This is a genomic window from Streptomyces sp. NPDC030862 (genome assembly GCF_055571835.1).
Genome location: NZ_JBVIEN010000006.1, coordinates 229,142 through 285,968, shown reverse-complemented (window position 1 = coordinate 285,968; position 56,827 = coordinate 229,142). Strand labels below are relative to the sequence as shown.

Annotated in this window: 50 protein-coding genes and 1 pseudogene (2 of these 51 cut by a window edge); 29 read left to right on the top strand and 22 right to left on the bottom strand. The window is 72.1% G+C overall.

Translation table 11 applies throughout. The features are described 5' to 3' along the window. Positions 1-813: the 3' portion of a heavy metal translocating P-type ATPase gene (locus ACZ42X_RS18485; RefSeq protein WP_468290782.1), read on the top strand. 1,479 nt of this gene lie to the left of the window's left edge; only the last 813 of its 2,292 coding nucleotides appear in the window; its start codon lies beyond the left edge, outside the window; the stop codon is at positions 811-813. A 382-nt stretch (positions 814-1,195) separates the two neighbouring features. Here the strand turns inward: ACZ42X_RS18485 and ACZ42X_RS18480 are convergent, their stop codons facing one another. Both ACZ42X_RS18480 and recD2 read right to left on the bottom strand, forming a co-directional pair. Further along, positions 1,196-2,485, bottom strand: coding sequence for a citrate synthase (locus tag ACZ42X_RS18480; protein WP_468290779.1), 1,290 nt, complete (start codon positions 2,483-2,485; stop codon positions 1,196-1,198). Between the two features lie 133 nt (positions 2,486-2,618). Continuing rightward, complete coding sequence (gene recD2, locus ACZ42X_RS18475; RefSeq protein ID WP_468290776.1) at positions 2,619-4,913, bottom strand: SF1B family DNA helicase RecD2; 2,295 nt, start codon at positions 4,911-4,913, stop codon at positions 2,619-2,621. A gap of 126 nt (positions 4,914-5,039) precedes the next feature. Between recD2 and ACZ42X_RS18470 the strand changes: the two genes are divergently transcribed. Both ACZ42X_RS18470 and ACZ42X_RS18465 read left to right on the top strand, forming a co-directional pair. Next, positions 5,040-5,639: a hypothetical protein gene (locus tag ACZ42X_RS18470; protein WP_468290773.1), complete on the top strand. Its 600-nt coding sequence runs from the start codon at positions 5,040-5,042 to the stop codon at positions 5,637-5,639. Beyond that, the gene (locus ACZ42X_RS18465; RefSeq protein WP_468290771.1) at positions 5,636-5,968 is read left to right on the top strand and encodes a hypothetical protein; all 333 of its coding nucleotides are present in this window, start codon (positions 5,636-5,638) and stop codon (positions 5,966-5,968) included. Before ACZ42X_RS18470 ends, ACZ42X_RS18465 begins: the two co-directional genes overlap by 4 nt. A 483-nt stretch (positions 5,969-6,451) precedes the next feature. Here ACZ42X_RS18465 and ACZ42X_RS18460 read toward each other — a convergent pair whose 3' ends face one another. The 3 genes from ACZ42X_RS18460 to ACZ42X_RS18450 are packed head-to-tail and all read right to left on the bottom strand — an operon-like array spanning position 6,452 to position 9,545. Continuing rightward, the gene (locus tag ACZ42X_RS18460) at positions 6,452-7,231 is read right to left on the bottom strand and encodes a sugar phosphate isomerase/epimerase family protein (protein WP_468291218.1); all 780 of its coding nucleotides are present in this window, start codon (positions 7,229-7,231) and stop codon (positions 6,452-6,454) included. A gap of 20 nt (positions 7,232-7,251) precedes the next feature. Continuing rightward, the gene (locus ACZ42X_RS18455) at positions 7,252-8,397 is read right to left on the bottom strand and encodes a dihydrodipicolinate synthase family protein (protein ID WP_468290768.1); all 1,146 of its coding nucleotides are present in this window, start codon (positions 8,395-8,397) and stop codon (positions 7,252-7,254) included. After that, complete coding sequence (locus ACZ42X_RS18450; protein ID WP_468290765.1) at positions 8,394-9,545, bottom strand: Gfo/Idh/MocA family protein; 1,152 nt, start codon at positions 9,543-9,545, stop codon at positions 8,394-8,396. Before ACZ42X_RS18450 ends, ACZ42X_RS18455 begins: the two co-directional genes overlap by 4 nt. A 135-nt stretch (positions 9,546-9,680) precedes the next feature. Between ACZ42X_RS18450 and ACZ42X_RS18445 the strand changes: the two genes are divergently transcribed. After that, positions 9,681-10,751, top strand: coding sequence for a LacI family DNA-binding transcriptional regulator (locus tag ACZ42X_RS18445; RefSeq protein WP_468290762.1), 1,071 nt, complete (start codon positions 9,681-9,683; stop codon positions 10,749-10,751). A 43-nt stretch (positions 10,752-10,794) separates the two neighbouring features. Continuing rightward, a complete protein-coding gene (locus ACZ42X_RS18440; protein ID WP_468290759.1) occupies positions 10,795-11,571 on the top strand; it encodes a sugar phosphate isomerase/epimerase family protein in 777 nt (258 codons plus the stop codon). Between the two features lie 164 nt (positions 11,572-11,735). Here the strand turns inward: ACZ42X_RS18440 and ACZ42X_RS18435 are convergent. Both ACZ42X_RS18435 and ACZ42X_RS18430 read right to left on the bottom strand, forming a co-directional pair. Beyond that, positions 11,736-11,831, bottom strand: a pseudogene (locus tag ACZ42X_RS18435) (IS5/IS1182 family transposase); the annotation flags it as partial. Between the two features lie 18 nt (positions 11,832-11,849). Beyond that, positions 11,850-12,479 carry a hypothetical protein gene (locus ACZ42X_RS18430; protein ID WP_468290756.1) on the bottom strand — a complete coding sequence of 210 codons (630 nt, stop codon included), beginning with the start codon at positions 12,477-12,479 and terminating at the stop codon, positions 11,850-11,852. A gap of 234 nt (positions 12,480-12,713) precedes the next feature. Here ACZ42X_RS18430 and ACZ42X_RS18425 point away from each other — a divergent pair, with 234 nt between their 5' ends. Together ACZ42X_RS18425 and ACZ42X_RS18420 are read left to right on the top strand one after the other, a co-directional pair. Beyond that, positions 12,714-12,908 carry an NUDIX hydrolase gene (locus tag ACZ42X_RS18425; protein WP_468290753.1) on the top strand — a complete coding sequence of 65 codons (195 nt, stop codon included), beginning with the start codon at positions 12,714-12,716 and terminating at the stop codon, positions 12,906-12,908. A 142-nt stretch (positions 12,909-13,050) separates the two neighbouring features. Next, a complete protein-coding gene (locus tag ACZ42X_RS18420) occupies positions 13,051-14,859 on the top strand; it encodes a glycoside hydrolase family 3 protein (protein ID WP_468290751.1) in 1,809 nt (602 codons plus the stop codon). Positions 14,860-14,909: 50 nt separating this feature from the next. Here ACZ42X_RS18420 and ACZ42X_RS18415 read toward each other — a convergent pair whose 3' ends face one another. The 4 genes from ACZ42X_RS18415 to ACZ42X_RS18400 all read right to left on the bottom strand — a co-directional run bounded on the left by ACZ42X_RS18415 (position 14,910) and on the right by ACZ42X_RS18400 (position 21,969). Next, positions 14,910-16,310, bottom strand: coding sequence for an aminopeptidase (locus tag ACZ42X_RS18415; RefSeq protein WP_468290748.1), 1,401 nt, complete (start codon positions 16,308-16,310; stop codon positions 14,910-14,912). A 79-nt stretch (positions 16,311-16,389) separates the two neighbouring features. After that, positions 16,390-16,797, bottom strand: coding sequence for a hypothetical protein (locus ACZ42X_RS18410; protein WP_468290745.1), 408 nt, complete (start codon positions 16,795-16,797; stop codon positions 16,390-16,392). A gap of 455 nt (positions 16,798-17,252) precedes the next feature. Then, entirely contained in the window at positions 17,253-20,975 is a 3,723-nt protein-coding gene (locus ACZ42X_RS18405; RefSeq protein ID WP_468290743.1) for an ABC transporter ATP-binding protein, read from the bottom strand. Positions 20,976-21,030: 55 nt separating this feature from the next. Beyond that, a complete protein-coding gene (locus tag ACZ42X_RS18400; protein ID WP_468291215.1) occupies positions 21,031-21,969 on the bottom strand; it encodes a serine hydrolase in 939 nt (312 codons plus the stop codon). Positions 21,970-22,123: 154 nt separating this feature from the next. On the opposite strand from ACZ42X_RS18400, the gene ACZ42X_RS18395 reads away from it, so the two are divergent. Beyond that, positions 22,124-22,513 carry a hypothetical protein gene (locus ACZ42X_RS18395; protein WP_468290740.1) on the top strand — a complete coding sequence of 130 codons (390 nt, stop codon included), beginning with the start codon at positions 22,124-22,126 and terminating at the stop codon, positions 22,511-22,513. Here the strand turns inward: ACZ42X_RS18395 and ACZ42X_RS18390 are convergent. Beyond that, on the bottom strand, positions 22,485-24,200 hold the full coding sequence (locus tag ACZ42X_RS18390) for a thiamine pyrophosphate-binding protein (protein WP_468290737.1): 1,716 nt from the start codon (positions 24,198-24,200) through the stop codon (positions 22,485-22,487). The two genes, ACZ42X_RS18395 and ACZ42X_RS18390, sit on opposite strands and share 29 nt — an antisense overlap. A gap of 249 nt (positions 24,201-24,449) precedes the next feature. Then, positions 24,450-25,421: an agmatinase gene (gene speB, locus ACZ42X_RS18385; RefSeq protein WP_468290734.1), complete on the bottom strand. Its 972-nt coding sequence runs from the start codon at positions 25,419-25,421 to the stop codon at positions 24,450-24,452. Between the two features lie 146 nt (positions 25,422-25,567). Here speB and ACZ42X_RS18380 point away from each other — a divergent pair, with 146 nt between their 5' ends. Then, complete coding sequence (locus ACZ42X_RS18380) at positions 25,568-26,977, top strand: helix-turn-helix domain-containing protein (RefSeq protein WP_468290731.1); 1,410 nt, start codon at positions 25,568-25,570, stop codon at positions 26,975-26,977. Between the two features lie 85 nt (positions 26,978-27,062). On the opposite strand, the gene ACZ42X_RS18375 is transcribed toward ACZ42X_RS18380, so the two are convergent. Further along, entirely contained in the window at positions 27,063-27,668 is a 606-nt protein-coding gene (locus tag ACZ42X_RS18375) for a hypothetical protein (protein WP_468290728.1), read from the bottom strand. A 167-nt stretch (positions 27,669-27,835) separates the two neighbouring features. Here ACZ42X_RS18375 and ACZ42X_RS18370 point away from each other — a divergent pair, with 167 nt between their 5' ends. The 3 genes from ACZ42X_RS18370 (at position 27,836) to tesB (ending at position 31,151) form a co-directional block, all read left to right on the top strand. Next, a complete protein-coding gene (locus ACZ42X_RS18370; RefSeq protein WP_468290725.1) occupies positions 27,836-29,020 on the top strand; it encodes a helix-turn-helix domain-containing protein in 1,185 nt (394 codons plus the stop codon). Between the two features lie 104 nt (positions 29,021-29,124). Next, on the top strand, positions 29,125-30,282 hold the full coding sequence (locus tag ACZ42X_RS18365) for an acyl-CoA dehydrogenase family protein (protein ID WP_468290722.1): 1,158 nt from the start codon (positions 29,125-29,127) through the stop codon (positions 30,280-30,282). A 5-nt stretch (positions 30,283-30,287) separates the two neighbouring features. Further along, entirely contained in the window at positions 30,288-31,151 is an 864-nt protein-coding gene (tesB, locus tag ACZ42X_RS18360; RefSeq protein WP_468290719.1) for an acyl-CoA thioesterase II, read from the top strand. A gap of 69 nt (positions 31,152-31,220) precedes the next feature. Here the strand turns inward: tesB and ACZ42X_RS18355 are convergent, their stop codons facing one another. Next, complete coding sequence (locus tag ACZ42X_RS18355; RefSeq protein ID WP_468290716.1) at positions 31,221-31,988, bottom strand: phosphatase; 768 nt, start codon at positions 31,986-31,988, stop codon at positions 31,221-31,223. A 115-nt stretch (positions 31,989-32,103) separates the two neighbouring features. On the opposite strand from ACZ42X_RS18355, the gene ACZ42X_RS18350 reads away from it, so the two are divergent. Then, a complete protein-coding gene (locus ACZ42X_RS18350; RefSeq protein WP_468290713.1) occupies positions 32,104-32,505 on the top strand; it encodes a hypothetical protein in 402 nt (133 codons plus the stop codon). Between the two features lie 101 nt (positions 32,506-32,606). Here ACZ42X_RS18350 and ACZ42X_RS18345 read toward each other — a convergent pair whose 3' ends face one another. From ACZ42X_RS18345 to ACZ42X_RS18330, 4 genes are all read right to left on the bottom strand, one after another. Continuing rightward, entirely contained in the window at positions 32,607-33,821 is a 1,215-nt protein-coding gene (locus ACZ42X_RS18345; protein WP_468290711.1) for a DUF418 domain-containing protein, read from the bottom strand. 130 nt (positions 33,822-33,951) lie between these two features. After that, complete coding sequence (locus ACZ42X_RS18340; RefSeq protein ID WP_468290708.1) at positions 33,952-34,161, bottom strand: helix-turn-helix domain-containing protein; 210 nt, start codon at positions 34,159-34,161, stop codon at positions 33,952-33,954. Next, positions 34,161-34,637: a DUF2975 domain-containing protein gene (locus ACZ42X_RS18335; RefSeq protein ID WP_361423106.1), complete on the bottom strand. Its 477-nt coding sequence runs from the start codon at positions 34,635-34,637 to the stop codon at positions 34,161-34,163. Before ACZ42X_RS18335 ends, ACZ42X_RS18340 begins: the two co-directional genes overlap by 1 nt. 67 nt (positions 34,638-34,704) lie before the next feature. Further along, entirely contained in the window at positions 34,705-35,334 is a 630-nt protein-coding gene (locus ACZ42X_RS18330; protein WP_468290705.1) for an SACE_7040 family transcriptional regulator, read from the bottom strand. A 77-nt stretch (positions 35,335-35,411) separates the two neighbouring features. Here ACZ42X_RS18330 and ACZ42X_RS18325 point away from each other — a divergent pair, with 77 nt between their 5' ends. From ACZ42X_RS18325 to ACZ42X_RS18275, 11 genes are all read left to right on the top strand, one after another. Then, on the top strand, positions 35,412-37,028 hold the full coding sequence (locus ACZ42X_RS18325; protein WP_468291212.1) for a carboxyl transferase domain-containing protein: 1,617 nt from the start codon (positions 35,412-35,414) through the stop codon (positions 37,026-37,028). Positions 37,029-37,035: 7 nt separating this feature from the next. Further along, complete coding sequence (locus ACZ42X_RS18320) at positions 37,036-38,976, top strand: acetyl/propionyl/methylcrotonyl-CoA carboxylase subunit alpha (protein WP_468290702.1); 1,941 nt, start codon at positions 37,036-37,038, stop codon at positions 38,974-38,976. After that, a complete protein-coding gene (locus ACZ42X_RS18315) occupies positions 38,973-39,932 on the top strand; it encodes a hydroxymethylglutaryl-CoA lyase (RefSeq protein WP_468290699.1) in 960 nt (319 codons plus the stop codon). Before ACZ42X_RS18320 ends, ACZ42X_RS18315 begins: the two co-directional genes overlap by 4 nt. Positions 39,933-39,939: 7 nt before the next feature. Then, positions 39,940-41,100 carry an acyl-CoA dehydrogenase family protein gene (locus ACZ42X_RS18310; protein ID WP_468290696.1) on the top strand — a complete coding sequence of 387 codons (1,161 nt, stop codon included), beginning with the start codon at positions 39,940-39,942 and terminating at the stop codon, positions 41,098-41,100. A 66-nt stretch (positions 41,101-41,166) separates the two neighbouring features. Next, positions 41,167-41,598 (top strand): hypothetical protein, encoded by a 432-nt coding sequence (locus ACZ42X_RS18305; protein WP_468290693.1) that lies wholly within the window; start codon positions 41,167-41,169, stop codon positions 41,596-41,598. A gap of 65 nt (positions 41,599-41,663) precedes the next feature. After that, entirely contained in the window at positions 41,664-42,713 is a 1,050-nt protein-coding gene (locus ACZ42X_RS18300) for an ABC transporter substrate-binding protein (protein WP_468290691.1), read from the top strand. 4 nt (positions 42,714-42,717) lie between these two features. Further along, positions 42,718-43,581 carry a siderophore-interacting protein gene (locus tag ACZ42X_RS18295; protein ID WP_468290688.1) on the top strand — a complete coding sequence of 288 codons (864 nt, stop codon included), beginning with the start codon at positions 42,718-42,720 and terminating at the stop codon, positions 43,579-43,581. A 279-nt stretch (positions 43,582-43,860) separates the two neighbouring features. Further along, complete coding sequence (locus ACZ42X_RS18290; RefSeq protein ID WP_468290685.1) at positions 43,861-45,303, top strand: pyridoxal phosphate-dependent decarboxylase family protein; 1,443 nt, start codon at positions 43,861-43,863, stop codon at positions 45,301-45,303. After that, a complete protein-coding gene (locus tag ACZ42X_RS18285) occupies positions 45,287-46,558 on the top strand; it encodes a lysine N(6)-hydroxylase/L-ornithine N(5)-oxygenase family protein (RefSeq protein ID WP_468290682.1) in 1,272 nt (423 codons plus the stop codon). The genes ACZ42X_RS18290 and ACZ42X_RS18285 overlap by 17 nt, the downstream gene beginning before the upstream one ends. Continuing rightward, positions 46,555-47,124, top strand: a complete 570-nt coding sequence (locus ACZ42X_RS18280) for a GNAT family N-acetyltransferase (RefSeq protein ID WP_468290679.1) — start codon at positions 46,555-46,557, stop codon at positions 47,122-47,124. Before ACZ42X_RS18285 ends, ACZ42X_RS18280 begins: the two co-directional genes overlap by 4 nt. Then, entirely contained in the window at positions 47,121-48,935 is a 1,815-nt protein-coding gene (locus tag ACZ42X_RS18275) for an IucA/IucC family protein (protein WP_468290676.1), read from the top strand. The genes ACZ42X_RS18280 and ACZ42X_RS18275 overlap by 4 nt, the downstream gene beginning before the upstream one ends. Before the next feature lie 52 nt (positions 48,936-48,987). Here the strand turns inward: ACZ42X_RS18275 and ACZ42X_RS18270 are convergent, their stop codons facing one another. Beyond that, on the bottom strand, positions 48,988-50,646 hold the full coding sequence (locus tag ACZ42X_RS18270) for a beta-N-acetylhexosaminidase (protein WP_468290673.1): 1,659 nt from the start codon (positions 50,644-50,646) through the stop codon (positions 48,988-48,990). Positions 50,647-50,923: 277 nt separating this feature from the next. Here ACZ42X_RS18270 and ACZ42X_RS18265 point away from each other — a divergent pair, with 277 nt between their 5' ends. Both ACZ42X_RS18265 and glmS read left to right on the top strand, forming a co-directional pair. After that, the gene (locus tag ACZ42X_RS18265; protein WP_355353671.1) at positions 50,924-51,199 is read left to right on the top strand and encodes a hypothetical protein; all 276 of its coding nucleotides are present in this window, start codon (positions 50,924-50,926) and stop codon (positions 51,197-51,199) included. A 52-nt stretch (positions 51,200-51,251) separates the two neighbouring features. Next, entirely contained in the window at positions 51,252-53,069 is a 1,818-nt protein-coding gene (gene glmS / locus ACZ42X_RS18260) for a glutamine--fructose-6-phosphate transaminase (isomerizing) (protein ID WP_468290670.1), read from the top strand. 125 nt (positions 53,070-53,194) lie between these two features. Here glmS and ACZ42X_RS18255 read toward each other — a convergent pair whose 3' ends face one another. Together ACZ42X_RS18255 and ACZ42X_RS18250 are read right to left on the bottom strand one after the other, a co-directional pair. Beyond that, positions 53,195-53,770 carry a GPR1/FUN34/YaaH family transporter gene (locus ACZ42X_RS18255; RefSeq protein ID WP_468290667.1) on the bottom strand — a complete coding sequence of 192 codons (576 nt, stop codon included), beginning with the start codon at positions 53,768-53,770 and terminating at the stop codon, positions 53,195-53,197. A gap of 201 nt (positions 53,771-53,971) precedes the next feature. Next, positions 53,972-54,493: a universal stress protein gene (locus ACZ42X_RS18250; RefSeq protein WP_468290665.1), complete on the bottom strand. Its 522-nt coding sequence runs from the start codon at positions 54,491-54,493 to the stop codon at positions 53,972-53,974. A gap of 365 nt (positions 54,494-54,858) precedes the next feature. On the opposite strand from ACZ42X_RS18250, the gene ACZ42X_RS18245 reads away from it, so the two are divergent. The 3 genes from ACZ42X_RS18245 to orn all read left to right on the top strand — a co-directional run. Continuing rightward, positions 54,859-55,206, top strand: coding sequence for a hypothetical protein (locus ACZ42X_RS18245; RefSeq protein WP_468290662.1), 348 nt, complete (start codon positions 54,859-54,861; stop codon positions 55,204-55,206). Between the two features lie 377 nt (positions 55,207-55,583). Then, complete coding sequence (locus ACZ42X_RS18240) at positions 55,584-56,735, top strand: helix-turn-helix domain-containing protein (RefSeq protein WP_468290659.1); 1,152 nt, start codon at positions 55,584-55,586, stop codon at positions 56,733-56,735. A gap of 68 nt (positions 56,736-56,803) precedes the next feature. Further along, positions 56,804-56,827, top strand: partial view of an oligoribonuclease gene (gene orn / locus ACZ42X_RS18235; protein WP_468290656.1) — the 5' portion only. 588 nt of this gene lie beyond the right edge of the window; the window shows 24 of its 612 coding nt (coding positions 1-24); it begins with the start codon at positions 56,804-56,806; its stop codon lies off the right edge, out of view.

Below are 56,827 nucleotides of genomic sequence, written 5' to 3'. Positions count from 1 at the left end.
GAGCTGCTGCGCCTCGCGGGGGCGCTGGAGCACGCCTCCGAGCACCCGGTCGCCCGCGCGGTAGCGGCGGGCGCCGCCGAGCGGGTGGGCGTACTGCCGTCGCCCGAGAGCTTCGAGAACGTGCCGGGGCTCGGCGTACGGGGTGTCGTCGACGGCCACAAGGTGGTGGTCGGGCGTGCGGCCCTGCTGGACGACGCGGAGATCACGGCGGCCCCGGACGACGGCACCACGCTCGTCCACGTCGCCTGGGACGGCCGGGTGCGCGGCGCCCTCGCCGTCGCCGACGCCGTCAAGGAGACGAGCCCGGAGGCGGTACGGCGGCTGCGCGCGCTGGGCCTCGCCCCGGTCCTGCTCACCGGCGACAACCGGGCCGTCGCCGAGCGGGTCGCGGCCGAGGTCGGCATCGAGGAGGTGTACGCGGAGGTGCTGCCCGAGGAGAAGGCCGACGTCATCAGGCGGCTGCAGGCCGAGGGCCGCTCCGTGGCGATGGTCGGTGACGGCGTCAACGACGCGGCCGCCCTCGCCCAGGCCGACCTGGGCCTGGCGATGGGTACGGGCACGGACGCGGCCATCGAGGCGGGCGACCTCACCCTCGTACGCGGGGACCTGCGGGTCGCGGCGGACGCGATCCGCCTCGCGCGCCGCACCCTCGCCACGATCAAGGGGAACCTCTTCTGGGCCTTCGGCTACAACGTCGCCGCGCTGCCGCTGGCCGCCGCCGGCCTCCTCAATCCCATGATCGCGGGGCTCGCCATGGCGTTTTCGTCCATTTTCGTGGTGACGAACAGCCTTCGTCTGCGATCGTTCACGTGAGTTTGCCTTCACGTGACACACAAGACCTTCACAAAGAGACCTAGATCACAGATATTTGGGGGTAACCATTTGGACGGCTCGCGAGTCTAAATGGGCGATGCCACGAACGTCTTGGGGGACGTTCATGGGATGTCTTGGGGGACGTCCCAGGCAAGCGTTGGCCGGGGCACGTGCACCGGGGAGCTTTGAGCGGCCCTCCCGTACGTACGTACCCCGGCAGATCGCAACCGCGAGCTTCTGTCGAACCCGGCAGACGCCCGGCCGGATCCCGTGGGGGGAATCCGCTCCGGGATAGGGAAGCGCCCCGCTCGTCGACCCGTGGGGGGATCGGCGGCGGGGCGCTTTTCGCTTCCCCCGCGGGGGAAGCGGAAGGCGTCGGGCGTCAGCGGGCCTCGACCGGCACGAAGTCGCGCAGGACCTCGCCCGTGTAGATCTGGCGCGGGCGGCCGATGCGGGAGCCCGGCTCCTTGATCATCTCGTGCCACTGGGCGATCCAGCCCGGCAGCCGGCCCAGGGCGAAGAGGACCGTGAACATCTCGGTCGGGAAGCCCATCGCCCGGTAGATCAGACCCGTGTAGAAGTCGACGTTCGGGTAGAGGTTGCGCGAGACGAAGTACTCGTCGGCGAGCGCGTGCTCCTCCAGCTTCAGCGCGATGTCGAGCAGCTCGTCGGACTTGCCGAGGGCCGAGAGGACATCGTGCGCCGCCGCCTTGATGATCTTCGCGCGGGGGTCGAAGTTCTTGTAGACGCGGTGGCCGAAGCCCATCAGGCGGACGCCGTCCTCCTTGTTCTTCACCTTGCGGATGAAGGAGTCGACGTCGCCGCCGGTGGCCTGGATGCCCTGGAGCATCTCCAGCACCGACTGGTTGGCGCCACCGTGCAGCGGGCCCCACAGGGCCGAGATGCCGGCGGAGATCGAGGCGAACATGTTCGCCTGCGAGGAGCCGACCAGGCGCACGGTGGAGGTCGAACAGTTCTGCTCGTGGTCCGCGTGCAGGATCAGCAGCTTGTCCAGGGCGGAGACCACGACCGGGTCGAGCTCGTACTCCTGCGCCGGGACCGAGAAGGTCATGCGCAGGAAGTTCTCGACGTACGAGAGGTCGTTGCGCGGGTAGACGAAGGGGTGACCGATCGACTTCTTGTACGCGTACGCCGCGATCGTCGGCAGCTTGGCGAGCAGCCGGATCGTGGAGAGGTGGCGCTGCTTCTCGTCGAAGGGGTTGTGGCTGTCCTGGTAGAAGGTGGACAGCGCGCTGACGACGGAGGACAGCATCGCCATCGGGTGGGCGTCGCGCGGGAACCCGTCGAAGAACCGCTTGACGTCCTCGTGCAGCAGCGTGTGCTGCGTGATCTCGTTGCGGAAGGCCGCCAGCTCGTCCACCTTGGGGAGCTCGCCGTTGATCAGCAGGTACGCCACCTCGAGGAAGGTGGAGCGCTCCGCCAGCTGCTCGATGGGGTAGCCGCGGTACCGCAGGATGCCCTCCTCGCCGTCGAGGTAGGTGATCGCGGATTTATAGGCGGCGGTGTTGCCGTAACCACTGTCCAGGGTCACCAGACCGGTCTGGGCTCGGAGCTTCCCGATGTCGAAGCCCTTGTCACCGACGGTGCTCTCGACCACCGGGTAGGTGTACTCACCGTCCGCGTACCGCAGTACTACAGAGTTGTCGCTCACGTCATCCCTCACCGACGTAGTGCCTCTTCTTCGAGGTGCCCTGACTGTCTCTACCATCCCCCACTTGGCTCAGCAGAGTGCACTCGGGGTCGACCATTCGGCCAATTGGCGGCACTCAGTGCCGTCAACCTGCTCATCCTGCCCCCTTCGCCCCGGTTAGGAAAGTCCGGCGATCTCCCGGGGGGCTCTGGGTGATGTTTCCCACCCGTACCTCACCTGTCAGCCGGTACCGCAGTGAGGTAAAGCGCCGACCGGCGGAGACGGTCCGGACGGCCTGGGCGATCGCCTTGCGTGAGCCGACGAGGACGACGAGCTTCTTCGCGCGCGTGACGGCGGTGTAGAGCAGGTTGCGCTGCAGCATCATCCACGCCCCCGTGGTGACCGGGATGACCACGGCCGGGTACTCGCTGCCCTGGGAGCGGTGGATGGTGACGGCGTACGCGTGCGCCAGCTCGTCGAGCTCGTCGAAGTCGTACGGCACCTCCTCGTCCTCGTCCGTCAGTACCGTCAGGCGCTGGTCGTCCACGTTCAGGGAGGTGACCACGCCGACCGTGCCGTTGAAGACGCCGTTCGCGCCCTTTTCGTAATTGTTGCGAATCTGGGTGACTTTGTCGCCGACGCGGAAGACCCGGCCGCCGAACCTCTTCTCGGGCAGATCCGGGCGGGCGGGAGTGATCGCCTGCTGCAGCAGGCCGTTGAGGGTGCCCGCGCCCGCCGGGCCGCGGTGCATGGGCGCGAGGACCTGGACGTCCCGGCGCGGATCAAGGCCGAATTTCATCGGCACGCGGCGGGCGGCGACGTCCACCGCGAGGCGCCCGGCCTCCTCGGTCTCCTCCGCGACGAAAAGGAAGAAGTCCGGCAGTCCCGAAGTGAGGGGCTGCTGACCGGAGTTGATCCGGTGGGCGTTGGTGACCACACCGGACTGCTGGGCCTGCCGGAAGATCCTCGTCAGCCGGACGGCGGGGACCGGGCTGTCCGGGGCCAGCAGGTCGCTGAGCACCTCGCCGGCACCGACGCTCGGCAGCTGGTCCACGTCCCCCACCAGCAGCAGGTGCGCGCCCGGGGCGACCGCCTTGACCAGCTTGTTGGCCAGCAGCAGGTCGAGCATGGAGGCCTCGTCGACGACGACCAGGTCGGCGTCGAGCGGCCGGTCCCGGTCGTACGCCGCGTCACCGCCCGGCTTCAGCTCCAGCAGCCGGTGCACGGTGGAGGCCTCCGCGCCGGTCAGCTCCGACAGCCGCTTGGCCGCGCGGCCGGTCGGCGCGGCGAGGACGACCTTGGCCTTCTTGGCCCGGGCCAGCTCCACGATGGAACGCACGGTGAAGGACTTGCCGCAGCCGGGTCCACCCGTCAGCACGGCCACCTTCTCGGTGAGGGCGAGCCGCACGGCCTGCTCCTGCTCGGGCGCCAGCTCCGCGCCCGTACGGTCCGCGAGCCAGGCGAGCGCCTTGTCCCAGGCGACGTCCCGGAAGGCGGGCATCCGGTCCTCCTCGGTGCGCAGCAGCCGCAGCAGCTGGGCGGCGAGGGAGACCTCGGCGCGGTGGAACGGCACCAGGTAGACGGCGGTCAGCGGCTCCCCCGCGGGCCCCTCCGGCCCCGGCACCCGCTCCCGTACGACCCCGCCCTCCTCCTCGTCCGCGACGAGCTCGGCGAGGCACTCGATGACCAGGCCCGTGTCGACCTGGAGCAGCTTGACCGCGTCCGCGATGAGCTGCTCCTCGGGCAGGAAGCAGTGCCCCTGGTCGCTGGACTGCGACAGCGCGTACCGCAGCCCCGCCTTCACGCGCTCCGGGCTGTCGTGCGGGATGCCGACGGCCTGTGCGATCCGGTCGGCGGTGAGGAACCCGATGCCCCACACGTCGGCGGCCAGCCGGTAGGGCTGGTTCTTCACCACCGAGATCGAGGCGTCCCCGTACTTCTTGTAGATCCGCACCGCGATGGAGGTGGAGACGCCCACCCCCTGGAGGAAGACCATGACCTCCTTGATCGCCTTCTGCTCCTCCCACGCGGCCCCGATGAGCTTGGTCCGCTTGGGCCCGAGCCCCGGCACCTCGATGAGCCGCTTCGGCTCCCGCTCGATGACGTCGAGCGTCTCCACCCCGAAGTGGTCGACGATCCGCTCCGCGATGCGGGGGCCGATGCCCTTGATCAGCCCGGACCCCAGGTACCTCCGGATGCCCTGCACGGTCGCGGGCAGCACGGTCGTGTAGTTCTCCACCGTGAACTGCCTGCCGTACTGCGGATGCGACCCCCAGCGCCCCTCCATCCGCAGCGACTCCCCCGGCTGCGCGCCGAGCAGCGAGCCGACGACGGTGAGCAGCTCCCCACCGCCGCGCCCGGTGTCGACCCGCGCGACGGTGTAGCCGTTCTCCTCGTTGGCGTACGTGATCCGCTCGAGGACCCCTTCGACGACTGCCAGGTTGGACATGCCCCGACGCTACCGGGCAGGTCGGACAGTCCGGCAGGCCTGTGGACAACTCCCGCGGCGCCGGGCCGGTCCGCTGAGCGCCTTCCGCAGAGCGGGAGCGGGAGGTCCGCCGATTATCCTCGTCGCGTGCACCTGTCCCCTGGCCCGTCGAGCGCCCTGCATCCCCTTGTGGCGGCGTTTCCGGCCCGTCTTGCCGGTGATGTACGGAGTGCTCTCGCGGCCGTGCCGGACGCCGCGCTCGGGCCGGCGGACCCCTTCCACGTCGATGTGCGGGGCGAGATGGTTGCCGTCCCCTCGCGGATCTACCACCCGGAACCGGAGGCCGGCCTGGAGCGGTCCCTGACCGGGACCCAGCGCCTGATCCTGCAGTGCCTGTACTCCCGGCACAGCGACGGCCGGGTCCGTCAGCGGCGCCTCGAACAGATCGTGTCGTCAAGCGAGCCGTGGGTCGTGCCGTTCGTGGTGCAGCTGGCCGGCGAGTACGTACTGGAGATCGTCGAGGCGATCGGGCGGGGGCTTCCCGGGCTCGCTGTCCCCGGCTCGGCCCAGCGCCGGCTCTACGGAGAGTTCGTCGCGCGGAACGCGGCCTTCTTCGCGCGGACGGAGAGGCGTGTGGTGAGCTACTGGTCGTGCCACTACCGCTGGAGGTACACGGCGTTCGGGACGTATCCAGGGTGTGCTCTCGTGGAGCAGTTCCGGGCCGCAGCATCGGAGTGGGTGGGATGACGGTAGGAAACGAGAATCTCCTCAAAGTCGTTCGCGGGTTGGTTTCCGCATCCCCTGACATCAGAGAGGAGACCTCGGAGGTGATCTGCGACTGGCTGCACTCCTTCGACCGGCGCGAGGTAGCCGTGATCGCCGGACTGCTGTCATCCGTCGCAGCCTTGGAGAGCGAGCGGGACTGCCTGGAGAGCGAGCTCAACGCGTTGAGCGAACTCACCGCAACCGGTTTCGTTGAAGCTGACCACCTCACTCCCTTGTGGGAGCTGCAGCGCCAAGCGCTGCGGGGGTCGGAGCTGGAGCATCTCGATTATCTGGCCAGCGAGTACCGCTGACTCGATGACGCTCGCGAACCACCAGGAAGTCGAGGTCACGGTCACGGCCGTCGCCTCCGTTGGATCACAGGTCGACGCGAACGGGACTACGGGTTTCATCGACCAGGTCAAGCATCCGTCCTGGTGGTCCACGGGCGTGGCTCCTCCGCGGGTGGGTGATCGACTGCATGCCGTTGTTCTGGACGATTCCAGGCAGCCACCTCGGCTCAGTGCACTGCGGGAGGACATCGAGACAGCCCGCACTTTGCGCGAGCGAGAACGCGGGTGAGAGCCGTGGAACCCGCATCGGACCAGGTGAGCGACACCAAGGGGCCCGGTCCGATGACCGGGCCCCTGTGCGCTCCCCCCACCCCTCAAGGCCTCCCGAATCCCCCCAGATTCCCCCGGAAGCCCTGACGCCATGTACGACTCCCCTCACCGCCGGTTGGTTGCACGGATGCGGGGGGTAATTTTTCCGGAAGCCGGATTCCACAAGCGGGGCCCCTACAGCGCGTGTTCCGCGTACCGGCGGGCCGTCTCCTCCAGGACCTCCAGGCCGTCGCGCGCCCACAGGTCGTCGTTGAAGAGCTCGACCTCGATGGGGCCCGTGTAGCCCGCCGCGTCGACCAGTTCGCGCCAGGCACGGAGGTCGATCGTGCCGTCGCCGAGCTGGCCGCGGCCGGTGAGGACGCCGGCCGGGAGGGGGAGGGTCCAGTCGGCGAGCTGGAAGGAGTGGATGCGGCCCTGGGCGCCCGCGCGGATGACCGCCGCAGGGGCGCGGTCGTCCCACCAGACGTGGTACGTGTCGACGACGACGCCGACCTGCGAGGCGGGGAAGGGCTCGGCCAGGGCGAGGGCCTGGTCCAGGGTGGAGACGGCGCAGCGGTCGGCCGCGTACATGGGGTGCAGCGGCTCGATCGCCAGGCGGACGCCGCGCTCGGCGGCGTACGGGGCGAGTTCGGTGAGGGCGTCCGCGATGAGGGAGCGGGCGCCGGGCAGGTCCTTGCCGCCGGGGGGCAGACCGCCGGAGACGAGGACCAGGGTGTCCGTGCCGAGGGTCGCCGCCTCGTCGATGGCGGCGCGGTTGTCGTCGAGGTCGGTCGCGGTGGTGAAGAAGCCGCCGCGGCACAGGGTGGTGACCGTCAGGCCGGCGTCCCGGACGAGCTTGGCCGTGGCCTCGACCCCGTACGCGCGCACCGGCTCGCGCCAGAGGCCGACGCCGGGGACGCCGAGGCGGACGCAGGCCTCCATCAGCTCGGGGAGCGGGAGTTGCTTGACCGTCATCTGGTTGATGCTGAAGCGGGTCAGGTCCACCGGTCGGCTCCGCACACGGTCAGCAGGCTCCTCATGCGGGATTCCGCCAGCTCGGGGTCGGGGAACAGGCCCAGCCGGTCGGCCAGTTCGTACGCCTTCGCCAGGTGCGGCAGGGAGCGCGCCGACTGGAGGCCGCCGACCATCGTGAAGTGGTCCTGGTGGCCGGCCAGCCACGCCAGCAGCACCACGCCCGTCTTGTAGTAGCGGGTGGGCGTCTGGAAGAGGTGGCGCGCGAGGGGGACGGTCGGGTCGAGGAGGGCGCGGAAGCCCGCCGTGTCACCGGTGTCGAGGCGGCGGACCGCCTCCGCCGCCAGCGGCCCCAGCGGGTCGAAGACGCCCAGCAGCGCGTGGCTGAAGCCCTGATCGTCGCCCGCGATCAGCTCGGGGTAGTGGAAGTCGTCGCCGGTGTAGCAGCGCACGCCCCTCGGGAGGCGGCGGCGCAGGTCGACCTCGCGGCGCGCGTCCAGCAGGGACACCTTGACGCCGTCGACCTTGTCGGGATGCTCGGCGATGACCTTCAGGAAGGTGTCGGTCGCGGCGTCCAGGTCCGCCGAGCCCCAGTAGCCCTCCAGGGCCGGGTCGAACATCGGGCCCAGCCAGTGGAGGATCACGGGCTCGGACGCCTGGCGCAGGAGGGGGGTGTAGACGGCCAGGTAGTCGTCGGGGCTCGTCGCGGCCGCCGCCAGGGCGCGGGACGCCATGAGGACGGGCTGCACGCCGGCGGATTCGACCAGCGCGAGCTGCTCCTCGTACGCGTGCCGTACGGCCGTCAGGTCCGCGGCGCCCGTCAGCTGGTCCGTGCCGGCGCCCGCCGCGATCCGGCCGCCCACCGCCTTGGCCTCCGCCGCCGAGCGGCGGATCAGCTCGGCGGCCCCCGTCCAGTCCAGGCCCATGCCCCGCTGCGCGGTGTCCATGGCCTCGGCGACGCCGAGCCCGTGCGACCACAGGTGGCGGCGGAAGGCGAGCGTGGCGTCCCAGTCCACGGCCGCCGGGGAGTCGGGCGAGACGTCCGCGTACGGGTCGGCCACGACGTGCGCGGCGGAGAAGACCGTACGGGAGGTGAGGGCGGCGCCCGGCGTGAAGGACGCGGCGGAGGTGCGGGGTTCGTACGTGCCGTGCGGGAGGCGGATCGTCACAGCGACAGCTCCGGCACCTCGTAGCGGCGGCCCTCCGCCGAGGACTTCAGGCCCAGCTCGGCGAGCTGCACACCGCGCGCGCCCGCCAGCAGGTCCCAGTGGTACGGCTCGTCGAGCGCGATGTGGCGCAGGAACAGCTCCCACTGGGCCTTGAAGCCGTTGTCGAACTCGGTGTTGTCCGGCACCTCCTGCCACTGGTCGCGGAAGGCCTCCGTCACGGGGATGTCCGGGTTCCAGACGGGCTTGGGGGTCATGGACCGGTGCTGGACGCGGCAGCCGCGCAGCCCGGCGACGGCCGAGCCGTGCGTGCCGTCGACCTGGAACTCGACGAGCTCGTCGCGGTGGACGCGTACCGCCCAGGAGGAGTTGATCTGCGCAACGGCGCCGCCCGCCAGCTGGAAGACGCCGTACGCGGCGTCGTCGGCGGTGGCGGCGTACGGCTTGCCGTCCTCGTCCCAGCGCTGCGGGATGTGGGTGGTGACGTGGGCGGAGACCGAGGTGACGCGGCCGAAGAGCTCGTGGAGCACGTACTCCCAGTGCGGGAACATGTCGACGACGATGCCGCCGCCGTCCTCGGCGCGGTAGTTCCAGGAGGGGCGCTGGGCCTGCTGCCAGTCGCCTTCGAAGACCCAGTAGCCGAACTCTCCCCGTACGGACAGGATCTCGCCGAAGAAGCCGCCGTCGACGAGACGCTTCAGCTTGAGCAGGCCCGGCAGGAAGATCTTGTCCTGGACGACGCCGTGCTTGATGCCGGCGGCCCGGGCGAGCCGGGCCAGTTCCAGGGCGCCGGCGGTGTCGGTGGCGGTGGGCTTCTCGGTGTAGACGTGCTTGCCGGCGGCGATGGCCTTGGTGAGGGCGTCGACGCGGGCGGAGGTGACCTGGGCGTCGAAGTAGACGTCCGTGCGCTCGTCGGCGAGGACCGCGTCGAGGTCGGTGGTCCACTCGGTGAGGCCGTGGCGTTCGGCGAGGGCGCGCAGGGCGTGCTCGCGGCGGCCGACGAGGACGGGCTCGGGCCACAGGACCTCGCCGTCGCCGAGGTCCAGGCCGCCCTGCTCGCGGAGGGCGAGGATCGAGCGCACCAGGTGCTGGCGGTAGCCCATCCGCCCCGTGACGCCGTTCATGGCGATCCGCACTGTCCTGCGTGTCACGAAGGTCCCTCCAAGAGTCGGTAAGCGGCGTAGTAAGGACTGTAGTAAGCGCTTTCTATACGGGGTGACGCTAGCCTGCGGGCAGCGGCGCGTACAAGAGCCACGCCCGACTCTCCTCGGAGGAACGCGATAGCGATGACAGTCACCCTGGCCGATGTCGCGGCGCGCGCCCGGGTGTCCCCGGCGACCGTGTCGCGCGTCCTGAACGGCAACTATCCGGTCGCCGCGGCCACGCGCGAGCGCGTCCTGCGCGCGGTGGAGGAGCTCGACTACGTCCTGAACGGGCCGGCCAGCTCGCTGGCCGCCGCCACCTCCGACCTGGTCGGCATCCTCGTCAACGACATCGCCGACCCCTTCTTCGGGATCATGGCGGGCGCGGCGCAGAGCGCGATCGGCGAGGGCGCGCCGGGGCGGGCCGGAGGCGAGAAGCTCGCCGTCGTCTGCAACACCGGCGGCTCGCCCGAGCGCGAGCTGCGCTATCTGACGCTGCTGCAGCGCCAGCGCGCGGCGGCCGTCGTGCTCACCGGCGGCGCGCTGGAGGACCCGGCGCACACGGCGGCGATGGCGGCGCGGTTCGCCAAGCTGGCGGACGCGGGCACGCGCGTGGTGCTGTGCGGGCGGCCGCCGATGCCGGAGGGGAGCGGCGGTGAGGCCACCGTGGCCGCGCTGACCTTCGACAACCGGGGCGGGGGGCGGCGGCTCACCGAGCACCTGCTGGCCCTCGGCCACCGGCGGATCGGTTACGTCGCCGGGCCCGCCGACCGCACGACGACCCGGCACCGGCTGGAGGGGCACCGCGAGGCGATGGCCGCGGCGGGCGCGGCGGGCGCCGGCCCGGACCACCTCACCGTGCACGGCTCGTACGACCGTCGCTCCGGCTACGACGCGACGCTGGAGCTGCTGCGGCGCGACCGGGAGCTGACGGCGGTCGTCGCCGCCAACGACACCGTGGCGCTGGGCGCCTGCGCCGCGCTGCGGGACCGGGGGCTGCGCATCCCCGAGGACGTCTCGGTGGCGGGCTTCGACGACCTGCCGTTCTCGGTGGACGCGGTGCCGGCGCTCACGACCGTACGGCTTCCGCTGTCGGAGGCGGGCGCCCGGGCGGGCCGCCTCGCGGTCGGCGCCGAGGCCGTGCCCCCGGGCGGCATCGCGACGATCGCGGCGGAGCTGATGGTGCGGGCGTCGACGGGGCGGCCCCGGGGGTAGCGCCTCGGTCATAGAAGGGTGGGAAGCGGGTAGGTTCGCGCCCATGAAGTACGCCTTCTCCACACTCGGTGTCCCCGGGATGCCCGTCGCCGACGTCGTACGCCTCGCCGCCGAGACCGGTTACCACGGTGTCGAGCTGCGCGCCCACCCCGAGGAACCGGTGCATCCGGGGCTGGTGGCGCACGAGCGGCGGGCGGTGGCCGAGGAGTTCGCGCGCGGCGGTGTCGAGATCCTCGCCGTCGCCGGATACGCGCGGGTCGCGGCGCCCGGCGACGACGAGGCCGTGTACGAGGAGCTGCACCGGCTGCTGTACCTGGCGGCCGACCTGGGCGCGCCGTTCGTCCGGGTCTTCCCGGGCGGCGGCGACCAGGACCCTGCGGAGGCGGACGCGACGGCCGCGCGGCGGCTGGGCGCGGCGGCGGAGGTCGCGGCGGAACTGGGCGTACGGGTCCTGCTGGAGACCCACGACTCGCACCGCACGGGCGCGGACGTCGCCCGCGTCGTGGGCGCGGTCGGCCACAAGCACGTCGGCGCGCTGTGGGACGTGATGCACCCCTGGCTCGCGGGCGAGCCCCCGGAGGCGACGCACGCGGTCCTCGCGCCGTACCTCGGCTACGTCCAGGTCAAGGACATCGTCTCCCCCGAGGACACGACCCCGCTGCCGCTGGGCACCGGGGTGCTGCCGCTCGCGGAGTGCCTGGGCCTGACGCGCGGTCAGGGCTGGGCGTGCTGGGAGTACGAGAAGCGCTGGTACGCCGACGCGGCGGAGCTGCCGCCCCTGCTGGCGGCGGGGCGCGAGCGACTGGCGGGGCTGGGGTAGGAGGTGCCCGGGCCGGAGAACCCCTGCTGTGAAAAGGGCCAGGGGGCTCTTGGTCGCCATCTCGGCAAGGCCTCGACGGCACGGCTGCGCCGCGTCTCGGAGCTGATCGGCACGGCTCCGGGTACGAGTGGTTTCCCGCCCGCACAGCGCTATAACCGATCGTTTCAGAATGCGGTTCGGAGGCGGCGGAGGCATATGAGGCTGCAGGTCGGTTCGAGCAGGCCCTGGTGGAGGTCGGCGCGTCGCTCGTAGCGGGTGCGGGCCGTGGCGCACGCCTCCTACGGGCGGGGGCGCGGTGCCAGTTCGGCGTGGGTGACGGTGTAGCCGCCCTTGACGACGGGGGCGTACGGGGCCGGGGCCATACAGGTGCCGACCTCGGCCTCCTCACCGTTCGGCAGCAGGTTCACCCCGTTCCACGAGAAGCCCACCCGATCGGCCTTGCCGCCCTTTCCGCCGTCGTGCACGCTCAGTCCGACGCGCTTGCCGAGCTGGCCGGTCTCCTCGTGGCTGACCTTCGTGATGACGGCCGTGACCGTCGCCGTGTTCGGGCTGGTGACCAGGCAATCCACTTGGCCGTCGAAGATATAGGTGACGTTCTGGTCAGCCGAGTGGTGCGAGATGCGTACCGTCCCCCGCGCGTCGACGGCCAGCCCCCTGGGAAGCCCGGGCCGCGGGGTGCTGTACGGGGCGGCCACCGCGTCGAAGCTGAAGGAGCGTACATCGTTGTCGCTCAGGTACGGCAGTACGAAGTCCCCGCTGCCGACAATCCGCGCCGCGCCCGGCCGGCGGTGGTCCGTGCGCTGCTCGGCGGACGAGGCGATGGACGAGGTGCACAGGGTGAGCCCGGCCACCAGGGCCGCGATGGTAGCGGTGGCGGTGCGCCGAGCAGACAGCGACAGCGAAGCCATGACGATCTCCTTTTCCGCGAGGGGGAGTTGACTGGAGGAACGCGACCCATCCTTCGCTCTTACAGCCGCCCGGTCGTCAACCCAGGGCCGCAAGATCGATGCCGCCTCATCGCCCGCGCGGCCGACCAGACGTCAGCCGAGAGTCGCACAGGGTGGATCACCGCCGGCCGCAGCCGTTCGCGGATCAGTTGTCGCGCTGGCGCCACCCAGGCCCTGGCTCAAGTAGGGCACTACGTGGACCGGGAAGTCCGCGCTCTGTTCGAGGCACAGGGCCTGACCCTCGGCGCGCAGCAGCTCACCCCGACCGAAGGGGACTTCAAGCTGTCCTGGAGGCCCCTGCAGAAGGCCATCGACGCCGCAGCGACCGGTCGTTTCCTCCTGCCGGCCGGGCCACTCGCCCTCATGCTCGCCGCCCGTCAGGGCGTGTGAGCCGCGCGGCCGCGCCGGGGGCTTTGTCGCGCGGTGCGGTCCCGGTTCTTGACCTGGCAGTTACTTTCCGGCTAAGCGTGACTCCTTGGCAGTTTCCTTCACCGCCCCCCACTCCCCCTCCGCACGGCCGGAAGGAGCACCAGTGCACCACCGCGCCACCACCTCCAGACGTACCCTCCTCACCGTCACCGCCGCCGCGGCGGCCGCCGCCGCCACCGGGGTGGCCACCCCCGCGCGGGCCGCCGACGACCGGCGCCTCCAGCAGCTCGTCGCGCGCATGAGCCTGGAGGAGAAGGTCGGCCAGCTCTTCGTCTCGCGCGTGTACGGGCACTCCGCCACCGCGCCGGACCCGGCCGACGTCGACGCGAACCTCAAGGAGATCGGCGTGCGCACCGCCGCCGAGCTCGTCGAGCGGTACCACGTCGGCGGCGTCATCTACTTCACCTGGGCGCACAACACCCGCGACCCGCACCAGATCGCCGACCTGTCCAACGGCATCCAGCGCGCCGGGCTCGCGCAGCCCACGCCCGTACCGCTCCTCATCTCCACCGACCAGGAGCACGGTGTCGTCGCCCGGATAGGGCAACCCGCCACCCTGCTGCCCGGCGCGATGGCGCTCGGCGCGGGCGGGTCCCGCTCCGACGCCCGGCGTGCCGCGCGCGTCGGGGCACGGGAGCTCGCCGCGATGGGCATCCGGCAGAACTACGCGCCCGTCGCCGACGTCAACGTCAACCCCGCCAACCCCGTCATCGGCGTCCGCTCCTTCGGCGCCGACCCCGAGGCCGTGGCCGAGCTGGTCGCCGCCCAGGTGAAGGGGTGTCAGCGGGCCGGGGTCGCGGCCACCTCCAAGCACTTCCCCGGCCACGGCGACACCGAGGTCGACAGCCACTACGGGCTGCCGAGGATCGGCCACACCCGCGAGCAGTGGGAGAAGCTGGACGCGCCGCCGTTCCGGGCGGCCATCGCCGCCGGTATCGACTCGATCATGACGGCGCACATCGTCGTCCCGGCCCTCGACCCGGCAGAGGACCCCGCGACCCTCTCCCACCCCATCCTCACCGGCATCCTGCGCGAGCGCCTCGGCTACGACGGCGTGGTCGTGACCGACTCGCTCGGCATGGAAGGCGTCCGCACCAAGTACGGCGACGCCCGCGTGCCCGTCCTCGCACTGAAGGCGGGCTGCGACCAGCTGCTCAACCCGCCGCACCTGCCCACCGCCTGGAACGCCGTCCTCAAGGCCGTACAGAGCGGCGAGATCAGCGAAGCCCGTATCGACGAATCGATTCTGCGCATCCTGCGCCTCAAGGCGAAGCTGGACCTCTTCCGCGAGCCGTACGTCACCCACGAGGGCGTGGACCGCACCGTCGGCTCTCCCCTCCACCTCGCCACCGCCGACCGGATCGCGGAACGGACGACGACGCTCCTCCTCAACGAGGGCGGCCTGTTGCCGCTCGACCGCCGCGAGCGGCCCCACCTGCTCGTCGTCGGCGCCGACCCGGCGTCCCCCTCCGGCACCACGGGGCCGCCGACCGCCACCCTCGCCGCCGCCCTCACCGAGCTGGGCTTCACGGCGTCGGTCCTCTCCACCGGCACGGCGCCCTCCACCGCGAAGATCGACGAGGCGGTGGCGGCGTCGGCCGGCAAGGACGCGGTCGTCGTGGGCACGTACAACGTCTCGGCCACCAGCAGCCAGCGCACGCTGGTGTCCCGGCTCGCCGCGACCGGTGTCCCGGTCGTCACGGTCGCCCTGCGCAACCCGTACGACATCGCACGCCTCAGCGGCCAGCGCGCCACCCTCGCCGCGTACTCCTGGACCGACGTCGAACTGCGCGCCGCCGCGCGGGTCATCGCCGGCCGGGCGCGGCCCGGGGGGCGGCTGCCGGTGCCGGTGCAGCGCGCCGACGACCCGGCGCAGGTGCTGTACCCGATGGGCTACGGCCTGACGTACTGAACGCGGCGGCCGGGCGGGACCACGCCCCGCCCGGCCGCCACCACCCCGTCCTACGGCCGCAGCGTCTGCTCCCGCACGAGCGTGCGCTTGTCCAGGCCCGGGACCGTGCGGACCGGCGCCGGGGCGATGCCCGCCCACGCCTGGATCCGTGCCGTGGCCTTCACGCGCTCGGCCTCGACCAGCGCGGAGACGCTCGCCCCGTGGTTGGCGCCGGGCGCCGCGAAGACGTAGCTGTCGCGGGCGCCCCGGTCGACCCGGAACCGCTCCGCGCCCCACGGGTCGTTGGCGCCGTACACGAAGAGCATCCCCCGCGCCCGCGTGCGCACCCAGGTGTCGACGTCCCGCATCGCCCACGCCTGGAAGCGGGGCAGCGGTACGTCACGCGGGACGAAGGCGCGGGCGGGCTGGTAGCCGTACCGCGTCAGCCCCTTGAGGTGGTCCATCCGCAGGCTCGGCGAACCGAGCTGGGTCGCGGCCTGGTAGTAGTACGGGACCGCCCACTCCAGGCCCTGGTCGGTGTAGTACGACCAGCCCGAATAGCCGTCGATGGTGTCGTAGACGGTCTGGTCGGAGGCGGTGGCGGCGTCCGGGATGTCGGCGCACTCGGCCTCGGTGTGGTACTGCCAGAAGCCCCAGACGAAGTCGAGGACGACCGCTTCGTACGCCTTGTCGAGGCTGCCGACGGTGGTGAACGTCGCGCCCGTCTCCTCCGCCCACGCGCGGTACTTCGCCTGCAGCGGCTCCCGGCGCACCAGCGCCTCGCGCTGCATGGCGTTGAGCCGGTCGCGGCACTCCTTGGTCCCGACGGTCGCGAAGAACCGGTCGTACGCCGAGTCCTCCTTCTCCACCACGTCGTTGGGCGCGACGTACGCGACGACGCCGTCCATGTCCCGGGGGTAGAAGCGCTCGTAGTACGTCGCCGTCATGCCGCCCTTCGACACGCCGGTGGCCAGCCACTTGCGGTCGTACAGCGGCTTCAGCGCGGCGAAGATCCTGTGCTGGTCGGAGGCCGCCTGCCAGATGTCCAGCTTCGACCAGTCGGCCGGCTCGGGGCGGGACGGGCTGAAGAAGCGGTACTCCATGGCGACCTGGTTGCCGTCGACGATGGCCGCCGGCTCGCTGCGCCAGGGGCGGGTGCCGAGCTCGTACCCGCTCGTGTAGAAGACCGTGGGGCGTGCGGTGTCCTTGTGCAGCACGGTGACGCGCTGCTGGAAGGTCCCGCGGGCCGGGTCACGGTGGTCGACCGGCTGAGTGTAGCCGAGGACGAAGAAGCGGTAGCCGGGGTAGGGCTTCTCCTCCAGCAGGGTCATCCCGGGGATCGCCAGGATGCGGTCCTTGATGTCCCTGTCCTTGTCGGCCGGTACGACGGCGGTGGCCGTGGCCGTACCGGTCGCGCTCACGGTGCCTATGAGCACCACGAGCGACAGCAGCCATCTGAGCGCCTTACGCATGCACCCTCCACTTGGGTCACGGTGGTCGCCCGTGAACCTAGCGGGGCCAACACCGCCGCCACCAGAGGCGGTTACTCGCTTAGCACAGGAACCAGCCGGTGCTCCCGCCCTTGCCGGCGACCGTGCCGGACGCGCGGACGCAGCGGTTGAGGGCGTACACCGTCACGGGGCCGGCCTGCCGGGTGAAGCGTCCCTTGTCGATCGCCGCACGGCCGCCGCGCGCCTGGATGGAGACGAACATGGCGCGGCGCACGCCCGGCTTCTTGGCGACGGTGACTGCGCACGCGTACTGGCGGCTCTTGTAGATCCTCAGCTCTCCGGTGGAGAACGGCACGGTCTTGACGAGCCGTCCGGAGCAGGCCGCGGCGGCTTCGGCGGGGGCGCTGTGCCCGGCGAGGGTGAGGGCGCTCACGGCGACGAGCACCGCGAGGACGTGCGTGAACAGTCGCCTAGTCGCCCCGGCCGCGGCCGTCGCACCACCGAACACCCTTGCACTCCTTCGCCTCGTGAGCGTACATGCGTACGACGCACGAGGACGCCGCTCGGTTGCGCGGTGCCTTTCCCCCACCCCTCCCCTTCCCGTAACCGGGGGCTGGCGCCCCCACACCCCGGTACGCGGCAGCTTCGCGCCGCGGGGCTTGTGCACCAGGCCCTGGTCGGCGAGGGACGTACGCGGGGCGTGCCGACGGGCAGGTCCATGGGGCCAGGGAACGGCCTCAAGCCACCCACCGGGGGTTGCACGCACCGGCGGCGCGAGGGGCCACCGTCGTGAGGGGGTCGGGGGTGGAGCGTGGGGGGCGGTCGGACGTAAAACGACTGAACTCGCGCGAAGCGCGGTGAACGAGAGTCCGACCACCCCCCACCGGAACCCCCGGCACCCGACCCGCACCCACCGGGCAGCAAGCACCGCGCAGCGTCCGCACCCACCGGGCCGAGCCACCCTCACGCCACCAGCGGCGCCTCCCCCACGAACGTCGCCCACAGCCGGGCGTACCGCCCGCCCCTCGCCAGGAGCTCCTCGTGGGTGCCGTCCTCCGCCACGCGGCCGTGGTCCATGACGATCACGCGGTCCGCGCGGGCCGCCGTGGTGAGCCGATGCGCGACCACCAGGGTGGTGCGGCGCCCGGCCAGGCGGTCGGTCGCGGCGTTGACCTGGGCCTCCGTCGCGAGGTCCAGCGCCGCCGTCGCCTCGTCGAGGAGGAGGACGTCCGGGTCGACGAGCTCGGCCCGGGCGAGGGCGATCAGCTGGCGCTGGCCGGCCGAGAGGTTGCGGCCGCGCTCGGCGACCTCGTGGAGGTAGCCGCCGTCGAGCGTGGCGATCATGTCGTGCGCGCCGACGGCCCGCGCCGCCGCCTCGACCTCCGCGTCGCTCGCCCCGGGGCGCCCGTACGCGATGGCGTCGCGGACGGTGCCCGGGAAGAGGTACGCCTCCTGGGGGACGACGCCGAGGCGGTGGCGGTACGCGGTGAGGTCGAGCTCGCGCAGGTCGGCGCCGTCGACGGTGACGCGGCCGGCGGTCGGGTCGTAGAAGCGGGCGACGAGCTTGACGAGCGTCGACTTGCCGGCGCCGGTCTCGCCGACGAAGGCGACGGTCTGACCGGCGGGGATGCGCAGGTCGACCCCCGCCAGCGCCTCCTCCTCGTCCCCGTAGGCGAAGGAGACCTTCTCGAAGGCGATCTCGCCGCGCAGCGCGCTCACGGAACGCGGCCGCGCGGGCGCGGCCGTCGAGGTCGGCTCCCGCAGCAGCTCCTGGATGCGGCCGAGGGAGACCGTCGCCTGCTGGTAGCCGTCGAAGACCTGCGACAGCTGCTGAACGGGCGCGAAGAACAGGTCGATGTAGAGGAGGTACGCGACGAGGGCGCCGGTGGTGAGGGTGCCCGCCTCGACGCGGCCCGCGCCCACGATGAGGACGGCCGCCGCGGCGACGGACGACAGCAGCTGCACGAAGGGGAAGTAGATGGAGATCAGCCACTGGCCCCGGACGCGCGCCTCGCGGTACTCCGAGCTGCGCTCGGCGAAGCGCGCCGCGCCCGTGCGCTCGCGCCGGAAGGCCTGCACGATCCGCAGGCCGGACACCGACTCCTGGAGGTCGCCGTTGACGGCGCTGATCCGCTCGCGCGCCAGCTCGTACGCCTTGACGCTCGACCGGCGGAAGAACACCGTCCCGATGACGAGCACCGGCAGGGTGGCGAAGACGACGAGGGCCAGCTGGAGGTCGATCACGACGAGGGCGACCATGATGCCGAAGAAGGTGACCACGGAGACGAAGGCGGTGACGAGCCCGGTCTGGAGGAACGTCGACAGGGCGTCGACGTCGGTCGTCATGCGGGTCATGATGCGGCCGGTCAGCTCGCGCTCGTAGTAGTCGAGCCCGAGGCGCTGCAGCTGCGCGAAGATCTTCAGCCGCAGCGCGTACAGCACCCGCTCGCCGGTGCGGCCGGTCATGCGGATCTCGCCGGTCTGCGCCACCCACTGCACGACGACGGTCAGCAGCCCGAGGGCCGACGCGGCCCACACCGCGCCGAGGGCGAGCTGCTCGACGCCTTCGTCGATGCCGTGCCGGATGAGGACGGGCAGCAGCAGGCCCGCGCCCGCGTCGAGCGCGACGAGCCCGAGGCTGACGAGGAGCGGCAGCCCGAAGCCGCGCAGCAGCCGGCGCAGCCCGTACGACTCCTCGGGCGTGACCGCCCGCGCCTCGTCGATGTCCGGGGTGTCGGCCGCCGGGGGCAGGGCGTCGACCTGGGCGAGCAGCTCGGGCGTGGCGCCGGGGGTCTCGGAGGCGCCACCGGCGCCGGCCGCGTCGGCGTCGCGCTCCCACAGGGCGGGCGTGATGCCGCGTTCCGCGTCGAACTCGGCGTCGAGCTCCTCGCGGACGGTGTGGTCCTCGGGGACGTCCACGGGCAGGGCGTGGCCGGGCGAGACGCCGCCGAGCTCGTCGGGGTCGGTGAGCAGCCGCCGGTAGAGCGCGGAGCGCTCCTGGAGCTCGTCGTGGGTGCCGATGTCGGAGAGCCGGCCGTCGTCGAGGACGGCGATCCGGTCGGCGAGGTTCAGGGTGGAGCGGCGGTGGGCGATGAGGAGGGTGGTGCGCCCGGCCATGACGGAGCGCAGCGCCTCGTGGATCTCGTGCTCGACGCGCGCGTCGACGGCCGAGGTGGCGTCGTCGAGGAGCAGCAGCCTCGGGTCGGTGAGGATCGCGCGGGCGAGGGCGATGCGCTGGCGCTGGCCGCCGGAGAGGGTGAGCCCGTGCTCGCCGACCTTGGTGTCGTAGCCGTCGGGGAGCTCGCCGATGAAGCCGTCGGCCTGGGCGGCCCGGGCGGCGGCGCGTATCTCGTCGTCGGTCGCGTCGGGCCTGCCGTAGGCGATGTTCGCGCGGACGGTGTCGGAGAAGAGGAAGCTGTCCTCGGGTACGAGGCCGATGGCGTCCCGCAGGGAGGCGAGGGTCAGCTCGCGCACGTCGTGCCCGCCGACCAGGACGGCGCCGTGCGTCACGTCGTAGAAGCGGGGCAGGAGCAGCGAGACGGTGGACTTGCCGCTGCCGGACGAGCCGACGACGGCGACGGTCTCGCCGGGCCGGATCTCCAGCGAGAAGCCGTCCAGGACCGGGCGCCCGTCCTCGTAGGCGAAGGACACGTCGTCGAACTCGACGCTCGCGGCCGCGTCCGCCGGGAGCTCCTTCGTGCCGTCCTTCAGGACGGGCTCGGTGTCGATGAGCTCCAGGACGCGCTCGACGCCTGCGCGGGCCTGCTGGCCGACGGTGAGGACCATGGCGAGCATGCGGACGGGTCCGACGAGCTGGGCGAGGTAGGTGGAGAAGGCGACGAAGGTGCCGAGGGTGATCTGGCCGCGGGTGGCGAGCCAGCCGCCGAGCGCCAGCATGGCGACCTGCCCGAGGGCGGGCACGGCCTGGAGCGCCGGGGTGTAGCGGGCGTTCATCTTGATGGTGCGCAGGCGGCCGGCGAACAGCTTGCGGCTGGCCTCGCGCAGCTTCTGCGTCTCCTGCTCCTCCTGCCCGAAGCCCTTGACCACGCGCACGCCCGACACGGCGCCGTCGACGACGCCCGCGACGTGCCCGGCCTGGGCCTGGGCGTACCAGGTGGCGGGGTGCAGGCGGGTGCGGCTGCGCTTGGCGATGAACCACAGGGCGGGGCCGACGGCGATGGCGACGAGGGTGAGCGGGAGGGAAAGCCACGCCATGATGCCGAGGGAGATCAGGAACAGCAGGATGTTCCCGATGGTCATCGGGAGCATGAAGAGAAGGCCCTGGATGAGCTGGAGGTCGCTGGTGGCGCGGCCGACGACCTGCCCGGTGGACAGCTGGTCCTGACGCCGCCCGTCGAGTCTCATGATCGTGTCGTACATCTCGGTGCGCAGGTCGTGCTGCACGTCGAGGGCGAGGCGCCCGCCGTAGTAGCGGCGGACGTACGTCAGGGCGTAGACGACGACGGCGGCGGCGATGAGGAGCCCGGTCCATACGGCGAGGGACCGGGTTCCCGAACCGATGACGTCGTCGATGACGATCTTGGTGATCAGCGGGACGATGGCCATGACGGCCATGCCCGCGAGGGACGAACCGAGGGCTAGTACGACGTTGCGCCGGTATCGCCAGGCGTAACCGGCCAGCCGCCGTGCCCATCCTCGTTCCGCGGTCGTGTCCGCCGCCGCCACTGGTGCCTCCCGTTGTCTGTTCCGCCGGAAGCACCAACACGCTGAAATGCGATTTTCATCCCGCCGGGTGGGCGGGTCCCGTCTCCGGTACCGGAGGCATGGCCTCCTGGGGGACGGCGGGCAGCTGGAACGTCTTGCCCATCGTCGACGGGGTCGGGTTGAGGTCGCGGTGGACCACCCGCGAGACGGCCTGGATGGTGTTGATGCCGTCGTTCATCGTCTTGTTGTCGTGCGTGAGGACGGTGATCGAGTAGTTGGCGGTGCTGCTGGAGAAGACGCCGATGCTGTGCACGCGCCAGCCGTGCGTGGCGCGCGACAGCCAGCCGTTCTTGACGTGGACGGTCATGCCGGCGGGCGCGCCGGCGGGGGTCCCCCAGCGCTGCGAGGAGACGACGTTCCGCATGAGCTTGCGCATGTACGAGCGGGAGCTCTCGGTCAGGACGGTGTTCCGTACGGAGACCAGGTCGAGCAGCTTGCGCTGGTCACGGGCGGTGATCTGGGTGAGGCCCCAGTAGCCGCCGGAGCCGGGCACGGTCTGGGTCATGCCGGCGGCCCGCAGGAAGGCGTTGATCTTGGTCACGCCGAGCTGCTTCCACAAGGTGCTGGTGGAGGCGTTGTCCGACTTGGTGATCATGGCCGTGGTCAGGTCGACCTCGCGCTGGGTGAGCCCGCGCCCCTGCTTGCCCGCGTCCCACAGCAGGGCGGCGAGGACGGTCGACTTCACGATGCTCGCCGAGTCGAACTTCTGCGTCGGGCGGAGCTCGCAGTGCGTGTTGGTGACGCGGTCGTGCACGACGACGGCCGTCATGGAGGTGCGGCCCTTGAGGGCCGCAGCGATGTCCTGGGACAGCTTGGCGGCCAGTCCGGACTTGCCGGACGTGCACGTCACGGCCGGGGGCGCGGCGCTCGCGGGCGTCGCCGTGGCGACGACGGGCAGCAGCACCCCGAGGGCGAGGGCGGCGCGGAGCGCGCCGCGCCGGGGATGGCGGAATATGGATGTCACGCCTTTCCAGACGCGTGACCGGCCGGAAGGTTGTACGCGATCTACGGCGCGACGCGCGGAAACCGCGTTCCCGCGCACCTCGTGAGGGGTAGTCAGTCCCGGCGGCCATCGAGGGAAATCGAGGGAACGGGACGGGGGGACGGTCATGGCGGGTGGTGAGCGGAGGGCTCCGTACCTCTGCGGCCAGTTGTACGCGACGCTGGAGGCGCTGAGCGTCATCGGCACGGGCGGCGAGGGGATGGCGCGCCCGGAAGAGGTCCGCAGGGCCATGCAGCCGCCGCGGACCGTGCTGCTACGCCACCTGCGGGCGGTGGGCGAGCACCTGCACCTCGCGGTACGGCGGAGCCCCGCCCACGCGGAGGCCGCCGCCGAGGTCTTCGCCGCGATACCCGGCTTCGTCCCGGCCGGCGGCCTGCCCGCCGGCAATCTTGGTGTGGCGGAGGCCGCCGAGTTCACCGCGGGTTACGAGACCCAGCGGGCGCTCTACGAGGAGAAACACGGGCGTCTCATGAACCGTCCGCGGCCGGTGCCGTGAGGTGCGTCGGCGCGAACATCCGCAGCACGGCCGGGAGGACGACCACCGAAGGGCCGGGCGTGGCGAGGGACGCGGCGAGATCCTCGCGCAGCGCGTCCGGTGTCGTACGGACGGCCGGGACGCCGAAGGACCCGGCGAGGGCGACGAAGTCGGGGCGGGCCAGTTCGGTGCCGGTGGCCCGGCCGAAGGCGTCCGTCATGTACTCGCGCAGGATGCCGTAGCCGCCGTCGTCGACGATGAGCCAGGTGACGTCGAGGCCGTACTGCTTCGCCGTCGCCAGCTCGGCGAGGGAGTACATGGCGCCGCCGTCGCCGGAGACGGCCAGGACCGGGGTGGTCGGGTCGGCGAACGCCGCACCGAGCGCCGCCGGGAAGGCGTAGCCGAGGCCGCCCGCGCCCTGGGCGGAGTGCATGGTGTTGGGGCGGCGGGCGTCGAAGGCGGACCAGGCCCAGTAGGCGAGGATCGTCATGTCCCAGAAGCTGGGCGCGTCGTCCGGCAAAGCCTCGCGCACGGCGGCGAGCACCCGCTGCTCCAGCGCGAGGTCCTGGGCCGCGAGCCGGTCGCGTACCTGGCCCAGCACCGTACGGACGCGCTCGGCGGCGCCGGCGTCCTCGCGCGGCGGAACCGCCTCCAGCGTCTCCAGCAGGGCGGAGAGCGCGAGCCGCGCGTCGGCGTGGATGCCGAGGGCCGGGTGGTTGGACTCCAGCTTGCCGAGGTCGGCCTCGATCTGGACGACCCGGCCGCGCGGGGCGAAGGTGTGGTAGTTCGAGGAGAGCTCGCCGAGCCCGGAGCCGACGACCAGCAGGACGTCCGCGTCCTCCAGGAACTCCGTCATGTGGCGGTCCTCCAGCCAGGACTGGAGGGACAGCGGGTGGGTCCAGGGGAAGGCGCCCTTGCCGCCGAAGGTCGTCACCACCGGCGCCTTGAGCCGCTCCGCCAGGGCCCGCAGCTTCCCGGACGCGTCGGAGCGTACGACTCCGCCGCCCGCGATGATCGCGGGCCGCTCGGCGTGCGCCAGCAGGTGCGCGGCGACGGCGGTGAGCTCGGGGCGGGGCACCAGCTCGTCGGGGAAGGCGTCCGGGGCGGTGACGACCGGGAGGGAGGTCTCGGCAGCCAGCACGTCCTGCGGGATCTCGACCCAGACGGGCCCGTGCGGCGCGGTGAGCGCGGAACGCCACGCGGCGGCGACGGCCGAGGGGATCTGCGACGCCGTACGGACGGTGTGCACGGACTTCACGACGTCGCGGAAGGAGGCCTGCTGGTCGCGCAGCTCGTGCAGGTGCCCGCGGCGACCGCCGCCGAGCCCGGCCGCCGGAACCTGGCTGGCGAGGGCGACCACGGGCGCGCTGGCCGCGGCGGCCTCCTGGAGCGCGGCGAGCGACAGCAGGGCGCCCGGCCCGGTGGACAGCAGCAGCGGCGCGGCCTCGCCGGTGATCCTGCCGTACGCGTCGGCGGCGAAACCCGCGTTGTTCTCGGTGCGCAGACCCACATACCGGAGCGTCGACCGGCCCACCGCGTCGAACAGGGCGAGCGCGTGCTGGCCGGGCAGACCGAAGACCGTGGTGGCCCCGAGCCCCGCCAGCGTCTCCACGACGAGGTCGCCGCCGGTGCGGCCAGGCGGGGGGTTGAGGGCGGCGGCCGTCTGCGCGGCGGTGGGCCTCAGCACCAGGTCGTGGTCGTGCGTCACGCGTGTGGTCCCTCATTTTTTTGGGGCTCGGTTCACCTCCGGGGCGCCAAAGGCTGTATCGACGGTCGATCGTGCTCGGGTCGTTCGTTCCTCACGACCCTCCGCGCGTTCTCCCTTTCGATACAGCCGCGCCCCTTCGGCTCACTCGCCTCTGGTTTCCCGGGGTGACGGCAAAGGTCCCCGGGGTCCCGGTGGAGGCCCCGCGGTCACGGAGCTCGGGGGAACGGTACCGGGACGCCCGGGGGAGGGTCAGGCGCGGGCCGCGGCGATCTGGCGGGACATGATCGTGGTCAGCTCGTACGCCGTGTGGGAGGCGGCGACGGAGGTGATCTCGGCGTGGTCGTACGCCGGGGCGACCTCGACGACGTCGGCCGAGACGAGGTTGCAGGAGGACAGGCCGCGCAGGATCTCCAGCAGCTCGCGGGAGGTCATGCCGCCCGCCTCGGGGGTGCCGGTGCCGGGGGCGTGGGCCGGGTCGAGGCAGTCGATGTCGATGGAGATGTACAGCGGGCGGTCGCCGATGCGCTGGCGCAGCTGGTCGGCGATCTCGTCGGCGCCGCGGCGGTAGACATCGGCGGAGGTGACGATGCCGAAGCCCATCTTCTCGTCGTCCGTGAGGTCCTGCTTGCCGTACAGCGGCCCGCGGGTACCCACGTGGGAGAGCGCCTCGGTGTCGAGGATGCCCTCCTCGACGGCCCGGCGGAACGGCGTGCCGTGCGTGTACTCGGCGCCGAAGTAGGTGTCCCACGTGTCGAGGTGGGCGTCGAAGTGGAGCAGGGCGACGGGGCCGTGCTTCTTGGCGACCGAGCGCAGCAGGGGCAGCGCGATGGTGTGGTCGCCGCCCAGCGTCATCAGGCGGGCGCCGGTGGAGAGCAGGTCGTCGGCGGCGGCCTCGACCGTCTCGACGGCCTCGTTGATGTTGAAGGGGTTCACGGCGATGTCGCCGCCGTCCGCGACCTGCGCGAGCGCGAAGGGCGAGGCGTCCTGGGCCGGGTTGTACGGGCGCAGCAGGCGCGAGGCCTCGCGGATGGCGTTGCCGCCGAAGCGGGCGCCGGGGCGGTACGACACGCCGGAGTCGAAGGGCACGCCGATGACGGCGACGTCGGCGGTGCCGACCTCGTCGAGCCGCGGCAGCCGCGCGAACGTCGCGGGTCCGGCGTACCGCGGGATGCGGGACGAGTCGATGGGGCCGCGCGGCGTCTCGGGGGTGCTGCTGGTCATGATCGGTCGCCTTCTGCCTTCGGTTCGGACTGCGGACATTCGGAAGTGCGGATTTCGTACTCCTGCACCCGACAGTAGGTGGCTGGGAAGCCCGACAGAAGTGTACGTTTCCTCCACTACTCCCCTTCTTGATGGAGGAAGTGTCCATGCCCGAGGCGACACCGGCGCCGACCCCGCCCGGGCCGGTCATCCCCCTCTCGGCGCTCCTCGCCCGCGAGGACCTGGGCCTGCGGCTGATCGCCGGGTCGCCGGAGGCGGAGCTGCACTGGGTGCACACCTCGGAGATGGCCGATCCGTACCCGTATCTGCTCGGCGGCGAGCTGCTGCTGACGGCGGGCGTGCAGCTGACGGACCCCGAGCGGTACGTCGCGCGCGTGGTCGCGGCGGGCGCGGCGGCGCTGGGCTTCGGTGTGACGCCGGTCTACGACACGGTGCCGGAGGCCCTGGTCGCGGCCTGCGCCCGCCATGGGCTGCCGCTGCTGGAGGTGCCGCCGAGGACGCCGTTCGCGGCGGTGGGGCGGGCGGTGTGGCGGCTCATGGCGCAGGCACGCCACCACGAGCTGCGGCGCGTGACGGAGGCGCAGCAGTCGCTCGCGACCGCGGCGGCGCGGCCGGACCCGGTACCGGCGGTGCTGCACGCGCTGGCGTCCCGCCTGTCGGGCCGCGCCGCCCTGTACGCGCCGGACGGCACGGAGTACGCGGCGGCCGGGCGGCCCGTGGAGCCGGAGGTCCGGGAGGCGCTGGTGCGCCTGGTCGGGGTGGTGCGGACCGGCGCGCGGCCGCCGGCGTCGGCGTCGGACGCGGCGGCGGGGCTGCACCTGGCGGCGTACGCGCTCGGCGGCGACCTGCGCCTGACGCTGGCGCTCGCCACCGCGCGCCGCGAACCGGGCGACCACACGATCGCGGGCGTCGCGGTGGTGCTGCTGTCACTGCTGACCGCGCCGCACCAGGGCGCCGACGAGGCCGCGCGCTCCACCGCGCTGGTGCGCCTGCTGCTGGGCGCCGCGCCCGCCGAGGTGGCCCCGCTGCTGGGCGAGGCCCCGTGGACGGTGGTGCACGCCCGCGGCGAGGGCCCGCCGCCCCCGCTGGGCACGCCGCTGCTGGACCTTGGGGACGAGGGTGCCGTACGGGCCCTGCTGCCCGCGGGGCGGGAACCGTCGCCGCACCCGGGCTGGACGCTCGGGGTCAGCGCGCCGGCCGCCCCCGACGGGCTCGGCGACGCGGACCTCCAGGCCGCCCGCGCCCTGCGCCGCGCCGAGGCCGGGCACGTACCGCTCGCACGGCACCACCGGGAGGCGGGCCTGGCCGGGCTGGTGGCGCCCGAAGAGGCGGCGGCGTACGCCCGCGACCTGCTGCACCCGCTGACGGAGCCGCTGGCCGAGACCCTGCGCACCTGGCTGTCGCTGCACGGCAGCTGGGACCGTACGGCCACCGCGCTCGGGGTGCACCGCAACACCGTGCGGCAGCGGATCGCGCGGTGCGCGGCGCTGCTGGAGGCGGATCTGGACGACGCGGAGGTGCGGATGGAGCTCTGGTTCGCGCTGCGCTGGCGCTGAGCCGCCGGACGCGACGACAGCGGCGCGCCCAGGTTCCGGACGCGCCGCTGCGGAGCTGTGGTGAACCCTTGGGAGAGCCCCCGGATCAGTGGAGCTTGTTGACGGCGGTCTTCGTCGTGGTGCGGAAGGCGGTCAGCGGGGCGTCCTTGAGGTCGCCCATCTGGCCCCAACGGACGAGGGTGACGGTGCGGCCGTCGCGGCCGACGGCGAACAGGTGGATGTCGCTGTTGCCGACTCGCGGGTCGGCGGTGTCCAGGCTGTAGACCCAGGCGCCCTCCTCGACGGCGAGCTTGCCGTGGTAGCCGCTGACGGCCTGCATTCCCGGGTTCTGCTGCTTCAGCTGGGAGCCGCAGCCGGCGAGGGACTTGCGCAGGGTGTCGACCAGTTTCACGGCGTCGGCCTCGGTGCGGGCGACGTTGGTGATCTGGACGCCGTAGGCGTCGAGCTCGTTGCTGAAATCGCGGTAGCGGCTGTTCTGCGCCGGGATCTTGTACGGGGCGCAGAGGGTGCCACCGTTCTCCGGGACGCCGGCGAAGACCTTGGAGGCGGTCCACGGCGTCGACGACTTCGGCATCTCGGAGGCGGCGAGGAAGGCGGGCTGGGCAGCGGCCTGCGCCGGTGCCGTGGCGAGGGCCGCGAGGCCCAGGGCGGCAGCGGCGGCGGTGGCGAGTGCGGTACGGAGCTTGTTCATGGTGGCGGATCCCCCGTCGGGTCGTTCGCTCGGTCAGTGCTCAATCAGCGTGGGGCCGGCGCCCGCCGCCTGCAACGATCACGCGCCCACTCTCCGTCCCGGAACCATTCCACCCCCGTTGACGTGCAGGGACGTGAAGGATGGGATGCGGGATCAAGGGGGATGGAATGCCGAAGGACGCCGCCGTCGAGGAGTTCGCGGGGCTCGTCCGCACGTTGAAGGCGCGGGACGGGAGGAGTTACGAGGCGCTGGGCCGGCGCCTGAACGTCAGCGCGTCCACACTCCACCGCTACTGCTCGGGCGCGGCCGTCCCGGAGGGGTTCGCCGTGGTCGACCGCCTCGCCCTGCTGTGCGGGGCGGACGAGGAGGAACGGCGGGCCCTGGAGGCGGCCTGGACGGAGGCGGACCGCGCCCGCCGCCGAACGGCCTCGCCCATGCCCTCGCCTCCGCCTGTGCCTGTGCCGTCCGCGCCGCCGGAACCGTCCACCCCGGAACCGGGCCCCGGCCCCACCCCGGACCCGACCGCGCCGGAGGCGCCCCGCGCCCGCCCCCGTCGTGCCGTCCCCGCTCCCCTCCTCGTCGCCGCCGCCGTCGCCCTCGTCGTGCTCGCCCTCGCCGCCGCCCTGCTCGGCCGCCCCACCCGTACGGCTTCCACCCCCGCCCCCGCTCCCGCTTCCACCCCTCCGGGGCGGACCGCAGCCCCCCTCCCCTTCACCTGGACCATCGGTTCCGAGCTCTGGCAGGGCGGCTGCGGGCACACCTACCTCGTGGACCGGGCCCCCGGCGCGGTCGCCCCGCCGCCGGTCGCGGCCGACTCCGGGGCGTGGGCCGGGACGCACGGTGCCGTGCACGGCGGGGAGGCGCTGGTGCGGATCACGCTCCAGGGCCGGTCGCCGTCCGACGCCGTCGTCCTCCAGGCCCTGCACGTGCGCGTGGTCGACCGGGCCGCACCACTGCCGTGGACCGCGTACCGGATGGACAACGGCTGCGGCGGCGCCGTCACCCCCCGCCACTTCGCCGTGGACCTCGACCGGCCGCGCCCGCTCGCGAGGCCCGTCGACGGCGTTGACGCCTCCGGCGCCGAGGTCCGGACGATCCCGGCCGTCTCCTTCCCGTACAAGGTCACCTCCTCCGACCCCGAGGAGCTGCTCGTCTCCGCCCGGACGGCGGGCTGTGACTGCCGCTGGTACCTGGAGCTGGAGTGGAGCGCCGGGGGCCGTTCGGGGACGGTGCGGATCACGGACGGCGGGAAGCCCTTCCGCACGAGCGGGACCGCGGGGAGGCCGGCGTACCTGTACGACTCCGCCGAAGGGCGCTGGATCACAGACGCGGAGTCTGGACAGACCGGGTGACCGATGAGTAACTTCGTCTGACATAGGCTGAGCAAGCGCTTAGGCACATGCCGGAGCGTCGGAGCGACCGGCCGGACCAGGACAGGAACCGAAGGAGGCGGCTCGTGCGCCGTACCGTATTCAACGAGGACCACGAGGCGTTCCGGGAGACCATCCGCGCCTTCATCGAGGCCGAGGTCGTCCCCGTCTACGACGAGTGGTTCGCGGCGGGCCAGGCGCCCCGCGACTTCTACTACAAGCTCGGCGAGCTGGGCGTCTTCGGCATCAACGTCCCGGAGGAGTTCGGCGGCGCGGGCCTGGACACGCACAAGTTCGAGGCCGTGATGTACGAGGAGACGGCGCGCGCGGGCGTGCAGTTCGGCGGCTCGGGCGTGCACGTCCTGCTGGCCCTCCCCTACCTCAAGATGCTCGCCACCGACGAGCAGAAGAAGCGCTTCCTGCCGAAGTTCGTCACCGGCGAGGAGATGTGGGCGCTGGCGATGACCGAGCCGGGCACCGGCTCCGACGTCGCGGGCATGAAGACCACCGCCAAGCTCTCCGAGGACGGCACGCACTACGTCCTCAACGGTGCCAAGACCTTCATCACCGGCGGTGTCCACGCGGACCGCGTCATCGTCTGCGCCCGCACCGCCGCCCCCACCGCCGAGGACCGCCGCTTCGGCATCTCGCTCTTCGCGGTGGACACCAAGTCCGAGGGTTATTCGGTCGGCCGCAAGCTGGACAAGCTGGGTCTGAAGACCTCCGACACCGCCGAGCTGGCCTTCGTCGACGTCAAGGTCCCGGTCGAGGACCTCCTCGGCGAGGAGGGCAAGGGCTTCTCCTACCTCGGCCACAACCTGGCCTCCGAGCGCTGGGGCATCGCCTTCGGCGCGTACGCGCAGGCCGCCGCCGCCATCCGGTTCGCCCAGCAGTACGTCACCGACCGCACGGTCTTCGGCAAGCCGGTCGCGTCCTTCCAGAACACCAAGTTCGAGCTGGCCGCCTGCCAGGCCGAGGTGGACGCCGCCCAGGCGGTCGCCGACCGCGCCCTGGAGGCCCTGGACGCCGGCGAGCTGACCCCGGCCGAGGCCGCGAGCGCCAAGCTGTTCTGCACCGAGGTCGCCCACCGCGTCATCGACCGCTGCCTCCAGCTGCACGGCGGCTACGGCTACATGAACGAGTACCCGATCGCCCGCCTGTACGCGGACAACCGCGTCAACCGCATCTACGGCGGCACCAGCGAGATCATGAAGACCATCATCGCCAAGTCGATGGGCCTGTAAGCCAGGTGACGGAAGCGCTCGACGCCCTGCTCGATCTGCTCGACCTGGAGCGGATCGAGCAGGACATCTTCCGCGGCGAGTCACGGTCGGCCCTCGTCCCGCGCGTGTTCGGCGGCCAGGTCGCCGCACAGGCGCTGGTCGCGGCCGGCCGCACCGTCCCGGAGGACCGGCTCGCCCACTCGCTCCACGCGTACTTCCTGCGCCCCGGTGACCCGGGCGCGCCGATCGTCTACACCGTGGACCGCATCCGCGACGGCCGCTCCTTCACCACGCGGCGGGTCGTCGCCGTCCAGCACGGCCAGCCGATCTTCCACCTCTCGGCGTCGTTCCAGACGTACGAGGAAGGGCTCGACCACCAGGCGGCCATGCCGCCCGCGCCGGACCCCGAGACCCTCCCGACGGCCGCCGAGATCCTGCCGCGCCACCTCCCGGCCCCGGTCGCCGAACGCCTGATCGAGGCCCGCGCGGCGGTCGACCTGCGGTACGCCGACACCCCGCCCTGGGGCAGCGTCGGCGAGCCGCGCGAGCCCCGGTCGCAGGTGTGGTTCCGCACCAACGGCAAGCTCGCCGACGACCCGCTGCTCCACGTCTGCCTGGCGACGTACGTCTCCGACATGACGCTGCTCGACTCGGTGCTCCTCGCCCACGGCCGTGGCGGCTGGGCGGTCGGCGACGTGGTCGGCGCGTCCCTGGACCACGCGATGTGGTTCCACCGCCCCTTCCGCGCCGACGACTGGCTCCTGTACGACCAGGAGTCCCCGTCCTCCGCGGGCGGCCGGGGTCTGGGCCAGGCCCGCATCTGGACCCGGGACGGACGGCTCGCGATCTCGGTCATCCAGGAGGGCGTGGTGCGGGTGCCGCGGGGGTGAGGCGTCGCCCGACGGGGCGTGGGCCCGGCGTGGACGTGCGCCACCGCCCGGCCCATCCCGTCGGGACCCTCAGATCAGCCCCGCCGCACCCAGCAGGTACGCGGTCATCGGCTCGTAGAAGCGCGGGTCCAGTACGTGGTCGTCGAGCGGGATCGTGACCTGCATGGTGCCCTCGGCCTCGCCGATGAAGAGGGCGGGGTCGTTGCAGTCGGCGTACCCGATCGAGTCGATGCCGCGCTGCCCGGCCCGGCCGGCCCATCCGTGGTCGGCCACGACCAGGTCCGGCTGTACGTCGAGCCGGTCCAGGATGGCGTTCATCGGCTCCGGCGAGTGCGTGTGCCACAGGGTCGCGCCGCGCTCGAAGACGGCGACGTCCGCGAACTGCACGACGTACCCCTCGTCGGCCGTGAGCCCGCCGGGGATGCGCACGACGTCGCACCCGGCGGCGCGCAGCGCGGCGGCGGTCCTGCTGTGCACGTCGAGCAGCGCCCCGGGGTGGCCGGTCGCGAACAGCACCCGCTGCTTCCCGGCGGCGGCCTTCCGCAGCCGCGCGGCCGCCCGCTCCAGCCCGTCGACGGTGAGCTCGGGATCGATGGTGTCCTGACCGGCCCGGTGCGCCGGGTCGTCGTTCACGCCGCACCGCTCGGCCATGACGGCGAGGACGTCCTGTTCGTCCGTCCACCGGTCGCCGAGCTCCAGCCCGAGCCAGTAGTGGCGGTCGCCGTTCGCGAGCTTGCGGTAGTGGGAGAGGTTGTTGTCGCGGGGTGTGGCGACGTCTCCGGCGATCCGGGTGCGGACGAGGTGCTCGACGAGGGCGGCGCGGCTGGGTATCGGCATGCCCCCCATTCTGCCGCCCGCCGCCCGCGGTGGCGGCGCCATTCCGTCGGGTGGACGGCGGCGGCCGGCACACGGGGCTTGACCTCAACCATGGTTGAGGAATCAGTCTGGAGCAATGACCACTCAGGACACCGCAGTTCTTCTCTTCCGCAACACCATGCGCATCACCGACGGCCACCTGGACGACTTCCGCGACGCCATCGCCAGGGCCGTGGAGTTCGCGCGGCGGCACGGGCCGCAGCTGATGGTGGAGACCTTCGTGGACGAGGAGCGGATGCTCGCGCACAGCTTCCAGCTCTACCGGGACTCCGACGCCGTCCGTACGCATTGGAAGCTGGCGGACCCGTACATCCGGGAGGTGATGGAGCACTGCCGGGTGGAACGCTTCGAGGTGTTCGGCGAGCCGGACGCCGAGGTGGCGGCGGGCGTGCGCGCGGGGGTCGGGGAGGAGTGCGCCCTGACGTTCTCCCCGCGCATCGCGGGCTTCGTCCGCTTCGCCGCGGGGCCAGGGGCGTGAGAGCGCCGTTCGGGGAGCGGCCGCGACGCGGCCGCTTCCCGGGACCGCGCCCCGCCGGAAGGCCCGTCCTCGCGCGTTCAGGAACGGCTTCAGGAGCGGCTTCAGGACCGGCGAGGCGGCCTGCCCAGCGTCACCGTGCGCAGCACCCACTCCACGGGGCCGTGGGAGAAGCGCCGCAGCAGCCGGGCGCTGAGGAAGAGCTGGGCCGCGTACACCGCGAGGGCCACGGCGCACGCGACCGCCGCGCCCGTGCGGCCGTACAGGCCGAGGCCGTACCCGGTGAAGACCAGCGCCAAGACCAGGGACTGGGACAGGTAGTTGGTGAGCGCCATCCGCCCGGCGGGCGCGAGCAGCGCCGCCACGCGGGCGCCGCGCGGCGTGGTGAACCAGAGCATCAGCGCGCTCACATAGGCGGCGGTGAGCATCGGGGCGGCGGCCATGCCCAGGGCGAAGCAGACGACCTCCCAGCGTTCCGGGAGGGGTGCCACGGTGCCCGCGGCCATGAGGAGCCCACCCGGCAGGCCCACGGCGAGGCCGACGGCGCGGGTGCGCCGCAGCCGGGCCGGGTCGACGACGCCGCCCGTGAGCAGGCGCCGCTTGCCCGCCCCGCAGCCGACCAGGAAGGCGGCCACGATCGAACCGCCCATGAGCAGCAGCGCGCCCATGGCCTCGGGCCAGGTGGCGAGGTGGGCGCCGATGACGTCGGCGGCGCCGCCGCGCATCTCCTCGGCGATCCGGGCGGCTTCCCGGGTGGCGTCGGCCGTGGCGGACGGGTCGGGGGTGTACGCGGCCGCGGCCAGCGCGCCGACGAGGACCAGCAGGACCACGGGCACGGCGTAGAACCAGCGCGCGGCCCGCCACAGGCGCTCGGGGGGCGCGTTGCGCGCGGCGAGCAGGATCAGCCCCAGCACGGCGTACATGGTGAGGATGTCGCCGCTGTACAGCAGCGCCATGTGCGCGGCGCCGAGCAGCAGCAGGCCGGTCAGCCGGCGCAGCATGCGGGGGACGAAGGCCGCCCCCGCCCGCCGCGCCGACTCCATCTGCAGGGTGAAGCTGTACCCGAAGAGGAAGGAGAACAGCAGGTAGAACTTGGTTTCGAAGAAGGCGATGACCAGCCAGTGCGCCACGAGGTCGGCGCCGGCTACGGCCGGGTCGACCGCCGTGCGGCCGTAGGTCCCCGACAGCACCAGGACGTTCACCAGGACGATGCCGCCGAGCGCGAAGCCGCGCAGCGCGTCGACCTCCGGCACGCGCCGTCCGGTGCCCCCCTGTCCCGCCACCGGCTGGGCAGCGGTGCCCGCCTGTTCCCCCGTCACGCCATGCCCCCGTCGTCCGTTCGGCCAACCCCGGCGACGAGCATGTCAGTCGGGGGGCCGCGGCGGCATCACACCTGGGCAGGACCGGCCTCTCCGACCTGGGGTGGAGGGGTACGGCGAGGCCTCACCCTCAGTCCTCCGGCACCCAGCGCAGCAGGTCCCCCGGCTGGCAGTCGAGCGCCTCGCAGAGGGCGGCGAGCGTGGCGAAGCGGACCGCCTTGGCGCGGCCGTTCTTGAGGACCGCCAGGTTCGCGGGGGTGATGCCGACGCGCTCCGCGAGTTCGCCCACGGACATCTTGCGCCTGGCCAGCATCACGTCGATGTCGACGGCGATCGGCATCAGATGACCTCGGCCAGTTCGGCCTGCATCCGCGTCGCCTGGGCGAGCAGCATCCGCAGGACGAGCACGATGAGCGCGACCCCCAGGGCGGCCAGGCTGACCCCGCAGACGAGGAGCACGATGCCCGGCGCGACGGCCTCGCCCGGGGCCAGGACGACCGCGAGGGCGAAGACCAGCAGGGCGGCCGCCACGAAGGCGCCGGTCACGACGTCCACGTACCGGAAGGCGGCGTGCGAGAACACCGTCCCGCGCCGCACCATCGTCACCAGGCGCCACACGCAGACCAGGACGACCTGGAACGTCACGGCCCCCAGGAACATGATCGCGAGGAGCGGGGCGCGCAGATACGCGTACTCCGGGTTCAGCTGCCTCAGGTCGATGGCCAGCAGCGGCACCATCACCGCCTCCACGAACACCGACCCGGCGAGCAGCACCACGAGCACGGCACGCAGCGCGAGCACGGTCAGCTTTCCCATCGCTCCTCCTTTTATCGAGCAACGATGGGAATCTATCGAAATTCGATAGGCGCAGCAAGCGCCCGGCTCACTCCGCCGAGGCCGACGCTGACGCCGGCACCGACGCCAGCGCCCCGAACGCCCCGTGCGCCAGCCGCCGCAGCAGGGACTCCGCCTCCGCGCGGCCCAGCACCCTGCTGCCCGCGGAGGCGGAGCCGAGGTGCGGGGTGGAGTTCAGCAGGCCGAACACCGCGTGGACCGTCGCACGGGCCTCGGCCTCCGGGGGCGCGGGGTACAGGCGGCGCACCACCGCCACCCACAGTTCGACGTACTGGCGCTGGAGCTGGCGCACCCGTTTGCGGTCCGTGTCGCGGAGGCGGTCCAGCTCGCGGTCGTGCAGGGTGATCAGCGGGCGGTCGTCGAGCGCGAAGTCGATGTGGCCGTCGATGAGCGCGCCGAGCAGGGCCTCGGGGTCGCCGTCCGACTCCTCCAGCCGCTGCCGGCCGCCGTCGAGCAGCCGCTCGCTGATGCCGATCAGCAGCTCCGCGAGCATCGCGTCCTTGCCGGGGAAGTGCCGGTACAGGCCGGGGCCGCTGATGCCGACCGCCGCCCCTATCTCGTCGACGCCCACGCCGTGGAAGCCGCGCTCGGCGAAGAGGCGGGCAGCCTCCTTGAGGATCTGTTCGCGGCGCGTCGGGGCGTCGGTCCTGGTGCTCATGGGATTGATTCTAGACAACGCGGTTAGCGGTCGTTAACCTGATGGACATACGTTAACGCTCATTAACTGGGGGCATGATGCAGCAGGCACCCGTGCTGACCAGCGCGGCTGATCCCGCCTCCGCGGCCTGGCAGGCCAACGAGGCCGCGCACCGCGAGCTCGTCGAGGATCTGCACGCCCGGCTGGCCGCCGCGCGGCTGGGCGGCGGCGAGAAGGCCCGGGCGCGGCACACCGCGCGCGGCAAGCTGCTGCCGCGCGAGCGGGTGGACACGCTGCTGGACCCGGGGTCGCCGTTCCTGGAGCTGGCGCCGCTCGCGGCGAACGGGATGTACGACGACCAGGCGCCGGCCGCCGGGGTGATCGCCGGCATCGGGCGGGTCGGCGGCCGCGAGGTGGTGGTCGTCGCGAACGACGCGACCGTCAAGGGCGGCACCTACTACCCGATGACGGTGAAGAAGCACCTGCGCGCGCAGGAGGTGGCGCTGGAGAACCGGCTGCCGTGCGTGTACCTGGTCGACTCGGGAGGCGCCTTCCTGCCGATGCAGGACGAGGTCTTCCCCGACCGCGAGCACTTCGGGCGGATCTTCTACAACCAGGCCCGCATGTCGGGCGCCGGGATCCCGCAGATCGCCGCCGTCCTCGGCTCCTGCACGGCCGGCGGTGCGTACGTCCCCGCGATGAGCGACGAGGCCGTGATCGTACGGAACCAGGGCACCATCTTCCTGGGCGGCCCGCCGCTGGTGAAGGCCGCCACGGGCGAGGTCGTCACGGCCGAGGAGCTCGGCGGCGGCGAGGTCCACTCCCGGGTCTCCGGGGTGACCGACCACCTCGCGGAGGACGACGCGCACGCGCTGCGGATCGTGCGGAACATCGTCGCGACCCTGCCGGAGCGCGCGCCGCTGCCGTGGTCCGTCGAGCCGGTCGAGGAGCCGAAGGTCGATCCGTACGGGCTGTACGGCGCGGTGCCGGTCGACCCGCGCACCCCGTACGACGCCCGGGAGGTCATCGCGCGGATCACCGACGGCTCGCGGTTCCAGGAGTTCAAGGCGGAGTTCGGGCAGACGCTGGTCACCGGGTTCGCCCGGATCCACGGCCACCCGGTCGGGATCGTCGCCAACAACGGCATCCTCTTCGCCGAGTCCGCCCAGAAGGGCGCCCACTTCATCGAGCTGTGCGACCAGCGCGGCATCCCGCTGCTGTTCCTGCAGAACATCTCCGGCTTCATGGTCGGCCGGGACTACGAGGCGGGCGGCATCGCCAAGCACGGCGCGAAGATGGTCACCGCCGTCGCCTGCACCCGCGTACCGAAGCTCACCGTCGTCGTCGGCGGCTCCTACGGCGCGGGCAACTACTCGATGTGCGGCCGGGCCTACTCGCCCCGCTTCCTGTGGATGTGGCCGAACGCCAAGATCTCCGTCATGGGCGGCGAGCAGGCCGCCTCCGTCCTCGCCACGGTCAAGCGCGACCAGCTGGAGGCGCGCGGCGAGCAGTGGCCGGCGGAGGACGAGGAGGCGTTCAAGGCGCCGATCCGCGGCCAGTACGAGCGGCAGGGCAACGCCTACTACGCGACGGCCCGGCTGTGGGACGACGGTGTGATCGACCCGCTGGAGACCCGCCAGGTGCTGGGTCTGGCCCTGACGGCTTGTGCCAACGCGCCGCTGGGTGACCCCCAGTTCGGCGTCTTCCGGATGTGAGGGTGGGATGTTCACGACTGTTCTTGTCGCCAACCGGGGCGAGATCGCGGTACGCGTGATCCGTACGCTGCGGGCCCTTGGTATCCGCTCGGTCGCCGTCTTCAGCGACGCGGACGCCGACGCCCGCCACGTACGGGAGGCCGACACGGCCGTACGCATCGGACCGCCCGCGGCGACCGACAGCTATCTGCGCGTCGACCGGCTCCTGGAGGCCGCCGCCCGCACCGGTGCCGAGGCCGTCCACCCCGGGTACGGCTTCCTCGCCGAGAACGCCGCCTTCGCCCGGGCCTGCCAGGACGCCGGACTCGTCTTCATCGGGCCGCCGGCCGAGGCCATCGCCCTGATGGGCGACAAGATCCGGGCCAAGGAGACCGTCAAGGCCGCCGGCGTCCCCGTAGTCCCCGGCTCCTCCGGCAGCGGGCTGAGCGACGGGGAACTGGCCGCCGCCGCCCGCGAGATCGGCATGCCCGTCCTGCTCAAGCCCTCGGCGGGCGGCGGCGGCAAGGGCATGCGCCTCACGCGCGTGGAGTCGGCCCTCCTGGACGAGATCGCGGCGGCCCGGCGCGAGGCGCGCGCCTCCTTCGGTGACGACACGCTCCTGGTGGAGCGGTGGATCGACCGGCCCCGGCACATCGAGATCCAGGTCCTGGCGGACGGCCACGGCAACGTCGTGCACCTCGGCGAGCGCGAGTGCTCCCTCCAGCGCCGCCACCAGAAGATCATCGAAGAGGCGCCGTCCGTCCTGCTGGACGAGAAGACCCGCGCGGCGATGGGCGAGGCGGCGGTCCAGGCGGCCCGCTCCTGCGGCTACCGCGGCGCGGGCACGGTCGAGTTCATCGTCCCGGGCGGCGACCCCTCCTCCTACTACTTCATGGAGATGAACACCCGCCTCCAGGTGGAGCACCCGGTCACCGAGCTGATCACGGGCGTGGACCTGGTGGAGTGGCAGCTGCGCGTCGCCGCCGGCGAGCCGCTCCCCTTCGCCCAGGAGGACATCACCCTCACCGGCCACTCCATCGAGGCCCGCCTCTGCGCCGAGGACCCTTCCCGCGGCTTCCTCCCCTCCGGCGGCACGGTGCTCGCGCTCGACGAGCCGCAGGGCGACGGCGTACGCACCGACTCGGGCCTGAGCGAGGGCACCGAGGTCTCCAGCCTGTACGACCCGATGCTGGCGAAGGTCATCGTCCACGCCGCCGACCGCCCCACCGCCCTGCGCAAGCTCCGCGCCGCCCTCGCGGACACCGTCACCCTCGGCGTGCCGACCAACGCCGGCTTCCTGCGGCGGCTGCTCGCCCACCCGGACGTCGTCGCGGGCGACCTCGACACGGGGCTGGTGGAGCGTGAGGTGGACGCCCTTGTTCCGGACGGCGTCCCGGAGGAGGTGTACGAGGCCGCCGCGGCGGTACGCGAGGCCCGGCTCCAGCCCCGGCCCGACGCCACCACCGGCTGGACCGACCCGTTCTCGGTGCCGAGCGGCTGGCGCCTCGGGGGGCAGTCGGCGCCGCTGACGCACTGGCTGCGCGTCGCGGGACACGAACCCGTTACTCACCGGACCCGGGGTCAGGCGCACGTCACCGAGGACCGGGTCACGGTCACCCTCGACGGCCTCACCCACACCTTCCGCCGCGCCGGCACCTGGCTCGGCCGCGACGGGGACAGCTGGAACGTCCTGGACCACGACCCCGTCGAGGCGTCCCTGAGCCGCGCCGCGCACGCGGGGGCCGACTCGCTCACCGCGCCCATGCCGGGCACGGTCACCGTCGTCAAGGTCGCCGTCGGCGACGAGGTCACCGCCGGGCAGGGCCTCGTGGTCGTGGAGGCGATGAAGATGGAGCACGTCATCTCCGCCCCCCACGACGGCACCGTCGCCGAGCTCGACGTCACCCCCGGCACCACCGTCGCCATGGACCAGGTGCTGGCCGTCGTCGTCCCGAGGGAGGAATCATGACGACCGGACCCGGGGCACTGCCCATGACCGTCCCCGCCCCCGGGCTGCCCGCCCGCGTGCGGATCCACGAGGTCGGCCCGCGCGACGGTCTGCAGAACGAGCAGGGCACCGTCCCCACCGAGGTGAAGGCCGAGTTCATCCGCCGCCTCGCCGCCGCGGGACTCACCACCGTCGAGGCCACCAGCTTCGTCCACCCCAAGTGGGTGCCCCAACTGGCGGACGCCGAGCAGCTGTTCCCGCTGGTCCGCGAGACCGGCGTACGCCTGCCGGTCCTCGTGCCGAACGAACGCGGGCTGGACCGGGCGCTGGCGCTCGGGGCGCGGGACGTCGCCGTGTTCGCGAGCGCCACCGAGTCCTTCGCGAAGGCCAACCTCAACCGCACCGTCGACGAGTCGCTCGCCATGTTCGCGCCGGTCGTCACCCGCGCCATAGAGGCGGGCCTGTCCGTGCGCGGCTACCTCTCCATGTGCTTCGGCGACCCGTGGGAGGGCCCCGTCCCCGTCGAGCAGGTCGTCCGGGTCGCCCGCCGCCTCAAGGACATGGGCTGCGACGAGCTGAGCCTGGGCGACACCATCGGCGTGGCCACCCCCGGCCACGTGCGGCGGCTCCTCACGGCCCTCAACGAGGCGCAGGTGCCCACCAGCGCCCTCGCCGTGCACTTCCACGACACGTACGGCCAGGCCCTGGCCAACACGCTCGCCGCGCTGCAGCACGGCGTGACGACGGTCGACGCCTCGGCGGGCGGCCTCGGCGGCTGCCCGTACGCCAAGTCCGCGACCGGCAACCTCGCCACCGAAGACCTCGTGTGGATGCTCCACGGCCTCGGCATCGACACCGGGGTCGACCTCGGCCGGCTCACCGCCACCAGCGTGTGGCTGGCCGGACACCTGGGCCGCCCGAGCCCCTCCCGTACCGTCCGCGCCCTCGCCGGCGCGGACGCCTCCCACAAGGAGTGACCGACCCATGTCCCTGGACCACCGGCTCTCACCGGAACACGAGGAACTGCGCCGCACCGTCGAGGAGTTCGCCCACGAGGTCGTCGCCCCGAAGATCGGGGACTTCTACGAGCGCCACGAGTTCCCGTACGAGATCGTCCGCGAGATGGGGCAGATGGGCCTGTTCGGCCTGCCCTTCCCCGAGGAGTACGGCGGCATGGGCGGCGACTACCTCGCGCTCGGCATCGCGCTGGAGGAGCTGGCGCGCGTCGACTCGTCCGTCGCCATCACCCTGGAGGCGGGCGTCTCGCTCGGCGCGATGCCGGTCTACCGCTTCGGCACCGAGGAGCAGAAGCGGGAGTGGCTGCCGCGGATGTGCAGCGGCGAGATCCTGGGCGCGTTCGGGCTCACGGAGCCGGGGTGCGGCTCGGACGCGGGCGGCACCCGTACGACGGCCGTGCGCGACGGCGACGAGTGGGTCGTCAACGGCAGCAAGTGCTTCATCACCAACTCCGGTACGGACATCACCGGCCTGGTCACGGTCACCGCCGTCACCGGCCGCACCCCGGAGGGCAAGCCGCTGATCTCGTCGATCATCGTCCCGTCCGGCACGCCGGGCTTCACGGTCGCCGCGCCGTACTCCAAGGTGGGGTGGAACGCCTCGGACACCCGCGAGCTGTCCTTCTCGGACGTCCGCGTCCCGGCGGCGAACCTGCTGGGCGAGGAGGGCCGCGGGTACGCGCAGTTCCTGCGGATACTGGACGAGGGCCGGATCGCCATCTCGGCGCTCGCCACCGGCCTCGCGCAGGGGTGCGTGGACGAGTCGGTGAAGTACGCCAAGGAGCGCGAGGCGTTCGGGCGGCCCATCGGCGACAACCAGGCCATCCAGTTCAAGCTCGCGGACATGGAGATGCGGGCCCACATGGCCCGGATCGGCTGGCGCGACGCCGCCTCGCGGCTCGTCCACGGTGAGCCGTTCAAGAAGGAGGCGGCCCTGGCGAAGCTGTACTCGTCGACGGTGGCGGTGGACAACGCCCGGGAGGCCACCCAGATCCACGGCGGATACGGCTTCATGAACGAGTATCCGGTCGCCCGCATGTGGCGGGACTCGAAGATCCTGGAGATCGGCGAGGGCACGAGCGAGGTGCAGCGCATGCTCATCGCCCGTGAACTGGGCTTCTCGGCCTGAGCCGGTCTCCGCGGGCAGCGCCTGCCCCCGTAGCCTGACCCCTCGGACGAAAACCGGGGGGAACAGGTGCATTTCGAGGCTGCTGTCAACATCATCGGCGTTCTGGCGCTGCCGATCGGCGTCGTGGCCCTGGTCACCTGGATGGTGGTCAGGGCCACGGCGGGCCATCCCTGGGCGCGTGCCGCGGTCCTCCTCGCGCTGGGCACGGGGCTGCTCTACCTCTGGGGCCTGGCGGGCCTGTTCACCTTCGACCGCCAGGAGTTCTGCACGCTGTCGCGAGGTCAGGAGTTCGCCCCCGACGAGGCCGGCCCGGACTCGCTGCTGCCGCTCTCGGCCCGGTGCAACGCGTCGTACGACCTGGTCCCCGGCTACGTGAACCCGGGCCTCGCGGTGGGGGCGGTGGGCACGGTGGTGTGCGTGGTGCTGGCCGTGCGTCAGAAGGTGCGGCAGGGGCGTGTGGCACGTGATGTGGCGGGGCCCACTCTGGACAACCGCTGAGGTTAGGCTAACCTACCCTCGAACTTGCCCAGTGGCCGAAACCGGCCGTACGAAAGCGATCCGCCATGCCCAGCAACGCACGAGCCACCCAATTCACCCGTCGCGGTCTGCTCGCCGCGGGCGGCGCCCTCGGGCTCGGCGCCGCGCTCGTGGCCTGCGGCGGCAAGGACGCGAAGAAGGACGACGCCAAGGACGGTGCCGCCAAGTCCGGCCCCTTCACCTTCAAGGACGACCGCGGCCAGACCGTCGAGCTGAAGGCCGCCCCGAAGAACATCGTCGCCTTCACCGGCATGGCCGCCGCGCTCCACGACTTCGGCGTCGAGGTCAAGGGCGTCTTCGGCCCGACGTACGTCGAGGACCCGAAGACCAAGAAGCGCGTGCCCGACGTCCAGGCCGGCGACCTCGACATCAACAAGGTCGCGGTCATCGGCAACGTCTGGGGCGAGTTCAAGATCGAGGAGTACCTCAAGCTCCAGCCCGAGCTGCTCATCACCGACATGTGGGAGAAGGACCAGCTCTGGTACGTCCCGGACGAGCAGAAGGCCAAGATCCTCAAGGTCGCGCCGGCCGTCGCCCTGTGGGCCGCCGACGCCACCATGCCCAAGGTGCTCCAGCGCCACGTCGACCTGGCCGAGGCGCTCGGCGCCGACGTCAAGGCGAAGAAGGTCCAGGACGACAAGGCCCGCTTCGAGAAGGCGGCCGCGCGGCTGCGCCAGGCCGCCAAGGCCAAGCCGGAGATCAAGGTCCTGATCGGTTCGGCCGCCGCCGACACGTTCTACGTCTCCGACCCGGCCCGCCCGTCCGACACGCTCTACTTCAAGGAGCTGGGCGTCAACCTGGTCGCGCCGACCAAGCTGGACGAGGGCGGCTGGTTCCAGAGCCTCAGCTGGGAGGAGGTCGACACGTACAAGGCCGACATCATCCTCCTGGACAACCGTTCCTCCCAGCTCCAGCCGGAGGCCCTGAAGTCGAAGCCGACCTGGGGTCAGCTGCCCGCCGTCAAGGCCGGCCAGGTCGTGCCGCGCGTGACCGAGCCCGTCTACTCGTACGCCAAGTGCGCCCCCATCCTGGAGGACCTCGCCAAGGCGATCGAGAACGCCAAGAAGGTGGCCTGACCCGATGACGACAGCCGAGACCGCCACCGTCCCGTTCCGCTTCTTCGCCCTGCGGGTCGCCCGGACGCGGCGGCTCGGCCCGTCGCTCGTCCGCGTCACCTTCACGGGGGCGTCGGAGGACGCGCTGAAAGGTTTCGCCTCCGGCGGCCGCGACCAGTCGCTCTCCCTCTTCCTGCCGCACCCGGGCCAGCCGGAGCCGGTCCTGCCGCCGCTGGACACCGAGGACCTGTACGCGGTCCTCGGCGCCTGGCGGGCCATGGACGACGACGTACGGGCCGTCATGCGCTCGTACACCGTGCGGGAGCAGCGCCGGGACGCGGGTGAGGTCGACATCGACTTCGCTCTTCATGAGGACGGCGGTCCGGCCTGCCGCTGGGCCCAGCAGGCGTCCGAGGGCGACCGCGTGGTCGTCCTCGGCCCCGCCGTCACCGACAACACCGGCGTGCGCTTCCGGCTCCCCGAGGACGCCGACGAGGTGCTGATCTGGGGCGACGAGACGGCGCTGCCCGCCGCCTCCGCCATCCTGGAGTCCCTGCCGGCGGGCCTGCGGGCGCGGGTCTGGCTCGAAGTGCCGTACGCCGCCGACCGCCTGGAGCTCGCGACGAAGGCGGACGCAACCGTCACCTGGCTCGTACGGGAGGAGGGCGCGCCCGCCGCCGTGGACGCCGTCCGCGCCGCCGAGCTGTCCGGCTCGTCGCCGTACGCCTGGATCGCGGGCGAGTCGGGGTCGGTCAAGGCCCTGCGCCGCCACTTGGTGAACGAGCGCGGGATCGACCGCCGCCGCGTGACCTTCGTCGGCTACTGGCGCAAGGGCATGAGCGAGGACGCGCTGCGCGAGACCCCGGAGACCTCCGAGGACGAGGCGTAGGCCGACCCACCCCGCCACGGCGGCTTGCGTCCGGGAGGTCCCGGGGCGGGCCGCCGTGGCGTAGCACTGCCCCGCGGCCCCTCGCGCCGCGCACACCCGCGGCCGCCCGCGCCGCACACGCGCCCCGGGCGGTGCAACGGCTGCGCCTGGTGCGCTATCTGAGGCCCTTGTGGCCGTTGGTGTTTCAACTGAGGTTAGGCTAACCTTACTAACCACACGGTTCCTCGCCCTCCTGTCCCCTGAGGGCCGATCAAGTCCCCGTACCCGGGAGGACATTCCATGCGCTCGCACCTGCTCAATGACGCAACCGCCGAGCAGTACCGGCGTTCCGTCACCGAAGGAGTCGAGCGGGTGGCGAACCGACTCGCCTCCACCCGGCGGCCGTTCACCGGCATCACGCCCGACGAGCTGGCCCCGCAGATCGCGGCGGTCGACCTCGACCAGCCGCTCGGCGACGCCACCGCCGCCCTCGACGAGCTGGAGAGCGTCTACCTCCGCGACGCCGTCTACTTCCACCACCCCCGTTACCTGGGCCACCTCAACTGCCCGGTCGTCATCCCGGCCGTCCTCGGCGAGGCCGTCCTCTCCGCCGTCAACTCCTCCCTCGACACCTGGGACCAGAGCGCCGGCGCCACCCTCATCGAGCGCAAGCTGATCGACTGGACGAACAGCCGCATCGGCCTCGGCCCCGCCGCCGACGGCGTCTTCACCAGCGGCGGCTCGCAGTCCAACTTCCAGGCGCTGCTCCTCGCCCGCGAGGAGGCCAAGACGGACGACCTGGCGAAACTGCGCGTCTTCACCTCCGAGTGCAGCCACTTCAGCGTCCAGAAGTCGGCCAAGCTCCTCGGCCTCTCCCCGCAGGCCGTCGTGTCGATCCCGACCGACCGCGACAAGCGCATGCAGTCCGTCGCCCTCGCCGCCGAGCTGGAGCTGTGCGCCGCCCAGGGCCTGACGCCCATGGCGATCGTCGCCACCGCCGGCACCACCGACTTCGGCTCCATCGACCCGCTCCCCGAGATCGCCGAGCTCGCCGCCCAGTACGGCGCCTGGATGCACGTCGACGCCGCGTACGGCTGCGGCCTGCTGGCCTCCCCGACCCGTCGCGGGCTCCTCGACGGCATCGAGCGCGCCGACTCCGTCACGGTCGACTACCACAAGTCCTTCTTCCAGCCGGTCAGTTCCTCGGCCGTGCTCGTGCGGGACGGGGCGACGCTGCGCCACGCGACGTACCACGCGGAGTACCTCAACCCGCGGCGCACCGTCGAGGAGAAGATCCCGAACCAGGTCGACAAGTCGCTCCAGACGACCCGCCGCTTCGACGCGCTCAAGCTGTGGATGACGCTGCGCGTCATGGGCGCCGACGGGGTCGGGCAGCTCTTCGACGAGGTCTGCGACCTGGCCGCCGCCGGCTGGGACCTGCTCGCCGCGGACCCGCGCTACGACGTCGTCGTCGAGCCGTCGCTGTCCACGCTGGTCTTCCGCTACGTCCCGGACGCCGTCACCTCCCCCGCGGAGATCGACCGCGCCAACCTCCACGCCCGCAAGGCGCTGTTCGCCTCGGGCGAGGCCGTCGTCGCCGGTACGAAGGTCGACGGCCGTCAGTACCTGAAGTTCACCCTGCTCAACCCCGAGACGACCGTGCACGACATCGCCGCCGTCCTCGACCTGATCGCCGGCCACGCCGAGCAGTACCTTGGAGAGAACCTTGTCCACGCCTCGTGACATCCACGACTTCATCGGTATCGGACTGGGTCCGTTCAACCTCGGCCTCGCCTGCCTCACCGAGCCGATCGACGAGCTGAACGGCGTCTTCCTGGAGTCCAAGCCGGACTTCGAGTGGCACTCGGGGATGTTCCTCGAAGGCGCCCACCTCCAGACGCCGTTCATGTCGGACCTGGTCACCCTCGCCGACCCGACGTCGCCGTACTCCTTCCTCCAGTACCTCAAGGAGAACGGCCGGCTGTACTCGTTCTACATCCGCGAGAACTTCTATCCGCTGCGCACCGAGTACAACGACTACTGCCGCTGGGCCGCCGCGAAGCTGAGCAGCATCCGCTTCGACACGACGGTCACGACGGTCGAGTACGACGACGAGGCCGGCCTCTACACGGTCCGCACCGAGGGTGGCGAAACGTTCCGCTCGCCCCGCCTCGTCCTGGGCACCGGCACCCCGCCGTACATCCCGGAGTCCTGCCAGGGCCTCGGCGGCGACTTCATCCACAACTCGCGCTACCTCCCGAACAAGGAAGCGCTGCAGAAGAAGAAGTCGATCACGCTCGTCGGCAGCGGTCAGAGCGCCGCCGAGATCTACTACGACCTGCTGAGCGAGATCGACGTCCACGGCTACCGGCTGAACTGGGTCACCCGCTCCCCGCGGTTCTTCCCGCTGGAGTACACCAAGCTCACGCTGGAGATGACGTCCCCGGACTACATCGACTACTTCCACGCCCTGCCGGAGACCACCCGCTACCGCCTGGAGGCGCAGCAGAAGGGCCTGTTCAAGGGCATCGACGGCGAGCTCATCGACGCGATCTTCGACCTGCTGTACCAGAAGAACCTCGGCGGCCCGGTCCAGACGCGCCTGCTCACCAACGCGTCGCTGAACTCGGCGGCGTACGAGAACGGCACCTACACCCTCGGGCTGCGCCAGGAGGAGCAGGGCAAGGACTTCGAGCTGGAGACCGAGGGCCTGATCCTGGCCACCGGCTACAAGTACGTCACCCCCGCCTTCCTGGAGCCGGTGCGCGACCGCATCCGCTGGGACGGGCAGGGCCGCTACGACGTCGCCCGCAACTACTCCATCGACACGACCGGCCGCGGCATCTTCCTGCAGAACGCCGGCGTGCACACCCACTCGATCACCAGCCCCGACCTGGGCATGGGCGCCTACCGCAACGCGTACATCATCGGCGAGCTGCTGGGCTCCGAGTACTACCCCATCGAGAAGTCCATCGCGTTCCAGGAGTTCGCCGTATGAGCACCACCAGCACCCTCAGCACCACCCGGTCGGTCGGGAGCTTCTCCTTCCGGCCGCTCGACCCCCTCGCCGACGCCGAGCTGGTCCACGGCTGGGTGACCCACCCCAAGGCGTCCTTCTGGCTGATGGCCGAGCACTCCGTCGCGGACGTCCAGCGCGACTACGCGGCCATCGCGGCCCACCCGCACCACGAAGCCTTCATCGGCCTCCACGACGGCGAGCCCGCCTTCCTCATGGAGCGGTACGACCCCTCGAAGGTCGAGCTGGTCGGGCTGTACGACGCCCGGCCCGGCGACGTCGGCATGCACTTCCTGGTCGCGCCCAGCGACATCCGGATCCACGGCTTCACGCGCGCCGTCATCACCGCCGTGATGGCGGAGCTCTTCCGCGACCCGGCGACGGAGCGGGTCGTCGTCGAGCCGGACGTCGCCAACAAGGCCGTCCACGCGCTCAACGAGGCCGTCGGCTTCGAGATCGTCGAGAAGATAGCCAAGCCGGAGAAGGACGCCTACCTCAGCGTCTGCACCCGCCAGCAGTTCCACGCCGCCGTGGGAGCCGCCCGATGAGCACCACGCACCCCATGAACCCCGTCGCGCACCTCACCCCCGAGCGCTGGGCCCAGGCCAACCGCCAGCTCATCCGCAAGGGCCTCGCCGAGTTCACCCACGAGCGCCTGCTCACCCCCGAGCCGCTCGGTGGGGGCACCTCCCAGGCCGAAGGCTCTGGGGGAGACCGCTACCGCGTCCGCACCGACGACGGCACGGCCGAGTACCGCTTCACCGCCCGCCGGTACGCCCTGGACCACTGGCAGGTGGAGGCCGACTCCATCAGCCTCCACCGGGACGGCGAGGAGCTCCCGCTCGACGCGCTGCGCTTCATCATCGAGCTGCGCGGCTCCCTCGGCCTGAGCGACGAGATCCTCCCGGTCTACCTGGAGGAGATCTCCTCCACCCTCTCCGGCACGGCCTACAAGGCGACCAAGCCGCAGGTCCCCGCCGCCGAGCTCGCCCAGGCCGACTTCCAGGCCGTCGAGACGGGCATGACCGAGGGCCACCCCTGCTTCGTCGCCAACAACGGCCGGCTCGGCTTCGGCATCGACGAGTACCACGCGTACGCCCCCGAGGCCGCGAGCCCGCTGCAGCTGGTGTGGCTGGCCGCGCGCCGCGACCGCACCACGTTCACGGCGGGCGCGGGCATCGACTACGAGGCCTTCATCCGCGCCGAGCTGGGCGACGCCACCGTCGACGGCTTCGCGAAGACCCTCGCCGACCTGGGCCTGGACTTCGCCGACTACCTGCTCATGCCGGTGCACCCCTGGCAGTGGTGGAACAAGCTGTCCGTCACCTTCGCCGCCGAGATCGCCCAGCGGCGGCTGGTCTTCCTCGGCGAGGGCGACGACCGCTACCTGGCCCAGCAGTCGATCCGCACCTTCTTCAACACCAGCGACCCGGCCAAGCACTACGTGAAGACGGCCATCTCCGTCCTCAACATGGGCTTCATGCGCGGCCTGTCCGCCGCGTACATGGAGGCCACCCCGGCCATCAACGACTGGCTGGCCACCCTCATCGCCGGCGACGACACCCTCCAGTCCGTCAGCTTCTCGATCATCCGCGAGCGCGCGGCGGTCGGCTACCGGCACCTGGAGTACGAGGCCGCCACCGACCGGTACTCGCCGTACCGCAAGATGCTCGCCGCGCTGTGGCGCGAGAGCCCGGTTCCGACCATCGCCGAGGGCCAGCGCCTCGCCACCATGGCGTCGCTGCTCCACGTCGACCACGCGGGCGCGTCGTTCGCGGGCGCGCTGATCGCCGAGTCGGGGCTCGCGCCGACCGAGTGGCTGCGCCGCTACCTGGACGCGTACCTGCTGCCGATCCTGCACACCTTCTACGCGTACGACCTCGCGTGGATGCCGCACGGCGAGAACGTCATCCTCGTCATCGAGGGCGGCGCGGTGCAGCGCGCGATCTTCAAGGACATCGCCGAGGAGATCGTGGTGATGGACCCGGACGCGGTGCTGCCGCCGGCGGTCGAGCGCATCCGGGTGGACGTGCCGGACGACACGAAGCTGCTGTCCGTCTTCACGGACGTCTTCGACTGCTTCTTCCGCTTCCTGGGCGCCACGCTCGCCGCCGAGGGCGTCCTGGACGAGGACGACTTCTGGCGCACGGTCGCCGCGTGCGTGAAGGCGTACCAGGCGTCGAAGCCGGAGCTGGCGGAGAAGTTCGCGCAGTACGACGTCTTCGCGGACGAGTTCACGCTGTCCTGCCTCAACCGGCTCCAGCTGCGCAACAACAAGCAGATGGTGGACCTGGCGGACCCGTCCGCCGCGCTGCAGTTCGTCGGCACGCTGAAGAACCCGCTGGCGCGGTTCAAGTAAACACAAGCCGGCCGGCGCCCGGGGTACGGTCCCCCGGGCGCCGGCTCATGTCCTACTCCGTCCGCCACTCCACCTGTGGCGACCGGTAGAACTCGATCCCGAGGGCCGCCAGGCGCGGCCCCTGCCCCGCGAGCCGCTGCCGGTACGCCTCCCAGTCGTGCGAGGCGGCCGGGGACCAGCCCAGCTCCGCCGCGCCCAGCACGCGCGGGAACGCCATCCGGTCGATGTGCGCGCTCGACGCGATGGTCTCGGTCCACAGCGGCGCCTCGACGCCCGCGACGGCGCCCGGCGGGACGCCCGGGAGATAGCTCCCCGGGTCCCAGTCGTAGGAGCGCCGCACCTCGACGTACCCGGCCCAGGACAGGCCCAGCGGGGTGTCCTTGGTGTACTTCATGTCGAGGTAGAGCCGGTCGGCGGGCGACAGGACGATCCCGGTCCCGCCGCGCGCGGCGGCCGCCACCCGCGCCTTCTCGGCGTCGCTCGTCCGGTCCAGGCCCCAGTACTGCACGAGCGCGCCCTTCGCCGGGGTCGCGCCGGCCAGCTGGTGCCAGCCGATGACGGTCTTGCCGTACTTCGCCACGACCGCCTGCGCCCGGTCCATGAAGGCGACGTAGTCCGCGTGGCCGGTGGAGTGGGCCTCGTCGCCGCCGATGTGGAGGTAGCGGCCGGGGGTGAGCGCGGCGAGCTCGCGGACGACGTCGTCCACGAAGTCGTAGGTGATGTCCTTGCCGACGCAGAGCGAGCTGAAGCCGACGGCCGTGCCCGTGTAGAGCGGTGGGGCGATGCCGTCGCAGTTCAGCTCGGCGTACGAGGCGAGGGCGGCGTTGGTGTGGCCCGGCATGTCGATCTCGGGCACGACCTCCAGGTGGCGGGAGGCGGCGTACGCGACGATGTCGCGGTACTGCTCCTTGGTGTAGTGGCCGCCGGGCCCGCCGCCGACCTGCGTGGAGCCGCCGTAGGCCGCCAGGCGCGGCCAGGAGTCGATGGCGATGCGCCAGCCCTGGTCGTCGCTCAGGTGGAGGTGCAGCGCGTTGACCTTGTAGAGGGCGAGCTGGTCGATGTAGCGCTTGACCTGCTCCACGGTGAAGAAGTGCCGGGAGACGTCGAGCATCGCGCCCCGGTACGCGTACCGGGGCGTGTCGACGATGGTGCCGCCCGCGACCGTCCAGGGCCCGGGCTGCCGTGTGTCGCTCTCCACCGCCGCCGGGAGCTGCTGGCGGAGGGTCTGCACGCCGTGGAAGAGCCCGGCGGGCGTGCGGGCGGTGAGGACGACGCCCTGGCGCCCGGACTCCATCCGGTAGCCCTCCTCCCCCAGCTCCTGCTCGCCTCGGCTCAGCCGCAGCCGGATGCCGCCGCGCCCCTCGCCGTCGTCGTCGGCGACGGGCAGCGCGAACCCGGTGGACGGCCGCAGCACCTCCGCGAGGTACGCGGCGACGCGCCGCGCCTCGGGCGAGCCGTCGTCGGCGTGGACGCGGGTGCGGGCGGTGAGGGTGTACGGGGCTCCTGAGGGGCGTACGGAGGCGGGTACGGGCACGATGTCGCCGAGCGGCCGCACGGCGGGCGCGGCGGCGGGCGCCCCGCCGGGCGCGGCCCCGGCCCCCGCGACCCCGGCGGCCACGACGAGCAGCAGCGATCCGAGGAGCCTCAGGCGCGGGCGGGAGCGCGGGCGAAGGCGGGGTCGGGGGCGGAGGAACGTGGAGTGCTGTCTCACGAGCTGGTCCCTTCGACGGGTGTCGCACGGGCGTCGCAACCGTGGAGCCGGGCAGCCGCACCGGGCGTGCCCCATGCCAGAATCGACCTCCTGGCGGAAATCATCCAGAAGGACGGCACCTGGAGTTTCGACAGGGACGTCCTACGCAGCGTGCCGGGGCCGACAGGAGCGTGGGGCTGCGGCTGGCCGACTGCGGTTTTCCGTCGATCATGAAGGTCCTGCCCGATATCGGGCAGGAATCTTGCGAAGGCACCCCCTCAGCCCTCAGTATCTACGGGTGCTCGAACGCCGCCCGTCGCATGACGACCTCATCGACCACCTGGTCCGCAGCACCGCGCTCCAGCGCGGTGAGGCCGCCCGGGTGGTACTCGACGTGCTGGCGTACTTCGACGAGACGACCGAGGAGTTCGTCCGCCGCCGCCACCGCGAGCTGCAGTCCGGCGGCGAAGTGAACTCCGCGATCTTCGAGCGCATCGCGGCCGAGCTGCCGCACCGCGCCGTGGCGCCTCCGGAGCTCTCGCTCCGGCAGCTGCGCCGCATCGTCTACGGCTGACGGCTGGTCCAGAGCCGGGCACACCCGCAATCACTCGGAGGGGCAGAACGTTATGTGCGGAATTGTCGGTTATATCGGTAAGCGCGATGTGGCTCCGCTGCTGCTGGAGGGTCTGGCACGGCTGGAGTACCGGGGGTACGACTCCGCGGGCATGGTCATCACCAGCCCCAAGTCGCCCGGGCTGAAGATGGTCAAGGCCAAGGGCCGGGTCCGTGACCTGGAGGCCCGCGTCCCCAAGCGCTTCACCGGCACCACCGGCATCGCCCACACCCGCTGGGCCACGCACGGCGCCCCGAGCGACATCAACTCGCACCCGCACATGGACCCCGAGAACAAGGTCGCGGTCGTCCACAACGGCATCGTCGACAACGCCCAGGAGCTGCGCGCCAAGCTCGAGGCCGACGGCGTGGTCTTCGCCTCCGAGACCGACACCGAGGTCCTCACCCACCTGATCGCCCGCTCCCAGGCCGAGACCCTGGAGGAGAAGGTCCGCGAGGCGCTCAAGGTCGTCGAGGGCACGTACGGCATCGCCGTCATGCACGCCGACTTCAACGACCGCATCGTCGTCGCCCGCAACGGCTCGCCGGTCGTCCTCGGCATCGGCGAGAAGGAGATGCTGGTCGCCTCCGACATCGCCGCGCTGATCGCCCACACCCGCCAGATCGTCACCCTGGACGACGGCGAGATGGCCACCCTGAAGGCCGACGAGTTCCGCACCTACACCACCTCGGGCACGCTGACCACCGCCACGCCCGAGACCGTGGAGTGGGAGGCCGCCTCGTACGACATGGGCGGCCACGACACGTACATGCACAAGGAGATCTCGGAGCAGGCCGACGCGGTGGACCGCGTCCTGCGCGGCCGCATCGACGAGAAGTTCTCCACCGTCCACCTGGGCGGCCTGAACCTCGACGCCCGCGAGGCCCGCGGCATCCGCCGCGTGAAGATCCTCGGCTGCGGCACCTCGTACCACGCCGGCATGATCGGCGCCTCGCTGATCGAGGGCCTGGCCCGCATCCCGGCCGACTCCGAGCCGGCCTCCGAGTTCCGCTACCGCAACCCGGTCGTGGACCCCGACACGCTGTACATCGCCGTCTCGCAGTCCGGTGAGACGTACGACGTCCTCGCGGCCGTCCAGGAGCTCAAGCGCAAGGGCGCCCGCGTCCTCGGCGTCGTCAACGTCGTGGGCTCCGCGATCGCCCGCGAGGCGGACGGCGGCGTGTACGTGCACGCCGGCCCGGAGGTCTGCGTCGTCTCCACCAAGTGCTTCACCAACACGGTCGTCGCCTTCGCGCTGCTCGCGCTCCACCTGGGCCGCATCCGCGACCTGTCGGTCTCCGACGGCAAGCGGATCATCGAGGGCCTGCGCAAGCTGCCCGAGCAGATCCAGGAGATCCTCCAGGGCGAGGAGGACATCAAGAAGCTGGCCGCGGAGTACGCGAACGCCAAGTCGATGATGTTCATCGGCCGCGTCCGGGGCTACCCGGTCGCCCTGGAGGCCTCCCTGAAGCTCAAGGAGATCTCCTACATCCACGCCGAGGCGTACCCGGCCTCCGAGCTCAAGCACGGCCCGCTGGCGCTCATCGAGCCCGCGATGCCGACGGTCGCGATCGTCCCGAACGACTCGCTGCTGGAGAAGAACCGCGCCGCGATGGAGGAGATCAAGGCCCGCAGCGGCAAGATCCTCGCGGTGGCGCACGCCGAGCAGGAGAAGGCCGACCACACGATCGTCGTCCCGAAGAACGAGGACGAGCTGGACCCGATCCTGATGGGCATCCCGCTCCAGCTCTTCGCGTACCACACGGCCCTGGCCCTGGGCCGGGACATCGACAAGCCGCGCAACCTGGCGAAGTCGGTCACCGTGGAGTAATCCGGGACCTCCCGGACCATCCCGAATCCGAACAGGGGGCGACCCCTCGCGCGTGCCACCAACGCGCGAGGGGTCGCCCTTTTCGTACGGCCGGCGCCGCCCTCGCACCGGCCTCCGTGGCCCTCTCAGCCCGTGGCCGTCACACCCGGGCTGCGGCCCGCGGCCCTGTTCGACAGCGTCGGCCACTTGGCGACCGTCGCCGTCGCGCCGTACCAGGCCGCCAGGCCCGCCAGCGCGGCGGCCCAGCCGCCGGCCTTGGTCAGGACGCCCGCCTCCGCGAAGGCGCCGACGCCGGACGAGAGCAGCGACAGGAACAGCAGGCCGTACACGCCTTGTCCCATCAGGCCGCTTCCCTTCGCCGAGACGGTCAGCGTGAGCGCCAGGAGCGACCACACCAGCAGGAACAGACCCGATGCCTCCGCCGAGGCCCCGCCGCCGACGGCGGTGCCCCAGGTGAACCAGAAGGCGCCGAGCCCGGCGAAGGCCGTGCCCTCGCCGCCGTTGCCCGCGCGCAGCGCCAGCAGGCCGGTCATGAACAGCGCGACTCCGCCGACCCAGGTGGCGAGCGCCGAGGTGTCGGCCGCCGCGACGTGGTCGATCACACCGGTGTTGCCGAGGCCGAAGGCCAACAGGGTCAGTCCAAGCGCGAGATGGCCGAGAGTGGAGGTGGTGGTGCTCCCCGCAGAGACGTCGTTGTCCACGGCGGGCTCCCTTCGTGAGTGTGCCGAGCACTGGATCCCAGCCATCTGGATATACCCTTCACAAGCGCACAATCCACCTGTGAGGAGGGCTGAATTCCATCGGTACGGAAGGAAGTTGACGCAGCCTCACCAGCGATAACGCCGGGGCAACGGCCGGATCACGACCCGGCCACGGGGGTGCCGGCCCCGGGGCGGGGGCGGCTACGGGATGACGACGACCGGCCGCTGCGCGCGCCGCGCCAGCCGCCCGGCCACCGAGCCGAAGATCCGCCCGACGATGCCGTGCGTCGAGCCGACCACGATCGCGTCGGCGGAGTACTCCCGGCCGACCTCCTCCAGCTCGTGACAGATGTCACCGCCGCGCTCGACCAGGATCCACGGCACCTCGGAGAGGTAGTCGGCGCACGCCAGCTCCAGGCCGAGCACCTCAGTGCGGTGATCCGGTACGTCGACGAAGACCGGCGGCTCGCAGCCCGCCCAGACGGTGGTGGGCAGCCGGTTGGCCACGTGCACGATGATCAGTCCGGAGCCGGCCCGCCGGGCCATGCCGATGGCGTACGCCAGGGCGCGCTCACTGGAGGTGGAGCCGTCGAAACCCACGACGACGCCGTGGAGGAAGGCGGGATCGCAGGCGTGGCGCGTCTGGTCCGCCGCGAGGGGGTCGACCGTGGAGTCGGCGACCTGCCTGCGGTCCGCGGGTTCAGGGAATTCGTGACCGGCCATCGGAGTCTCGGCGAAGACAGTCCTCGTGAGAAGGGACGGGGGAACAACGGTAGGCGGCGTGTCCGGGAATCATCTTCCCAACCCCATACCCCCAAGGGTACGGCGACACTCCTGCCCTGCCCAGTGCCCGCCGCCCTGCCCACGGCGCTCACAGGCGTTCCAGGGAGCATGCCCGAGCCCGCCCAGGATGGCAATGCCGGTTGTGCCGTACAGGCGCCCTTCGGACACGGAACGTGACCGGCGGGTGACCTCGCGGACACCCGTCCGTGCCGCCCGCACGCCCCGTGCGCGCGCAGTGACCCGAGCTGCGGCCCGTCGTTGGCCCACACGTCCACCCCGCCGCCGCGCCGCCCAGGGAGCCCCTCGTGCCCGTCCCCCCGCCCGTTCCCCCGACCGCGCCCGGAGCCTCCGAGTCGGCGGGCGAGGTGGTGCGCTGGGCCGCCTTCAGCTGCGCCCTGGTCCCCGTGGTCCTCGTCGTCAACGGAACCTCCCTCGGCGGCGCGGTCACCACCGCGCTGGGCCTGGCGGCCGTGACCGCCGCCTGCCGGGCGCTGCTGCGCCGCTCGGAGCGGCTCGCCGCCCGCGTGCCCGCGGAGCCGTACGCGCCGTACCGGGCCCGTCACTCCCGCACGGGCACGCGCACGGGTACGCGTACGGGGGCGGGGGCGCACCGGGGAGGCCGTCACGGGGGACGGTGTACGCCCGCGGACTGAGGGTTTCGCACACCTGCGCCCGTTGGTTTTCAGCCAACTTCGGGGAGGTGGCGAGTCCTTGCCAAAATGGCCTGCCAACCCCCTTGTCACCAGGGAAGAAAGCCGCGACGGGGTCGCGGGAACCCTACGCGGATGGGCCATGCACGTGAGGCGCACTTCCCTGCGGGCCTCGGGAGTGGAAGCCTTCGTGATCGAATGCTTCGCGCCAAGTTGCCTTGTCGACATAGTCCCGGATGCGGAACTTGTCACTGCGGCGCCACGGGACACAGTAGATTCGATCATGAGTATCGAAGACTGGGGACTCGTGCAAAACCGAGGGGAAACGTGCAGGAGCGACAGGACCTAGGAGACGCGAACACCGAGGGGGGCTTAGCGTCATGAGCCAGGACTCCGCCGCACCGGAGAACGGACGCAAACTGTCCGGACGCCGTCGTCGCGAGGTCGTCGCGGTGCTGCTGTTCAGCGGCGGCCCCATCTTCGAGAGTTCCATTCCTCTCTCCGTGTTCGGGATTGACCGCCAGGACGCCGGAGTGCCCCGCTACAGGCTGCTGGTCTGTGCGGGCGAGGAAGGACCCCTGCGGACCACAGGGGGACTGGAACTCTCCGCACCGTATGGCCTGGAGGCCATCAGCAGGGCCGGCACCGTCGTCGTACCGGCGTGGCGCTCGATCACATCGCCGCCACCGCCCGAGGCGCTCGACGCGCTGCGCCGCGCGCACGAGGAAGGCGCCCGCATCGTCGGGCTGTGCACCGGTGCCTTCGTGCTCGCGGCGGCCGGTTTACTCGATGGCCGCCCGGCGACCACGCACTGGATGTACGCGCCGACGCTCGCGAAGCGCTACCCGTCGGTCCATGTGGACCCGCGGGAGCTCTTCGTCGACGACGGCGACGTACTGACGTCCGCCGGCACGGCGGCCGGAATCGATCTCTGTCTGCACATCGTGCGGACGGACCACGGGGCCGAGGCCGCCGGGGCGCTGGCCCGGCGGCTGGTGGTGCCACCGCGGCGCAGCGGCGGCCAGGAGCGCTATCTGGACCGCTCGCTGCCCGAGGAGATCGGCTCGGACCCGCTGGCCGAGGTGGTCGCGTGGGCGCTGGAGCACCTCCATGAGCAGTTCGACGTGGAGACGCTCGCCGCCCGCGCGTACATGAGCCGGCGGACCTTCGACCGGCGGTTCCGTTCACTGACGGGCTCGGCGCCGCTGCAGTGGCTGATCACCCAGCGGGTGCTCCAGGCCCAGCGGCTGCTGGAGACGTCCGACTACTCGGTCGACGAGGTGGCGGGCCGCTGCGGCTTCCGCTCGCCCGTGGCCCTGCGCGGCCACTTCCGGCGCCAGCTGGGCTCGTCGCCGGCCGCGTACCGGGCCGCCTACCGGGCCCGGCGGCCGCAGGGCGACACCGCGGCCTCCTCCGCTCCGCCGCCGCAGGCGGTCGTGGAGGCGGTCCTGCCGGGCGCCAGACGCCCGGGAGGCCCCGGGGAGCCGGGCAGACAGCACGTGGCCCTGCCGGGCCAGCGCAGCGCACCGTGACGATGGGCCGCGGCGGAGGGGGTGCACGACCACACCCCCTCCGGCGCGGCCCATCTAAGGTAGGACGCATGAACGACCGCATGGTGTGGATC

What these genes read in the sequence shown, in the direction of transcription:
- recD2 (WP_468290776.1), bottom strand. Translation starts at nt 4,913, where the DNA reads ATGTCCAACCTGGCAGTCGTCGAAGGGGTCCTCGAGCGGATCACGTAC.
- ACZ42X_RS18465 (WP_468290771.1), top strand. Translation starts at nt 5,636, where the DNA reads ATGACGGTAGGAAACGAGAATCTCCTCAAAGTCGTTCGCGGGTTGGTT.
- ACZ42X_RS18460 (WP_468291218.1), bottom strand. Translation starts at nt 7,231, where the DNA reads ATGACGGTCAAGCAACTCCCGCTCCCCGAGCTGATGGAGGCCTGCGTC.
- ACZ42X_RS18445 (WP_468290762.1), top strand. Translation starts at nt 9,681, where the DNA reads ATGACAGTCACCCTGGCCGATGTCGCGGCGCGCGCCCGGGTGTCCCCG.
- ACZ42X_RS18440 (WP_468290759.1), top strand. Translation starts at nt 10,795, where the DNA reads ATGAAGTACGCCTTCTCCACACTCGGTGTCCCCGGGATGCCCGTCGCC.
- ACZ42X_RS18430 (WP_468290756.1), bottom strand. Translation starts at nt 12,479, where the DNA reads ATGGCTTCGCTGTCGCTGTCTGCTCGGCGCACCGCCACCGCTACCATC.
- ACZ42X_RS18415 (WP_468290748.1), bottom strand. Translation starts at nt 16,310, where the DNA reads ATGCGTAAGGCGCTCAGATGGCTGCTGTCGCTCGTGGTGCTCATAGGC.
- ACZ42X_RS18395 (WP_468290740.1), top strand. Translation starts at nt 22,124, where the DNA reads ATGGCGGGTGGTGAGCGGAGGGCTCCGTACCTCTGCGGCCAGTTGTAC.
- speB (WP_468290734.1), bottom strand. Translation starts at nt 25,421, where the DNA reads ATGACCAGCAGCACCCCCGAGACGCCGCGCGGCCCCATCGACTCGTCC.
- ACZ42X_RS18380 (WP_468290731.1), top strand. Translation starts at nt 25,568, where the DNA reads ATGCCCGAGGCGACACCGGCGCCGACCCCGCCCGGGCCGGTCATCCCC.
- ACZ42X_RS18375 (WP_468290728.1), bottom strand. Translation starts at nt 27,668, where the DNA reads ATGAACAAGCTCCGTACCGCACTCGCCACCGCCGCCGCTGCCGCCCTG.
- ACZ42X_RS18370 (WP_468290725.1), top strand. Translation starts at nt 27,836, where the DNA reads ATGCCGAAGGACGCCGCCGTCGAGGAGTTCGCGGGGCTCGTCCGCACG.
- ACZ42X_RS18355 (WP_468290716.1), bottom strand. Translation starts at nt 31,988, where the DNA reads ATGCCGATACCCAGCCGCGCCGCCCTCGTCGAGCACCTCGTCCGCACC.
- ACZ42X_RS18350 (WP_468290713.1), top strand. Translation starts at nt 32,104, where the DNA reads ATGACCACTCAGGACACCGCAGTTCTTCTCTTCCGCAACACCATGCGC.
- ACZ42X_RS18340 (WP_468290708.1), bottom strand. Translation starts at nt 34,161, where the DNA reads ATGCCGATCGCCGTCGACATCGACGTGATGCTGGCCAGGCGCAAGATG.
- ACZ42X_RS18335 (WP_361423106.1), bottom strand. Translation starts at nt 34,637, where the DNA reads ATGGGAAAGCTGACCGTGCTCGCGCTGCGTGCCGTGCTCGTGGTGCTG.
- ACZ42X_RS18330 (WP_468290705.1), bottom strand. Translation starts at nt 35,334, where the DNA reads ATGAGCACCAGGACCGACGCCCCGACGCGCCGCGAACAGATCCTCAAG.
- ACZ42X_RS18325 (WP_468291212.1), top strand. Translation starts at nt 35,412, where the DNA reads ATGCAGCAGGCACCCGTGCTGACCAGCGCGGCTGATCCCGCCTCCGCG.
- ACZ42X_RS18320 (WP_468290702.1), top strand. Translation starts at nt 37,036, where the DNA reads ATGTTCACGACTGTTCTTGTCGCCAACCGGGGCGAGATCGCGGTACGC.
- ACZ42X_RS18315 (WP_468290699.1), top strand. Translation starts at nt 38,973, where the DNA reads ATGACGACCGGACCCGGGGCACTGCCCATGACCGTCCCCGCCCCCGGG.
- ACZ42X_RS18310 (WP_468290696.1), top strand. Translation starts at nt 39,940, where the DNA reads ATGTCCCTGGACCACCGGCTCTCACCGGAACACGAGGAACTGCGCCGC.
- ACZ42X_RS18300 (WP_468290691.1), top strand. Translation starts at nt 41,664, where the DNA reads ATGCCCAGCAACGCACGAGCCACCCAATTCACCCGTCGCGGTCTGCTC.
- ACZ42X_RS18295 (WP_468290688.1), top strand. Translation starts at nt 42,718, where the DNA reads ATGACGACAGCCGAGACCGCCACCGTCCCGTTCCGCTTCTTCGCCCTG.
- ACZ42X_RS18290 (WP_468290685.1), top strand. Translation starts at nt 43,861, where the DNA reads ATGCGCTCGCACCTGCTCAATGACGCAACCGCCGAGCAGTACCGGCGT.
- ACZ42X_RS18280 (WP_468290679.1), top strand. Translation starts at nt 46,555, where the DNA reads ATGAGCACCACCAGCACCCTCAGCACCACCCGGTCGGTCGGGAGCTTC.
- ACZ42X_RS18275 (WP_468290676.1), top strand. Translation starts at nt 47,121, where the DNA reads ATGAGCACCACGCACCCCATGAACCCCGTCGCGCACCTCACCCCCGAG.
- glmS (WP_468290670.1), top strand. Translation starts at nt 51,252, where the DNA reads ATGTGCGGAATTGTCGGTTATATCGGTAAGCGCGATGTGGCTCCGCTG.
- ACZ42X_RS18250 (WP_468290665.1), bottom strand. Translation starts at nt 54,493, where the DNA reads ATGGCCGGTCACGAATTCCCTGAACCCGCGGACCGCAGGCAGGTCGCC.
- ACZ42X_RS18240 (WP_468290659.1), top strand. Translation starts at nt 55,584, where the DNA reads ATGAGCCAGGACTCCGCCGCACCGGAGAACGGACGCAAACTGTCCGGA.